General features: G+C 69.3%; 35 protein-coding genes, 1 tRNA gene and 2 pseudogenes. 10 read left to right on the forward strand and 28 right to left on the reverse strand.

The window, feature by feature from the left end; translation table 11 throughout:
- A partial coding sequence (locus tag QM624_RS01800; protein WP_415088387.1) for an ABC transporter transmembrane domain-containing protein occupies window positions 1-779 on the reverse strand: 779 nt, incomplete at its 3' end.
- Window positions 780-920: 141 nt separating this feature from the next.
- On the opposite strand from QM624_RS01800, the gene QM624_RS01805 reads away from it, so the two are divergent.
- Complete coding sequence (locus QM624_RS01805) at window positions 921-2,294, forward strand: hypothetical protein (protein ID WP_415088388.1); 1,374 nt, start codon at window positions 921-923, stop codon at window positions 2,292-2,294.
- 175 nt (window positions 2,295-2,469) lie between these two features.
- Here QM624_RS01805 and cydD read toward each other — a convergent pair whose 3' ends face one another.
- From cydD to QM624_RS01820, 3 genes are all read right to left on the reverse strand, one after another.
- Window positions 2,470-4,140, reverse strand: a complete 1,671-nt coding sequence (cydD, locus tag QM624_RS01810) for a thiol reductant ABC exporter subunit CydD (RefSeq protein ID WP_415088426.1) — start codon at window positions 4,138-4,140, stop codon at window positions 2,470-2,472.
- A 248-nt stretch (window positions 4,141-4,388) separates the two neighbouring features.
- The gene (cydB, locus tag QM624_RS01815) at window positions 4,389-5,450 is read right to left on the reverse strand and encodes a cytochrome d ubiquinol oxidase subunit II (protein WP_415088389.1); all 1,062 of its coding nucleotides are present in this window, start codon (window positions 5,448-5,450) and stop codon (window positions 4,389-4,391) included.
- A gap of 18 nt (window positions 5,451-5,468) precedes the next feature.
- A complete protein-coding gene (locus QM624_RS01820; protein WP_415088390.1) occupies window positions 5,469-7,028 on the reverse strand; it encodes a cytochrome ubiquinol oxidase subunit I in 1,560 nt (519 codons plus the stop codon).
- Window positions 7,029-7,196: 168 nt separating this feature from the next.
- On the opposite strand from QM624_RS01820, the gene QM624_RS01825 reads away from it, so the two are divergent.
- A complete protein-coding gene (locus QM624_RS01825) occupies window positions 7,197-7,511 on the forward strand; it encodes a BlaI/MecI/CopY family transcriptional regulator (protein ID WP_415088391.1) in 315 nt (104 codons plus the stop codon).
- 58 nt (window positions 7,512-7,569) lie between these two features.
- On the opposite strand, the gene QM624_RS01830 is transcribed toward QM624_RS01825, so the two are convergent.
- Both QM624_RS01830 and QM624_RS01835 read right to left on the reverse strand, forming a co-directional pair.
- On the reverse strand, window positions 7,570-9,141 hold the full coding sequence (locus QM624_RS01830; RefSeq protein WP_415088392.1) for a 5-oxoprolinase/urea amidolyase family protein: 1,572 nt from the start codon (window positions 9,139-9,141) through the stop codon (window positions 7,570-7,572).
- Entirely contained in the window at window positions 9,141-9,899 is a 759-nt protein-coding gene (locus QM624_RS01835; protein ID WP_415088394.1) for a LamB/YcsF family protein, read from the reverse strand. The genes QM624_RS01830 and QM624_RS01835 overlap by 1 nt, the downstream gene beginning before the upstream one ends.
- Before the next feature lie 345 nt (window positions 9,900-10,244).
- Here QM624_RS01835 and QM624_RS01840 point away from each other — a divergent pair, with 345 nt between their 5' ends.
- Together QM624_RS01840 and QM624_RS01845 are read left to right on the forward strand one after the other, a co-directional pair.
- Window positions 10,245-11,237, forward strand: coding sequence for an LLM class flavin-dependent oxidoreductase (locus tag QM624_RS01840; RefSeq protein WP_415088396.1), 993 nt, complete (start codon window positions 10,245-10,247; stop codon window positions 11,235-11,237).
- 254 nt (window positions 11,238-11,491) lie between these two features.
- Window positions 11,492-12,439 (forward strand): annotated as a pseudogene (locus tag QM624_RS01845) (B12-binding domain-containing radical SAM protein); the annotation flags it as partial.
- A 405-nt stretch (window positions 12,440-12,844) separates the two neighbouring features.
- On the opposite strand, the gene QM624_RS01850 reads toward QM624_RS01845, so the two are convergent.
- The 5 genes from QM624_RS01850 to QM624_RS01870 form a co-directional block, all read right to left on the reverse strand.
- Entirely contained in the window at window positions 12,845-13,963 is a 1,119-nt protein-coding gene (locus QM624_RS01850; RefSeq protein WP_415088397.1) for an NUDIX domain-containing protein, read from the reverse strand.
- 286 nt (window positions 13,964-14,249) lie between these two features.
- Complete coding sequence (locus QM624_RS01855; RefSeq protein ID WP_415088398.1) at window positions 14,250-16,142, reverse strand: ABC transporter ATP-binding protein; 1,893 nt, start codon at window positions 16,140-16,142, stop codon at window positions 14,250-14,252.
- Entirely contained in the window at window positions 16,139-17,875 is a 1,737-nt protein-coding gene (locus QM624_RS01860; RefSeq protein ID WP_415088399.1) for an ABC transporter ATP-binding protein, read from the reverse strand. Before QM624_RS01860 ends, QM624_RS01855 begins: the two co-directional genes overlap by 4 nt.
- Window positions 17,869-18,465, reverse strand: coding sequence for a TetR/AcrR family transcriptional regulator (locus tag QM624_RS01865; protein ID WP_415088400.1), 597 nt, complete (start codon window positions 18,463-18,465; stop codon window positions 17,869-17,871). Before QM624_RS01865 ends, QM624_RS01860 begins: the two co-directional genes overlap by 7 nt.
- 144 nt (window positions 18,466-18,609) lie before the next feature.
- Entirely contained in the window at window positions 18,610-18,747 is a 138-nt protein-coding gene (locus tag QM624_RS01870) for a hypothetical protein (RefSeq protein WP_415088402.1), read from the reverse strand.
- Window positions 18,748-18,881: 134 nt separating this feature from the next.
- Between QM624_RS01870 and QM624_RS01875 the strand changes: the two genes are divergently transcribed.
- From QM624_RS01875 to lysS, 3 genes are all read left to right on the forward strand, one after another.
- A complete protein-coding gene (locus QM624_RS01875; protein ID WP_415088403.1) occupies window positions 18,882-20,669 on the forward strand; it encodes an ABC-F family ATP-binding cassette domain-containing protein in 1,788 nt (595 codons plus the stop codon).
- Window positions 20,670-20,867: 198 nt separating this feature from the next.
- Entirely contained in the window at window positions 20,868-22,127 is a 1,260-nt protein-coding gene (locus QM624_RS01880) for a threonine/serine exporter family protein (RefSeq protein WP_415088404.1), read from the forward strand.
- Between the two features lie 30 nt (window positions 22,128-22,157).
- Complete coding sequence (gene lysS, locus QM624_RS01885; protein WP_415088406.1) at window positions 22,158-23,663, forward strand: lysine--tRNA ligase; 1,506 nt, start codon at window positions 22,158-22,160, stop codon at window positions 23,661-23,663.
- A 660-nt stretch (window positions 23,664-24,323) separates the two neighbouring features.
- Here the strand turns inward: lysS and QM624_RS01890 are convergent.
- Window positions 24,324-24,614: a cell division protein CrgA gene (locus QM624_RS01890; RefSeq protein WP_298131729.1), complete on the reverse strand. Its 291-nt coding sequence runs from the start codon at window positions 24,612-24,614 to the stop codon at window positions 24,324-24,326.
- Window positions 24,615-24,673: 59 nt separating this feature from the next.
- On the opposite strand from QM624_RS01890, the gene QM624_RS01895 reads away from it, so the two are divergent.
- Window positions 24,674-25,435: a DUF881 domain-containing protein gene (locus QM624_RS01895; protein WP_415088407.1), complete on the forward strand. Its 762-nt coding sequence runs from the start codon at window positions 24,674-24,676 to the stop codon at window positions 25,433-25,435.
- A gap of 42 nt (window positions 25,436-25,477) precedes the next feature.
- Window positions 25,478-26,110, forward strand: a complete 633-nt coding sequence (locus QM624_RS01900) for an aminodeoxychorismate/anthranilate synthase component II (RefSeq protein ID WP_415088408.1) — start codon at window positions 25,478-25,480, stop codon at window positions 26,108-26,110.
- Between the two features lie 90 nt (window positions 26,111-26,200).
- Here the strand turns inward: QM624_RS01900 and pknB are convergent, their stop codons facing one another.
- The 6 genes and pseudogenes from pknB to QM624_RS01930 form a co-directional block, all read right to left on the reverse strand.
- Complete coding sequence (gene pknB, locus QM624_RS01905; protein WP_415088410.1) at window positions 26,201-27,955, reverse strand: Stk1 family PASTA domain-containing Ser/Thr kinase; 1,755 nt, start codon at window positions 27,953-27,955, stop codon at window positions 26,201-26,203.
- A gap of 66 nt (window positions 27,956-28,021) precedes the next feature.
- Window positions 28,022-29,437, reverse strand: a complete 1,416-nt coding sequence (locus QM624_RS01910; protein ID WP_415088411.1) for a peptidoglycan D,D-transpeptidase FtsI family protein — start codon at window positions 29,435-29,437, stop codon at window positions 28,022-28,024.
- A gap of 293 nt (window positions 29,438-29,730) precedes the next feature.
- Window positions 29,731-31,086 (reverse strand): annotated as a pseudogene (locus tag QM624_RS01915) (FtsW/RodA/SpoVE family cell cycle protein); the annotation flags it as partial.
- A complete protein-coding gene (locus QM624_RS01920; protein ID WP_415088412.1) occupies window positions 31,080-32,441 on the reverse strand; it encodes a protein phosphatase 2C domain-containing protein in 1,362 nt (453 codons plus the stop codon). The pseudogene QM624_RS01915 and the gene QM624_RS01920, both read right to left, overlap by 7 nt.
- A gap of 2 nt (window positions 32,442-32,443) precedes the next feature.
- On the reverse strand, window positions 32,444-32,923 hold the full coding sequence (locus QM624_RS01925) for an FHA domain-containing protein (RefSeq protein WP_415088413.1): 480 nt from the start codon (window positions 32,921-32,923) through the stop codon (window positions 32,444-32,446).
- Complete coding sequence (locus QM624_RS01930; RefSeq protein ID WP_415088414.1) at window positions 32,916-33,626, reverse strand: FhaA domain-containing protein; 711 nt, start codon at window positions 33,624-33,626, stop codon at window positions 32,916-32,918. The genes QM624_RS01925 and QM624_RS01930 overlap by 8 nt, the downstream gene beginning before the upstream one ends.
- 180 nt (window positions 33,627-33,806) lie before the next feature.
- On the opposite strand from QM624_RS01930, the gene QM624_RS01935 reads away from it, so the two are divergent.
- Window positions 33,807-33,892, forward strand: a tRNA-Leu gene (locus tag QM624_RS01935).
- A gap of 112 nt (window positions 33,893-34,004) precedes the next feature.
- Here QM624_RS01935 and QM624_RS01940 read toward each other — a convergent pair.
- From QM624_RS01940 to QM624_RS01985, 10 genes are all read right to left on the reverse strand, one after another.
- Window positions 34,005-35,219 carry an FAD-dependent oxidoreductase gene (locus QM624_RS01940; protein WP_415088415.1) on the reverse strand — a complete coding sequence of 405 codons (1,215 nt, stop codon included), beginning with the start codon at window positions 35,217-35,219 and terminating at the stop codon, window positions 34,005-34,007.
- Window positions 35,220-35,753: 534 nt separating this feature from the next.
- Entirely contained in the window at window positions 35,754-37,265 is a 1,512-nt protein-coding gene (locus tag QM624_RS01945; RefSeq protein ID WP_415088416.1) for an FGGY-family carbohydrate kinase, read from the reverse strand.
- The gene (locus tag QM624_RS01950; protein ID WP_415088417.1) at window positions 37,262-38,899 is read right to left on the reverse strand and encodes a glycerol-3-phosphate dehydrogenase/oxidase; all 1,638 of its coding nucleotides are present in this window, start codon (window positions 38,897-38,899) and stop codon (window positions 37,262-37,264) included. Before QM624_RS01950 ends, QM624_RS01945 begins: the two co-directional genes overlap by 4 nt.
- Before the next feature lie 151 nt (window positions 38,900-39,050).
- A complete protein-coding gene (locus QM624_RS01955) occupies window positions 39,051-39,998 on the reverse strand; it encodes a hypothetical protein (RefSeq protein ID WP_415088418.1) in 948 nt (315 codons plus the stop codon).
- Complete coding sequence (locus QM624_RS01960) at window positions 39,995-40,651, reverse strand: hypothetical protein (protein WP_415088419.1); 657 nt, start codon at window positions 40,649-40,651, stop codon at window positions 39,995-39,997. The genes QM624_RS01955 and QM624_RS01960 overlap by 4 nt, the downstream gene beginning before the upstream one ends.
- 46 nt (window positions 40,652-40,697) lie before the next feature.
- Window positions 40,698-41,579 (reverse strand): carboxylating nicotinate-nucleotide diphosphorylase, encoded by an 882-nt coding sequence (gene nadC / locus QM624_RS01965; protein ID WP_415088421.1) that lies wholly within the window; start codon window positions 41,577-41,579, stop codon window positions 40,698-40,700.
- Window positions 41,576-43,105, reverse strand: a complete 1,530-nt coding sequence (locus QM624_RS01970) for an L-aspartate oxidase (RefSeq protein ID WP_415088422.1) — start codon at window positions 43,103-43,105, stop codon at window positions 41,576-41,578. Before QM624_RS01970 ends, nadC begins: the two co-directional genes overlap by 4 nt.
- Window positions 43,102-44,091, reverse strand: coding sequence for a quinolinate synthase NadA (gene nadA, locus QM624_RS01975; RefSeq protein ID WP_415088423.1), 990 nt, complete (start codon window positions 44,089-44,091; stop codon window positions 43,102-43,104). The genes QM624_RS01970 and nadA overlap by 4 nt, the downstream gene beginning before the upstream one ends.
- Before the next feature lie 221 nt (window positions 44,092-44,312).
- Window positions 44,313-45,200, reverse strand: a complete 888-nt coding sequence (locus QM624_RS01980) for an NUDIX hydrolase (protein ID WP_415088424.1) — start codon at window positions 45,198-45,200, stop codon at window positions 44,313-44,315.
- Window positions 45,201-45,565: 365 nt separating this feature from the next.
- Window positions 45,566-46,072: a D-alanyl-D-alanine carboxypeptidase family protein gene (locus tag QM624_RS01985; RefSeq protein WP_415088425.1), complete on the reverse strand. Its 507-nt coding sequence runs from the start codon at window positions 46,070-46,072 to the stop codon at window positions 45,566-45,568.
- Window positions 46,073-46,237: the final 165 nt, after the last annotated feature.

Below are 46,237 nucleotides of genomic sequence, written 5' to 3' on the forward strand. Positions count from 1 at the left end.
ATCACCGCGGCCGCCGCGGCCAGCACCTGGCAGCCGGACGCCACCCCGCGCACCCAGGCGCCGCGTTCGTCCAGCCGGCGCAACTCGTCGTCGGCGGCCAGCACCCGGCGCAATTGTTCGTCGGCGGCACCGTAGGCGACCAGGTCGGGCGCCGTCCGGGCCAGCTCATGGACGCCGGCGGCCAGCGTGCCGCGGGCCGGTGCGGCCGCGGCGTCCCAGCGACGGGAAACCCGCTGGGCCAGGCCCGGCACGATGACGCCGCCCAGCACCGCGGAACCGAGCAGCACCAATGCCGTGGCGGGCGAGAAGGCGGCGAAGACCGCCGAGGTGGCGACGATCACCAGCGACGCCGACACCACCGGCACCACGAACCGGACCACCAGATCCTGGACGGCTTCGACATCGGCGATCACCCGGGTGAGCAGGTCGCCGCGGCGGGTGCCGAGCAGGGTGGTGCGGGCCAGGTGACTGTAGGTGCTGAGCCGCAGCGCGCTCTGCAACCGCAGCGCGACATCGTGACCGACCAGGCGTTCCAGGTAGCGGAACAGGCCGCGCGAGATGCCGAACACCCGGACGCCGATGGCCGCCACCTGCAGATAGAGCACCGGGGGGTGTTCCGCGGCGCGGGACAACAACCAGGCCGAGACCGCCATCAGCGCCACCGACGAGGCGGCGGCACCGAAGGCCAGCAGGGTGGCCAGGCCCGTTCGGGCGGCCGCCCCCGGGACCAGCCGGATCAGCCAACGCCAGCCGGAGCCGTCCGCCCGCGCCGCTGCCATGCCAGCAGGATAGGTCACCCGAGCCGGCGTCCTCCGGGGTTTGCCGTCGGCGGATCTCCGGCGCCCGGTCAGCTCTGTTCTGACCGGTTTCGGGCCCGCCCGCGAGTAGCCTGTGCCGCAACGATCCCGAGGGAGCACGTGATGAGCCAGCCGCCGAACCCGCCCGCCGGTGGATCCCCGCAGCAGCCAGGCGGCGAATGGCCGCCACGTCCCGGCGGTACCGGCGACTGGCAGAGCGACCCGACCCAGCAACTGCCCACCCCGCCGCAGTACCCGCCGACCCAGCCGTTGCCGGCCCAGCAGCCCGGTGGGCAATGGCCCGGCGAATCCTGGTCGGCGCAGTCGCCGCAGGGTCAGCCGTGGCCGGGCCAGCCGGCGCCCACCCAGCCGTTGCCCGCCCAGGAGCAGTCCTACGGTCAGAACCCGTACGGCCAGAACCCGTACGGTCAGTCGTCGTACGGGCAGAACTCGGGACAGAACGCCCCCGGCCCGTATGGGCCGCCCCAGCAGAGTCCGGCCGGTGGGTATGGGTCGGCCGGGCCGGGGTACGACGCGACGAATGCCACGCCGCCCAGCGGCCAAGGAGCCTCGGGGTACGGGCCGGGTTACGGTGCGATGGGTGCGAGCGGGCCAGGTGGCTCGGGCAGTCCTGGAAGCGGGGCCTCCGGTCCGTACGGCACCCAGGATGCCTACCCTGCGGGAGCACCGGGCACCGGTGGGCAGGGGTACGGCACGCCCGGGCAGTACGGCCCGGGTGGCGGAGGCTTCGGCACGCCACCCGGTGGCGGCTTCGGGCCCCCACCGCCGGGTGGTGGCCGCGGCCGTAACCCGGTGCCGATGATCCTCGGCATCATCGCCGTGGTGGTGGTGATCGGACTGGTCGGCTGGTTCTTCTTCCTGCGTCCGACCGGGACCGCGACGCCGTCGCCCAGTGCGCCCACGCCCACCCAGTCCTCGGTCGATCCGACGCCGTCGATCCTCGGACCCTCCAGTGCGCCGTCCACCGAACCGCCGTCCTCGACCGACCCGAGCCCGCAGCCCTCGTCGAGCGCGGCCGCACAGTGCAGCGCCGAACTGACCAAGCTGCAATGCGAGTGGGCGGTGTACCTGCGCAGTTATGTCCAGGTCGACACCTGCCGGCCGGACAGCAGCGACATTTCGCGGCAGGCGTTCCTCTGCACGGCCAACGCCCGCGCCAAGCTCCACGGCGAGGCCACCGTCGCCCTGCGTTCGGCGGTTGACTCCAAGGACCTGACCGAACTGATGGACGACTTCTTCCGCCGCGCGGGCATCCCCAAGAGCGAGATCGGATCGAACTGGAAGAAGCCCCCGGCCCACACCAACTGGTGGTACACCGACACCCCGAAGAAGATCGAAGGCAAGCTCGGCTCCGCGGCCGCCAAGGACGGCACCGGCCGCGTCGCCTGGACCTTCAGCAAGCAGCGGTTCTTCATCGAGGCGGTCTCGGACGGCGACACCGCCAAGACGATGATCGACTGGTGGGCGCGGACCTGAGTCTCCGCTCCTCCAGGTGCCCCCACTCGAAAGCCTCTCTATCTTTCGTCATCCCGGACTTGATCCGGGATCTCTCCTCGCCTGAGATCCCGGGTCGGAGCCCGGGATGACGTGAGTGATCAGCGCTTCCCTGGGTAGGGCCTAGCGGGAGTGGGAGTCGGCCGCGGCTGAGTGCCTAGCCGAGGTGCAGGACGTGGTCGGCGCGGGCGATCACGGCCGGCCGGTGCGAGACGGCGATGGTGGTGGTGCCGAGGCTGGCCACCGCGTCCAGCAGGGCGGTCTCGGTGGCGGCGTCCAGACCGGCGGTCGGTTCGTCCAGCACCAGGACGTCGGCCTGACGACGGCTGACCCGCAGCAGCGCGCGGGCGGCGGCCACCCGGCGGCGTTCGCCCGCCGACAGGCCCTCGCCGTCGTCGCCGACACCACGATTCGGGTCGAGACTGTCGCCGCCGGCAAGCCGCAGCGACTCTCGGACGGCGTCGTCCGTGGCATCCGGGGCACCCAGCCGGACGTTGTCGGCGATGGTGCCGTTGACCATGCCCGGGTTCTGCCCCACCCAGGCGATCCGGGTCCGCCGGGTGGCGGCGTCCGCGGGGAGGCCGTCGAGCAGAAAGCGTCCCGAGGCCGGACTGACGAAACCCATCAGCGCGTACAGCAGGGTGGTCTTGCCAGTACCCGAGGTGCCGGTGATCACGGTGAGCTCGCCGGTGCGTGCGGTCAGGTCGACGTCGTCCAGGACGGGTGCGGCGGCGCCCGGGTAGCGGACGGTCAGGCCGGTGATCTGGAGTAGCGGCGTAGGTGGGGGAGATCGGTCGATCACACGGGTCTCGACAGGTCCGACCGCCGAGGGGTTGGTCGCTGGGGTCTCGACAGGTTCGACCGACGAGGGCGCGCTAGAGGGCCGTTGGTCGAGCTTGTCGAAACCATCGTCCGCGGAGGTGCCCGGGGCCTGCTCGGCGCCCTCGATCAGGGCGAACGCCGACTCGGCGGCAGCCATCCCGTCCGCGGCGTCGTGGTAATGGACGCCGACCTGACGCACCGGGAGGTAGACCTCGGGGGCCAGGATCAGCACGAAGAAGGCGGTGGTCAGGTCGACCTCGTGGAAGACCACCCGGAAGCCGATCGCGACGGCGACGATCGCCACCGAGAGGCTGGCCAGCAGTTCCAGCACCAGCGCGGACAGGAACGAGATCCGCAGCGTCCCCATGGTCTCCCGGCGGTGGGCGGCTTCTGAGCGGCGCAGCCCTTCGGCCTGGGCGCGGGCGCGTCCGAACACCTGCAGGGTGGGCAGCCCGGCGACCAGATCGGCGAAGTGCCCGGCGAGCCGGGTCTGCACCCGCCAGCGCTTCCGCGTCCGGGCCTCTGTGGTCCAGCCGACCAGCGCCATGAAGAGCGGGATCAGCGGCAGGGTGACGGCCACGATGATGGCCGAGGTGAGGTCGGAGGTGAGGATCGCGACGCCGATGATCAGCGGCACGGTGACCGCCAGCAGTAACTGCGGCAGGTACTTGGAGTAGTAGCCGTCGAGGGCGTCCAGGCCCTGGGTGAGCAGTGTCACCAGAGACGCGGTGGACGGCTCGGGTCGCACCGGATCGACCAACCGGGCGGCGAGGACGTCGCGGCGCAACCGTGACTTGACCGCGGCCGACGCGCGTTGGGCGAGCCACTGGTTGAGCCAGGCCAGGATCGCCTTCCCGGCGAACGCCCCCACCAGCATCGGCACCGCCCAGGTCAGGACGCCGAGCGCGTGCGTCTCGAAGATGTTCCCCAGCGCCGACGACAGTGCCCAGGCCTGGACGATGGTGAGCACCGCGGTCGCCGACCCGACCGCAACCCCGGCGACCAGGTACCGCAGCGTGGCGCGTCCGCGCCGCAACAATCGTGGATCGAGCGGACCGCGGCGGCGGGCATCGGTGCTGCCGGACGTCGTGCTCACCCGGCCATCCTTGCGCATCCCCGGTAGCCGGTGTTCCGTGGACCCCGCACGCCAAGGCCCTCCCTAACTATCTCTGCCCTCCCGCATGCGGGAGGGCAGAGATAGTTAGGGAGGGGCATACGGAGTATGCAACCCAAACCCGGCCGGCGGACGCCGGGTCAGGCCACCGGCTCGGGGGCGTGTGCGTCGTCCGGGATGTTCTTGGTGGAGAGCCGACGGCGGAACACCCAGTAGGTCCAGCCCTGGTAGGCGAGCACGATCGGGACGAAGAAGGCCGCCGTCCAGGTCATGATCGTCAGCGTTGTGGGGCTGGCGGACGCCGTCACGATGTTCAGCGGGGTCGCGGCGGCCGCGGAGTTGTCGAAGCCGAGGTCGGGGTACATCCGCAGGAAGATGCTGATCCCGATCACCACGGTCGCCACGGCCGTGCCGACGAACGCCCAGCCGTCGCGGTCGGCGCGCACCATGTACCAGGCCATCGCCAGGCCCGCGGCGGCGACCAGGGCGAGGATCCATCCGGACGCCCCAGTTCCGTAGGCGAGGTTCGACCACAGCAGCCAGACGGCGCCGCCACCGATCGCGCCCAGACCGAGCCGTTCGGCGAACAGCTTGGCCCGCTCATGGACCTCACCACGGGTCTTCAGAGCGATGAAGATCGCGCCGTGGAACAGGAACAGCACCACGAAGACCAGGCCGCCGAGCAGCGCGAACGGGCTGAACAGCGACCAGAATCCGCCGGTGAAGACGTGCACGCTGGCACGTCCCTCGGCGACCGCCACCGGCATCCCGATGACGAAATTGGAGAACCCGACGCCGAGCACGAAGGGCACCACGAACGAGCCGATCGAGGCACCCCGGTCCCAGCGGTACTTCCAGGACTGCTCGGGCCGCTTGGCCCGGTACTCGAAGGCCAGCCCGCGCACGATCAGCGCGAGCAGGATCAGGAAGAACGGCAGGTACATCGCCGAGAACAGGGTGGCGTACCAGCCTGGGAAGGCGGCGAACATGGCACCGCCGGCGGTGATCAGCCACACCTCGTTGCCGTCCCAGAGCGGGCCGATGGTGTTCACCACGACGCGTCGCTCCTTGTCGTTGCGGCCCAGGTAGGGGATCAGCATGCCGACGCCGAAGTCGAAGCCTTCGAGCACCAGGAAGCCGATCCAGAGCACGGCGACCAGTCCGAACCAGACCAGCTGCAGGGTGGAGGGTTCCATAGTCATCACGCACACACCCCTTTCTCAGTAGGCGAAGGACAGGACGTCGTCATCGTCGGTTATCTGTTGCACCGGTTCCACCTCGGGCAGCCCCAGCTTGATGTACTTCAGCATCAGCCCGACCTCGACCACCGCCAGGGCGCCGTAGACCAGGGTGTAGCCGATCACGCTGATCAGCATCTCGGTCGCCGTCACCCCTGGTGAGATGCCGGCCATGGTGGGTAAGACCCCGGACACCAGCCACGGTTGGCGCCCCATCTCGGTGAAGATCCAGCCGAACGAGTTGGCGAACAGCGGACCCAGCGTCATCGCGATCATCAGCAACGTCCAGATGATGTGGTTCGGTGGCAGCTTGCCCTTGCGCAGGAACCACAACAGCAGCACCGCCACACCCACCGCCGCCATGCCGAGGCCGATCATCAGCCGGAAGCTCCAGTAGGTGACCGGGATGATCGGGGTCACGGTGTCCACACCCCAGGCCTTCATGTGTTCGGCGTAGGCCTGCTGCAGGGTGTTGTCGGGGTCGACCAGCTGACCCTGGGCATGGGCTTCTTTCAGCTCGTTGATGCCCTGCACCTTGCCGTCCCAGGTGCCGGTGGCCAGGAACGACAGCAGGTTCGGCACCTCGATCGCGAACAGCGGGCGGGAGCCGTCCAGGGTGCCGATGGTCAGGATCGAGAACGGGGCACCGGTGCCGTCGCCGCCGGCGGTTTCGTAGAGCGCTTCGGCGGCGGCCATCTTCATCGGCTGCACTTCGGTCATCACCTTGCCGGATTCGTCACCGGTCAGGGTGAGTCCGACGCCGGAGACCAGCATCGCGATCGCCGCGAAGGTGGCTGCGAAGCGGTGCGCGGCCACGCTGTTGTCGTGCTTCTCGGTGCGTTTGGCTGCTTCTTCGTCGGACGCCGCGTCCGGCTCAGCCTTGGACGACTCGGCCTCGTCGGACGGCTTGCGGTTCAGCTTCGACAGGTGCCAGCCGGAGACGGCGGCGACCAGCGCGGACGCGGTCAGCCAGGACGCCATCAAAGTGTGCGGCAATGCCCACAGCATTACCGGGTTGGTCAGTACGGCGCCGAAGTCGGCCATCTCGGCGCGGTCGGTGACCGGGTTGTAGACGCCGCCCTGCGGGTTCTGCATGAACGAGTTGGCGGCCAGGATGAAGATCGCGCTCAGGTTGGTGCCGATGGCGACCATCCAGATGCAGGCGGCGTGAATCTTCTGCGGCAGCCGGTCCCAGCCGAAGATCCACAGGCCGAGGAAGACGGACTCCATGAAGAACGCCAGCAGCGCCTCGAGCGCCAGCGGCGCGCCGAAGATGTCGCCGACGAACCGGGAGTACTCGCTCCAGTTCATGCCGAACTGGAATTCCTGGACGATGCCGGTGACCACGCCCATGGCGAAGTTGATCAGGAAGAGCTTGCCGTAGAACTTGGTCAGCCTCAGGTACTTGTCGTTGCCCGAGCGCACCCACAGCGTCTGGAAGATGGCGACGATGAACGACAACGCCAGCGTGATGGGTACGAAAAACCAGTGATAAACGGTAGTGATGCCGAACTGCCACCGAGCGATCGTGACCGGATCCATGCGGGCAATGTACCTCGTCGACACCCTGCTCGGTCCCTCGGATGGGTGACTCGTCCCACAACTGGTCGAGTCTGTGCGCAAGCGAGCGGCGATGGCTGCCCGAAGGAACTTTGGACGAGATGTACTACAACCTGTCGTAGATGCGCGATTGGGGCATAGGATGCATCCATGCCGGTGTTAGGCGAGCTGGAACAGGCCGTGATGGAGGTGCTGTGGGAGAGCCCCACGGCGCTACCGGTGCGTGAGGTTCAAGCGGCGCTGGCCGACGACCGCGAACTGGCGTACACGACCGTGATGACCGTGATGGACCGGCTGGCGAAAAAGGGCCAGCTGCTGCGTGAACTCGAAGGTCGTGCGTGGCGCTACCGGCCCGCGCAGTCCTGGGTCGAGCTGGTCAGCGACGAGATCGTGGCACTGCTGGCCACCGGGACGTCCGAGCAGCAGCACGCGGTTCTCGACCAGGTGCGCGGACGGGTCCGCTGAGTTCTGCGTTTGTGCCTGGTCTAGGTTGCCCAGTACCTCACCCGAGGTTTCCAGTACCTCACCCGAGGTGCTGCTCCGCGCGCCGGAAGCGGACCCAATCGCCCGGCCGGGCCTGGGCCAGGGCGTCGTTGGCGGCTTCGGTCAGTACGCCGACCACGGGATAGCCGCCGGTGACCGGATGGTCGGCACCGAAGATCACCGGCCGCCCATCGGGTGGCACCTGGATACTGCCCCGAACCATCGGCTCGCTGGGCAGTTCGCGTCCGGCCAGTTCCGGACGCCGTCGCAGCGGCTCGCCCAATACGCGGACGCCGACCCGATCGCTGTGCTCGGAGAGCCGCCAGCGCCGTCCGAACAGTTCCGAGGGATCGGCCAGCCAGTCGGATCGTGGTCCGGGGAGCACGTCGAGGCGTCGCTCGGCCTCCGGGAGCGGTGCGCGGGGCACGCTGTCGACGTTCAGCAGCCGGATGGGTGCCGCGCCGACCGCGAGCCGGTCACCCGCGGTCAGCCGCGGCGGTCCGAGGCCGGAGAGTGTGTCACTGCTTGCCGAGCCCAGCGCCGGCGGCACCTCGAAGCCGCCGGCGACCGCCAGATAGCTGCGCAGCCGGGCGGAGGGGACGCCCAATCGCAGGGTCTGGCCGGGCCTGAGGTAGACGGGTCCGGCATGGGTGACCGGACGTCCGTCGACGGTGGGCGAGCAGTCGGCCCCGGTGATCGCCAACAGGCAACTGGACGCCGCGCGCAGCGCCAGCCCGCCGAGGGTTATCTCCAAAGCTGCCGCGCCCGAGGGGTTGCCGACCAGCCGGTTGGCCAGCCGATACGACGCCCGATCAGCCGCTCCCGACGCAGACACACCCACCGCCGCATAACCCGGACGTCCCTCGTCGACGAACAGCGTGAGGGGCCCGGCGGCCAGCACCGTCAATGCGCCCCGCCTATCGAGACTGGCTGCCCGTTGGTCGAGCTTGTCGAGACCTCTGTCGGGACCCTTCTGATCGACGGCGCGGAACCGCACCCGGCCACCGGGCTGCAGCAGCGCGGGCGGGGTGCGGTCGGCGTCCCACAGTGTGACGTCGGTGCTGCCGATCAACTGCCAACCGCCGGGGGAGGCGCGCGGGTAGATGCCGCTGAACGGGCCGGCCAGACCCACTGCGCCGGGCGGCACCCGGGTCCGCGGCTCGGCACGCCGCGGCACCTGCAGCCGCTCGTCACCGTCGACCAGATAGGCGAAGCCGGGGGCGAATCCACCGAAGGCGACCGTCCAATCACGGCCGGTGTGCGCGGCGATCACCTCGTCCGGTGTCAGCCCGGTGAGTCGGGCGACCTCGGCCAGGTCCTCGCCGTCGTAGCGGACGTCGATCTCGACCGGTTCGTCGCGGCCGGTCGGGCCGGTGGCGGGATCCAGCCCGGGCAGCAGTGCGGTCACCGCGTCACGGACACCGGTGAGGCTGTCAGGGTCGTCCACGCTGAGCAGCACGGTGGTGGCGGCCGGCACCACATCACGGACGGCGCCGAACGCGCCGCGTCCGGCCAGCGAAGCCAGCGCCGTCCGCAGTGCGATTGCGGCGTCCAGGCCGTCGACCTCGATCAGCAGCGCACGTTCACCGCAGGGCAGCAGCCGGCCGTCCATCAGGCGAAGGCCCGCACCTCGACGCCGGCGGTTTCCAGCGCCTGCCGCACCCGGCGCGCCATGGCCACGGCCCCCGGCGAATCGCCATGGGTGCACAGCGATTCGGCCCGCATCGGCACCTCGGTGCCGTCCACGGCCGTGATCACTTCGTCGCTGACCAGCCGGATCACCCGGGCTGCGGCGACGTCCGGATCGTCGATCAGATCGCCCGGCTGGCCGCGCGGCACCAGCGTGCCCGCGGGGGTGTAGCCACGGTCGACGAACGCCTCGGTCACCGTGCGCAGGCCGGCCGCGCGGGCCTGGTCGAGCAGCACGCCGCCGGGCAGTCCGAGGATGGGCAGTCCGGGGTCGAAGGCGACGACGGCGCTCACCACGGCGCGGGCATGGACCTCGTGATGAACCACCGTGTTGTACAGGGCGCCGTGCGGCTTCAGGTAGGCCAGAGTCGTGCCCGCGGCGACGCACATGGCCTGCAGAGCGCCCAGTTGATAGAGCACATCGGCCCGCAGCTCGGCCTCGGAACAGTCCAGGAAGCGGCGCCCGAAGCCGGCCAGGTCGCGGTAGGAGACCTGGGCGCCGATCCGGACGCCACGGCTCGCAGCCAGCGCGCAGGTGCGTTCCAGAGTGAGTGGATCGCCGGCATGAAACCCGCAGGCCACATTGGCGCTGGTGACGATCTCGAGCATCGCGTCGTCGTCGCCGAGCCGCCACCCGCCGAACGATTCACCCAGATCGGCATTGAGATCGACCGCCGCCATGGCGCAAACCCTACTGGCGATCTGTCTGAAATCGACCCCAGAGTGGAGGTGCCGACGCGCTGCCCACGGCTCAGGACACGTCGGGGAGACGCCGTCTCTGGGGTCGATTTCAGACACCTGCCCGGGTAGTACCTCCGTTGGTCGAGCTTGTCGAGACCTCTGCTGGCGGGATCGCGCGCCACTGGCGCTCTGCAAAGCGCCAGTGACGCCCGTTGTCGCCAGTCACTCGGAGGGTTTCGACAAGCTCAACCCGCAAGCGTCGACAAGCTTGGCTAGCGGTGGCGCGTCGACACGGGCAACCGGTGGTGGGGAATGTTCCCCGGGCCGGTCACTGTTACTCCGGTCGTGACCGACGTGACGCAACCGAACGATGTACCGCTCTCCATCCTCGACCTGGCTCAGGTGTTGTCCGGTGAGTCCGTCGCCGACGGTCTGGCCGCGACCGTGTCATTGGCGCGGAACGCGGAGCGCTGGGGTTATCGCCGGGTCTGGTACGCGGAGCATCACAACATGCCGACCATCGCGTCGTCAGCGACCGCGGTGCTGATTGCCCATGTCGCGGCGCACACCTCGACGATCCGGCTGGGTGCCGGCGGGGTGATGCTGCCCAACCATGCGCCGCTGGTGATCGCCGAACAATTCGGCACGCTGGCCGAACTGCATCCAGACCGGATCGACCTCGGTTTGGGCCGGGCGCCCGGCACCGATCAGACCACCGTCCGTGCGTTGCGCCGCACGCCGGGCGCGGCGGACACCTTCCCGTCCGACGTCCAGGAGTTGCAGGGCTTCCTCGGCGAATCGATCATCGCCGGGGTCGCCGCGACCCCGGGCGCAGGCACGAAGGTGCCGCTGTTCATCCTCGGCTCGTCGATGTTCGGCGCCCAGTTGGCCGCCGCGCTCGGCTTGCCGTATGCGTTCGCCTCGCACTTCGCCCCGGACGCCCTGGAGGCCGCGGTGGCCACCTACCGGCGCGACTTCCAGCCCTCGCAACAGCTGGCCGAGCCGTATGTGATCGCCGGCGCGGGGGTGATCGCCGCCGACACCGAGGACGAGGCCCGGCGGCTGTTCGAACTGACCCGGCGGGCCCGGGTCAAGACCTTCCTGGGTCGCGGGCGGACCCTCACCGATGACGACGTCGAGTTGCTGCTGGAGGGTCCCGGCGGTGCCCAGGTCGACCACATGCTGCGCTACACCGGCGTCGGCACCGGTCCGCAGGTACGGGACTGGATGCGCCGGTTCGCCGTCCATGCCGACGCCGACGAGCTGATCCTGGTGTCGTCCGCGGTCGATCGGACGGCCGCCGTCCGTGCGCTTGAGTTGGTCGCCCCGGCCGGCTGACTGCAGACCTCGTTGGTCGAGCCTTTCGGGACCTGAACGTGGGCAGCGCCTGTAGCGGTTTCGACAAGCTCAACCAGCGGTGGTGGCGTTGACCAGCGCACTCGGTAGTCAGGCGAGCACGGATGGTGGCGTGCGAACTGCGACCGCGGGCCGGTCGGACGCGGAATCGGAGGCGTGCGGGCGGACGGCAAAGGGCCGCCGGGTAGACGTCACAGCGGGTGTCGTCCGGTGTGATCGGGGACATGCGCGTCACGATGATCCTGCCGGCCCTCACCGAGGCGACCAGTCCGTTCTTCCGGCCGGTGAAGTACAGCCTGTTCCCGCCGCTGGGCCTGGCCACGCTGGCCGGCTATCTCCACCCCGATGACGAGGTCACCCTGCTCGACGAGCATGTCGAGAAGGTGCCGCTCGACGACGTCCCCGACCTGGTCGTGATTCAGGTGTACATCACGTCGGCGCGCCGCTCGTACGAGATCGCCGACCACTATCGCGCTCTCGGCGTGCACGTCTGCATGGGCGGGCTGCACCCGACCTCGCTGCCCGACGAAGCGGCCGAGCATGCCGACACCGTGATCCTCGGCCCCGGTGAGGGAGTGTTCCCACGGTTCCTGGCCGACTTCCGAGCCGGACGTGCCCAGCCGCGCTACGAGGGCGGCGACCGAAGCCTGCAGGGCATCGCACCGATCCGGCGCGACCTGATCAAGCGGCACCTGTACCTGGTGCCCAACTCGCTGACGATCTCCCGCGGCTGCCCGCACAAATGCGACTTCTGCTACGTGGCCGGCTTCTTCAAAGACGGCGTCCGGTTCTACACCCAATCGGTGGACGCCGCCCTGGCCGAGATCGAAGCGCTGCCCGGACGGCATCTCTACTTCCTGGACGATCACCTGTTCGGCAATCCGCGCTTCGCCGCCGACCTGTTCCGCGGCATGCGCGGCATGAACCGGCTCTTCCAGGGTGCGGCGACGGTGCGATCGCTGCTGCAACCGGGCCTGCTGGAACTCGCGGCCGAAGCGGGGCTGCGCAGCATTTTCGTCGGCTTCGAGACGCTGTCGCCGGCAAACCTCGCGCAGGCCAGCAAGCAGCACAACATCGGCCGGGACTACGCCGCCGCCATCCGCCGGGCCCACGACCTCGGTGTCATGGTGAACGGCAGCTTCGTGTTCGGCCTGGACGATGACGGTCCGGACGTCTTCGCCCGCACCGTCGACTGGGCGGTCCAGCAGGGCATCGAGACCGCCACCTTCCACATCGCCACGCCGTATCCGAGCACCCCCTACTACGAGCAGATCGCGGGTCAGGGACGGCTGCTGCACCAGGACTGGAGCCGCTACGACACCCGGCATGCGGTGTTCCGTCCTGCCCGGATGAGTCCGGAACAGCTGGAGGAGGGCTACTGGAACGCCTACCGCGACTTCTATTCGTGGGCGAACATCGCTCGCGGCTCGAGTGCTCACGACGGCTGGGAGGGACGGCTGCGGCACTTCGGCTACGCGGTCGGCTGGAAGAAGCTCGAGCCGCTGTGGGACGTGGTGATCAGGGCGAAGCGGATCGGCGCCATGCGGCCCGCGCTGGAGCGCATCCTCGCCGGACGCGATGCGCCGCGGTCAGCGCAGGAATCCGGCGATGCCGTCCCGACGAGCCAGGAAACCGGCCAGCGCCCGCTCGGTGCGCTCCGGCTCACCCTGCGCGGCCAGGTTCCGCATGCCCTCGTCACCACGCCGGACGGCCTCGCGGATCCCGTCGATGGCCAGCTGCACGCGGGGCCGGACGGCGTCCAATACGGTGAGCGGGTCGGTGCCGTAGCTGTCGGCGAAGATCCGCAGCCGTCGGGCGGCGTCTTCGTCGGGGAGCGGGCGGAAGAGCGGGATCGCCGTCCAAGCGGTATGACCCAGGTCGCAGACCGGATCGGACGGCCCGGCCAGGTCCCAGTCGAACACCCCGGCCACCTCGTCGCCGTCGAAGGCGACGTTGTACGGGGCGACGTCGTTGTGGGTGATCAGGCTCGGCGCGTCCACCCCGAAGAACCGCCACGGGCCGGGGTGGTCGAAGCCGGACGCCGCCGTGTGCAGCGCGCGTAGCCAGCTGCCGAGAGCTGCCAGCCGGGCGTCGGTGAGCACCTCGGCGTTCACGTCGAGGACCGCACCGGGCAGGTAGTCGAGCACTTCCCGTCCGCGTCCGTCGATGCCGTGCACCCGCGGGACGGCCGGTAGCCCGGTCTCGGCGAGGTGGCCGAGCAGGGCATGCACGGCGGGCGTCCACGGCCCGGTCGGACGCCGCACCGTCGCCCCGATCCGGACGGCGCCGCCGACATTGCCGCCCGGCAGCTTCTCGCCGTCCAGCAGCACCTCGCACAGTTCGGCCAGGAACGGACGGTCAGGTTCCAGCCAGTCGACATCGTCCAGTTGCTCGGGAGTCAGCCAGCGCAGCGCGTCATGTTCCTTGCCGGACGGCTCGCCGTCGGCCAGCGTGCACAGCGCCACCCGCAACTCCAGCGCGCGTCCGCGGTCGCGGCCCCGGACCGCACCGGTCAGCCACGACTCCACCCGGACGACGCAACCCAGTTCCTCGGCAATCTCCCTCACCAGGGCACCCTCCGGGGATTCGCCGGGATCGACTTTGCCGCCAGGAAATTCCCACCGTCCGGCCTCAGCGGCAGGGTAGCTGCGCCGGGCGGCCAGCACGCACCCATGCCGGACGATCGCCGCACCCACCACGCTGATCACCCGCCGACCCTATCCAGCCGACGGCCGGACCGGTCACACCGGTGGAACGACGGGGACGGTTCTTTTCGTACCGCCGGTGGGACGAGGGGACGGTTCTCTTCGTACCGCCGATGGAACGACGGGGACGGTTCTTTTCGTTCCACCCGTACGGTCTGATCTGGGCGGGAAGGAGGGCGGTTTCAAGCCGTCCTCGCTGTACCACCGGTCAGGGTGGAACGAAAAGAACCGTCCCCGCGTACCGGAAGTGGAACGAAAAGAACCGTCCCCGCGTACCGGGACCGACCTTCTACGCCGCCTCTTCCTCGTCGTCCAGGCCACCGGCGAACTGGGAGCGGTACAGGCGCTGGTAGGCGCCGTGGTGCTCCAGCAGCGCGTCGTGCGAACCCTGCTCGACGATGGCGCCGTCCTCCATCACCAAAATGGTGTCCGCGTCGCGGATGGTGGAGAGCCGGTGCGCGATCACGAACGACGTCCGGCCGCCGCGCAGTGCGTTCATCGCGTTCTGCACCAGCAGCTCGGTGCGGGTGTCCACCGAGGACGTGGCCTCGTCCAGGATCAGGATCGCCGGATCGGCGAGGAACGCCCGGGCGATGGTGATCAGCTGCTTCTCACCGGCCGACACGTTCGAACCCTCGTCGTCGATCACCGTGTCGTAGCCGTCCGGCAGCGAGTGCACGAACCGGTCGACGTAGGTCGCCTCGGCGGCGGCCAGGATCTCGGCTTCGGTGGCCTCCGGACGCCCGTAGGCGATGTTGTCCCTGATGGTGCCGCCGAACAGCCAGGCGTCCTGCAACACCATGCCGATGTTCGATCGCAGCTCCGGACGCGGCACCGCGGCGATGTCGACGCCGTCGATGGTGATCCGTCCGGCGTCCACGTCGTAGAACCGCATCAGCAGGTTCACCAGGGTGGTCTTGCCGGCCCCGGTCGGGCCGACGATCGCCACCGTCGAGCCGGGCTCGGCGACCAGCGACAGGTCGCTGATCAGGGGTTTCTCCGGATCGTAGGAGAACGCGACATGCTCGAACTCCACCCGGCCCTGCAGCGGTTCGGGCAGGTGCGTGGTGGCGTCCACGGTCTGCTCGGTGGCGTCCAGCACCTCGAACACCCGCTCGGCCGATGCCACCCCCGACTGCAGCAGGTTGGTCATCGAGGCCAGCTGGGTGATCGGCTGGGTGAACATCCGGGCGTACTGGATGAACGCCTGGACGGCGCCCAGCGTCATGGTGCCGGCCGCCACCCAGATGCCGCCCAGGACGGCGATCGCGACATAGCTGAGGTTCCCGATGAAGAACACCGACGGCATGATGATGCCGCTGATGAACTGGGCCTTGAACGACGACTCGTACATCTCCTCGTTCTTGCTGGCGAAGCCGGCGGCCACCTCACGCTGACGTCCGAACACCTTGACCAGCGAATGCCCGGTGAACGCCTCTTCGACGTGCCCGTTCAGTTCACCGGTGGAGCGCCACATGTCGACGAACCGGCGCTGCGACCGCTTCATCACCTGCGCGGTGACCAGCGCCGTCAACGGCACCGAGATCAGCACCACCAGCGCCAGCGGCGGCGACAGCCACAGCATGATCGCCAGCACGCCGAGCACGGTGAAGATGTTGGTCAGCATCTGCGCCAGGGTCTGCTGCAACGACTGGGCGATGTTGTCGATGTCGTTGGTGACGCGGCTGAGCAGCTCGCCGCGGGGCTGCCGGTCGAAGTAGGTGATCGGCAGCCGGTGCAGCTTGGTCGCCACCTGCTCGCGCATCCGGTAGACGGTGCGCTGCACGATGTCGTTGATCAGGAAGCTGGCCCACCACAGCACCAGCCCGGACACCACATACACCGCGAGGGCTTCGAGGATGACCGTGCCCAGGGCGGAGAAGTCGATCCCGCCGCCCAGTGCACCGTCGAAGATCAGGTCGGTGCCGCGGGCCAGAATGACCGGCCCGAGCGCGTTGCCCAGGGTGGCCAGCGCCGAGATGACCACCACGAAGATGATCAGGTTGCGTTCGGGGCGCATCATGCCGAGCAGCCGCTTGGCCGACGCGCCGAAGGTCACCGCCTTCTCGGTCGCGCCCATGCCGCCCATCGGACCGTGACCCATGCCACGGCGGGCCTGGGCGGCATGCTCGGGACGGGCGTTCGCCTTGCGTGGGGCGTCGTTGGTCGCCTGTTGGCTCATGCTGCTGCCTCCTCGGCCTTGAACTGGGATTCGACGATCTCGGCGTAGGTGGGGCAGTCGGCGAGCAACTCGTCGTGGGTGCCCTCACCCACGATCCGCCCGTCCTCGAGCACCACGATGGTTTCGGCGTCGCGGATGGTCGACACCCGCTGCGCCACGATCAGGACGCCGGCCTCGGAGGTCTCGCGGTCCAGCGCGGCTCGCAGCCGGGCGTCGGTGACCACGTCGAGCGCCGAGAACGAGTCATCGAAGACGTAGATGTCGGGCTTCTTCACCAACGCCCGGGCGATCGACAGCCGCTGCCGCTGGCCACCGGAGACGTTGGTGCCGCCCTGGGCGATCGGCGCGTCCAGCTGTTCCGGCATGGCCCGGACGAAGTCGGCCGCCTGCGCGGTCTCCAGTGCCGCCCACAGCTCGTCGTCGGTGGCGTCCGGCTTGCCGTAGCGCAGGTTGGACGCGACGGTGCCGGTGAACAGGTACGGCTTCTGCGGCACCAGTCCGATCCGTGACCAGAGCAGATCCGGATCGAGTTCGCGGACGTCGACGCCGTCCACCTCGACCCGGCCGCCGGTGACGTCGAACAGCCGGGGGATCAGGCTGACCAGGGTGGTCTTGCCGGCACCCGTCGAGCCGATGATCGCCGTCGTCTCGCCGGGCCTGACCCGCAGGTTGATGCCGGCCAGCACCGGCTGTTCGGCACCCGGATACTTGAACTCGACGTTCCGCAGTTCGACGCTGCCGTGCGCCTGCACCGTCCGGATCGGTTCGACCGGCGCCACCACCGACGAATCGGTGTCGAGCACCTCGGCGATGCGGCGGGCGCTGACCACCGCGCGCGGCGCGATCATCAGCATCATCGTGGCCATCATCACGCTCATCAGGATCGTCGTCAGGTACTGGATGAAGGCCAGCAGCTGACCGGTCTCCATGTAGCCGTCGGCGACCCGGAAGGCACCGAACCAGGTGACCCCGATGGTGGAGACGTTCATCACGAAGAACACGATCGGGAACAGCGTCATCATCCGGCGGCCGACCCGGGTGGCGGTGTCGGTGAGTTCGGCGTTGGCGACCGCGAACCGCTCGGTCTCGCGCGGCTCGGCGGTGAAGGCCCGGATCACCCGCAGACCCGAGATCTGCTCGCGCAGCACCCGGTTGATGGTGTCGATGCGGGTCTGCTGGGTGCTGAACAGCGGCATCATCTGGCTGACGATCGAGCCGATCACGGCACCGAGGATCACCACGCCGACGGCGATCGTCCAGCTCAGCCCCGGGTCTTCGCGCAGCGCCATGATGATGCCGCCGACCATCATGATCGGCGCGGCGACGATCATGAACGCCGTCATCATCACCAGCTGCTGAATCTGCTGGACGTCGTTGGTGGTCCGGGTGATCAGGCTCGGGGCGCCGAATTTGGCCACCTCGCGAGCGGAGAAGCTGAGGGTGCGGTCGAAGATCGCGCCCCGCAGGTCGCGTCCGAACGCCATCGCCGAGCGGGCGCCGAACCAGACCGCGAAGATCTGGGCCGCCATCTGGATGACGGTGACGCCCAGCATCACGGCGCCCACGCTCAGGATCAGGTTGATGTCGCCGTGCGCGATGCCGTCGTCGACGATCCGGGCGTTCAGCGTGGGCAGGTAGAGCGCGGCCCCATTGGCCGCCAACTGGAGGAGCACGACGAACGCGAGCTGCCCGTAGTAGGGCCGCAGGTAGTCGCGCAGAATGCGAATCAGCATGTGGTGTCCTCGGTGGATTCGGTGGCGATGCCATGCAGGACGAGGCGGGCGAGCTGGCGTGGCTCTGCGGCGTCCGGATGGTCATTGAACGGCATGACGGCTGCGAAAGCCATCGCCGAGATGGCCCAGCAGGCGGTCGGCGTGCCGACGGTGAGCTGGTCGTCGAAGCGGGATAGTACTCGGGTCATCGCCTCGTCGACAGCCAGGTGGTAGTCGCGGTGCGGGGGCCTGGGACGCTTGCCGTGCGGTTGTGAGGTGTGGCTGATCGCCGCCATCAGGGACCGCACCTGCCGGATGCGGGCATGCAGCACCTTGACGATCCAGGCCACGGTGTCCTCCAGCCCGAGGTCCTCCGGGATCGCGTCGATCGCGGTGACCACCGGCCCGGGGGCCAGGCAGTCCTCGACCACGGCCTCGATCAGGTTCTGTTTGGTGCCGAAGGCGCGGAAGATGGTCCCCTCGGCGACGTCGGCGCATTCGGCGATCTGCCGGGTGGTGATGTTCAGTCCGTGCTCGAGCAGCAACGGACGGGTCGCCTCGATGAGCGCCCGGCGGCGCTCATCAGGGCTCATCGGATTTGCTCTGCTCACGAAGGAAGAGTGTATGAGTGAGTGCTCACTCATTCAAGTCCGAAGTGCGGGCGGATTGGGCCGGCTTGGGTGACTTCGCCCTGCTTCGTCTTCGTTCACCCGGTTTCAACCACGGAAAAGACGCCGAACCAGGGCGATGTCGCGTCAGGCGTCGGACGTCAGCTTCGGGCAGGCGGAGTTCCGCTGCATGCGCCCGCCAGCCGGGTCCTCTACCTCGGCCGAGCCCACCGGAACGGTGGTGCCGCCCAGTTCTATGTGCACCTCGAAACGTTGGAGGCTCATCGCCGCACCCGCTTGGGCAGGATCCGGTCGGCCGCCGGCCCGTCCGGTTGCCCGGCGGAGCTGTCTTTGGCACCCTGGGACGCATGTGGAACTGACCTCTCGCCCTGTACGACATCCAGCGATCGAGGTTCCTCATGTCCGCATCACTCTTCCTTTCCGGCGTCTCCGCATCGTTCGGGGCGCGTCCGTTGTTCTCCGGACTCGACCTGCGGCTGACGCCGGGCGACGTGACCGCGCTGGTCGGCCCGAACGGTGCCGGCAAGACCACGCTGCTGCGGATCGTCGCCGGCCTGCACGCCCCGGACGCCGGCACGATCCGGTTCGCCCCACCGGAGGCCACCCTCGGCTACCTGCCCCAGGAGCCACCCGCGCCGGACGAGACGATCCTCGACTACGCCCGGCGACGCACCGGGGTGGGGCCGGCTCAGGACGCCTTCGAGGCCGCGGCGGCTGCACTGGCCGGCGATGACCTCTCGCCATCCCGGCCCGCTTCGTCATCCATGCCCGCCGCCCCGTCATCCCGGGGCACGCCGGGATCTCCGGACCCGGAGGACGGCGACCACCTCTCGTCATCCCGGCGCAGGCCGGGATCTCCGGACCCGGCCGACCGCTACGACCATGCCCTGGCCACCTGGCTGGCATTGGGCGGTGCAGATCTGGACACCCGCTTGGCCGAGGTGCTGGCCGGCCTCGACCTGGACGCCGACCTCGATCGCCCGCTCGGCAGCCTGTCCGGCGGACAGGCTGCCCGGGTCGGGTTGGCGTCGATCCTGGTCAGCCGCTACGACCTGCTGTTGCTCGACGAACCGACCAACAACCTGGATGCTCGTGGCCTGGCGGCGTTGACCGAGTTCGTCGGGGCGCTGCGCGCACCGGTGTTGATCGCTTCCCACGATCGGGGGTTCCTGGACGCCGTGGCCACGTCGGTGCTGGAACTGGACGAGACCCAGCAGCAGGTCAACCATTACACCGGCGGCTGGAGTGACTACCGCGCGGCCAAGCAACTGGCCCGTGAGCAGGCCGAAGCGGCCTATGCCAGCTACACCGACACCCGCGACGCGCTCGTCGAACAGGCCCGCCGCAAGACCGAATGGGCCAGGGCCGGACGCGCCAAGGCGGCCAAGCTCGGACCCGGCATGAAGCTGGAGAAGAAGTACCGGGAGGACCGGGCCCGCCGGATGGATCAGCGCGCCGCCCGCGTCCGGGACGCCGTCGAACGCCTGGACGAGGTGGAGCAGCCGCGCAAGGAGTGGCAGTTGCGCTACGCGATCGCCGAGGCCGCGCCGTCGTCGGAGGTGGTGCTGACACTCGACCGGGTGGTGGCCCGCAACGGCGACTTCACCGTCGGACCGGTCAGCGCCCAGGTGGCCCGCGGCGAGCGGATCGCGCTGCTCGGCGACAACGGCTCGGGCAAGACCACGCTGCTCGAGGCGATCCTCGGTCACCGCCCAGTCGCCGACGGACGGGTGAGCTGGGGCACCCGGGTGGCGCTCGGCACACTCGGTCAGGCCCGCGACGAGATTTCCGGCGGTCGGCCTCTCCTGGACACCGTTGCTGCAGCCCTCGGCGAGACGGACGCCGGCGCCGTCCGTACCCTGCTGGCGAAGTTCGGCCTCGGTGCCGAACATGTCGCGCGGGCCTGCGCCAGCCTGTCGCTGGGGGAGCGCACCCGGGCTTCGTTGGCCCTGCTGCAGGGCCGGGCGGTCAACGTCGTCGTCCTCGACGAGCCGACCAACCACCTGGATGCCGCCGCCATCGACCAACTGCAGGACGCCCTGGACGAATACACCGGCACCCTGCTGATCGTCACCCACGACCGGACCCTGCTGGACGCGCTCGACCCGACCGTCCACTGGCAGTTCACCCGGACGTCCGACCACCACGCCGAGGTCCGCGTCGAAGCCGCGCCCGACCACCGCTGAACACCCGTTGGTCGAGCCCAGCGAGACCCCAAAGTGACCGTAGGAACCGTCCCCGGTGACCGAAAGAACCGTCCCCGGTGACCGTGGGGACGGTTCTCTTGGTCACCACGTCGCCTCCATCGTCATCCCGGACCGCGTTCGACCGAGGTCCCGCGCGTCCGCGTGCTTCGGTAAGCATCGAGAGGGTTCACTGAATCCATGGCAGCACTCCCACCCCCGAGGTCGGGCGCTGAGCCCGGCGGCGGGGATGAGGCGTTGGTGCTCGGACGGCTCGGCGCCCTGTTGCTGGACGCCGGCACCTCGGTGACCGACGTGCGGGACACGTTGGACGACATCCGCGCGGCCGAACTGCCACAGGACATCAGCATCGGCGTGCTGCCCGACCTGGTGATCGTCACCCGACGCACCACCGGCGCCGCGATGCTGATGCCGCGAGCCGAGAGCGAGTTGTCCTTCCGCCAGTCCGGACGGGTCGGTCGGCTGGTCCGCGAGCTGCGGACCGGGATCACGCCGTTGTCGCAGGCCGACGCCCGGATGGAGGAGATCCGTGCCGAGGTCGCCGGTCATCCGGTGGCTCGGTGGGCGTTCGGCAGCGTGCTGTCCGCCGGCGGGCTGGCGGTGCTGTTCCGCTGTCCGTGGTGGGCGATCCTGATCAGTCTGGCGATCGGCGGCCTGGTGGGGTTGTTGATCGTGCTGCTGCAGCGGGTCCGCGGCGCCACCGCGCTGGCCCCCTTCCTGGCCAGCCTGCTCTCCACCGCGCTGTTGGGGTTGGCGGCCACCCGACTCGAACTGGGGGCGGTCCCGCTGCTCGCGGTCTGCGCGCCGATCGCCGTGCTGGTTCCGGGGGCGCTGATCACCAACGGACTGCTGGAGCTGACCGCCACCGACATTCTCACCGGCTCGGCGCGACTGGTGTACGGCCTTGTCGTGCTGGCATTCATGGCCGCCGGGATCGCCGCGGGCGCGGTCCTCACCGGGCTGCACCTGGACGCCGGCTCGGCGGCGCTGGTCGGCGATGTGCCGGGGCTGGCGACGGACGCCACCGGCTGGGGTGCGCTGCCGCCGCTGTGGGTGTCCTGGGTGGGCATCGTGGTGCTGGGCATCGGCGTCGGGCTCGCCTTCGCCGCCGGCTCGGCACTGACCGGGCTGATCGTGGTGGTGATGGCGCTCACCTACACGCTGCTGGTGCTGCTCACCCCGCCGCTCGGCGGCATCGTGGCCACCGGCGCGACGTCCTGCGTGGTCCTGCTGCTGGCGCGGATCCTGGAGAAGCGCACGGTGGCCGTCCCGACCACGGTGTCCTTCCTGCCCGCTTTCCTGCTGCTGGTTCCCGGCTCTGTCGCCCTGGTCGCGCTGGCCGCCGCCAACGTCGGCGCCCTGTCGGTGGCGATGGCCACCTTCGCCAGCCTGTGCATCGGCACCAAGCTGGGCTCCGTGCTCGGTGATCTGCTGCGCTGACCGGTCGCCCATCCTCGCTACAATCCTGCGGTGACCACGCCCGACGATGACGCTGCCCTGCCCGAACAGCTCCGCCTGCGCCGCGAGAAGCGCGCCCGGCTGATCGAGGCCGGCAACGACCCGTACGCGATCAGCGTGGACCGGACACATTCCGCTGCCGAGGTGCACGCCCAGTGGGGCCATCTCGCGACCGGCGAGGAAACCCAGGACGTGGTCGGCGTCGGCGGCCGGGTGGTGTTCATCCGCAACACCGGCAAGCTGTGTTTCGCCACCCTGCAGGACGGCTTCACCGCGTCCGATTCGGGCACCCGGCTGCAGGTGATGATCTCGCTCGCCGAGGTAGGAGAGGAACGGCTGGCCGACTGGAAGGCGGACGTCGACCTCGGCGATTTCGTCTACGTCAAGGGCCGGGTGATCTCGTCGCGGCGCGGCGAGCTGTCCGTGCTGGCGTCGGAATGGCGGCTGGCGTCCAAGGCGCTGCGTCCGCTGCCCACCCTGCACAAGGACCTCGGCGAGGAGACCCGGGTGCGGCAGCGCTACGTCGACCTGGTCGCCCGCGAGGAGGCCCGCGACATGGTGCGCACCCGCGCCGCTATCGTCGGCTCGATCCGGCAGACGCTGCGCGACCAGGGCTACCTCGAGGTGGAGACCCCGATCCTGCAGCTGGTGCACGGCGGGGCGTCGGCACGGCCGTTCCACACCCACCTGAACGCCTTCGACATTCCGATGACGCTGCGGATCGCGATCGAGCTCTACCTGAAGAGGGCCATCGTCGGCGGCGTCGACCGGGTCTACGAGATGGGCCGGATCTTCCGCAACGAGGGCGTCGACTCGTCGCATTCGCCCGAGTTCACCATGCTCGAGGCGTACCAGTCCTGGGGCGACCAGTTCACCATCGCCGCGATGACCCGTGACTTGATCGTGAACGCCGCCGCCGAACTCGGCGTCGAATCGGTGCAGACCCCGGCCGGTGAGGTGCAGCTGACCGGCGAGTGGGCCTGGGTGAGTGTCTATCCGGCCTTGTCGGAGGCGTTGGGCGAGGAGATCACGCCGGACACCACCCTGGAGCGGTTGCGCACCATCGCGGACGCCCGCGGCATCGAGTACGACCCGGCCTGGACCGACCAGAAGCTGGTGATGGAACTGTTCGGCGAGATCGTCGAGCCGACGCTGGTGCAGCCCACCTTCGTCAACGGTTACCCGGCGATCGCCCAGCCGCTGGCCCGCAACAACCCCGACGATCCGCGGCTGGTCGAAGCCTGGGACCTGATCATCGGCGGTGTGGAGCGCGGCACGGGCTTCTCCGAGCTGATCGACCCGGTCATCCAGCGGGACGTCCTGGTCGCCCAATCGCTGAAGGCCGCCGCCGGCGACCCCGAAGCCATGCAGTTGGATGAGGACTTCCTGCGCGCCCTCGAGTTCGGTGCCCCCCCGATGGGCGGCATGGGGTTGGGCATCGACCGCACCATCATGCTGTTCACCGGCGCCGGCATCCGCGAAACGATCCTGTTCCCGCTACTCAAGCCCCAGGGCTGAGCACCACCAGCCGAGTTCCTGCTCAACCTCAGGGCTGAGCCACCGCTCGCTGGTTGAGCCTGTCGAGACCTCGATGGGTATCTGGCCCGTGTGGGGATCCTCACGGGGTATTGGTGCTGGGCGTGAGGTTCTGAACGCGAACCGTTGCAGTACGCCGAGATCGAGATCCCGGGTCGGAGCCCGGGATGACGGAGTCTCGATCACCAGGGCTGAGCTGGTCGGATCCGTCATGTGCCGAGGTCTCGACAAGCTCGACCAACGGGTGCTGGACAAGCTCGACCAACGGCGCCTAGAAGAGGTCTCGACAGCCTCGACCAACGGCGCCCGGAAGGGATCTCGACAAGCTCGGCCAGCGGGTAGTGGGGTCCGGCAGAGACGTAACTTCAAAGCGGAGTGGGCTGCACCCCGTCCGGGTAGGTCGGGCGTAAAGCGCGCGAGCCCCGCCCAGGGTCTGAAGGACGACAGCAGAAGTGGCGAGCTGCGCACGGGCGGGACGGGGTGCAGCCCACTCCGCGGAACCAAACGCAACCACCAAGAACCGACCACAGAAGGGTCTCGACAAGCTCGACCAACGGTGGCGAGGGTATGAGATCCCGGCATTCGCCTGGATGACGAGGAACCGGGATGACGAGAAACCCGGATGACGAAATGGGGGAAGGACTACTTCCAGAGGGTGGCGATGCCGAACGCTGCCGCCATGCAGCCCATGCCGATCAGCACGTTCCAGCCGCCGAGGTCGCTCATGAACGGGATCAGGTGGCCGGCGATGTAGTAGACCACGAGCCAGAGCACACCAAGTAGGCCGACGGTGATGAAGGTCGGCGGTACCCAGCGGCGACTGCCGGGCGCGGCGACCTTGCGCTGGCGCTCTTTGCGCGTCTCGGCCGCTGCTTGGCCGGACGTCTGCTTCTTCTTGTCCGCTGCCTGCTTGCGGGTCTTCGACTCGGGCATGGCGATGATCTTACCGCTCACCGCCGGGCAGCCGAACACCAGCTTCTAGACTCGCCTCCATGAAGCGGATGTGGGCACGGGCGCGAGCACGCCTGCGCCGGGCGTCCGGACGGTCCGGTGAGGTGCGGCTGGGCCGTCGCCTGCTCAGTCTCGCGGTCTGTGTGCTGGCCGGTTTCATGATCGCCACCAGCGCCATCAACGCCGGCGGCACCGACCTACGACCCAACCGCAACACCGACCTGGCCGGGCTCATCCAGTCCGAGTCGAAGCGGAACGCCGAGCTCAGCGAGCGGATCGCCAAGCTCCGCCGCGAGGTGGACGCGTTGACCAAGAACGACGGCAGCGGGGTTCCCGAAAGCCAGTTGCGGGCGGCGTCCGAGATCGCCGGCCAGACCCCGGTCAAGGGCCCCGCGGTCGTGGTGACCCTGGACGATGCGCCGTCCGGGGTGCAACCGGCGGGGGTGAGTCCCGAGTTGCTGGTGGTGCATCAGCAGGACATCCAGGCCGTGGTGAACGCCTTGTGGTCGGGCGGGGCCGAAGCGATGACCATTCAGGGCCAGCGGGTCACCTCACGCACGGGCGTGAAGTGCGTCGGCAATTCGGTGGTGCTGCACGGCGTCCCGTACGCGCCGCCGTACGAGATCGCCGCCATCGGTGATCCCGAGCGGCTGGAGCGGGGCCTGGCCGACTCGACCGCGGTGCAGATCTACCGCGAGTACGTCACCGCGTACGGACTCGGCTATGCCCAGCGCCGCGAGGCGTCCGTCACGATGCCCGCCTACCGCGGCAGCCTCGACATCCAAGCGAAACGGATCGGCTGACCACCGGACGGCGAACCCGGCGCGATGCGGGAGAATGGCCCCATGGCTCGCATCCTGGTGATCGACAACTACGACTCGTTCGTCTACAACCTCGTCCAGTACCTGGCCCAGCTGGGTGCCGAGGTGGACGTGTGGCGCAACGACGATCCGAGGTTCGACACCGCCGACTGGGCCGAAGGCTACGACGGTGTGCTGATCTCACCCGGACCGGGCACGCCCGAGTCGGCCGGGGTCTGTATCGACGTCGTCCGTTCGCACGCCGGACAGCTGCCGATCTTCGGGGTCTGTCTCGGGCTGCAGTCGATCGCGGTCGCCTTCGGCGGTGTGGTCGGACGCGCCCCGGAACTGCTGCACGGCAAAACTTCCGAGGTGCTGCATGAGGGGGTCGGCGTGTTCGCCGGGCTGCCCAGCCCGCTGACCACCACCCGCTATCACTCGCTGGCCCTCGACCCGGCGACGGTGCCCGACGAGCTCGAGGTGACCGCGACCACGGAGTCCGGGGTGATCATGGCGGTGCGGCACCGCCGCCTGCCGGTCGAGTCGGTGCAGTTCCATCCCGAGTCGGTGCTCACCGAGGGCGGCTACCAGATGCTGGCCAACTGGCTCGCGGTCTGTGGCGACGCAGGGGCGCCGAAGCGGGCCGAAGGACTCACGCCGCTGATGGCGCTGCGCTGAGCGCTGCCCTCGCCCGCAGTGTGATCCCGGGCTTGCTCTGGGATGACACTGCGGGGAGATCCCGGCGTTCGCCGGGATGACGTGGGCGGGTTAGTCGTTCGACTTGGTGGGCGTGGGGGACGGTGAGGGGGAGGCCGACGGGGTCGACGGCTCCTTGGCCAGCACCAGCTGGATCGTCTGGCTGCGCTTGATCTCTTCGCCGGCCGCCGGATCCTGCTTCACCACCCTGCCCTCGGGCTGTTCGGTGGTCTCTTCCTCAGTGAACTCGACGTCCCAGCCCTCACGGTCCGCCTGCGCCTGGGCCGCGGAACGGGTCTGACCGTAGAAGTTCGGCACGATGCCGGTGCCCGGCACCACATACAGGATGATCGGGGTATCGACCGTCACAGTCACTCCCGAGCTGGGGCTGACGTTGGTCACCGTGTTCGGCTTCCCGGTGGGGTTGCCGGCGTCCGGCGTCTTCTTCACGGTGGTGAAGCCGAGGTCCTTCAACGCCTTCTCAGCGTTGGAGGCCGACATGCCGATCAGGTTGGTCGGGATCATCGCCTTCTTCGGGCCGACGTTGACCTGAATGGTGACGGTGGTGCCGACCGGCACCTTGACGCCGCCCGGCGGGTTCTGGCTGATCACCCGTCCGACGGTCTCGTCATCGGCACCGACGATCGGATCGACGACGACCTGCAGCTGCGCGTCGGACAGCTGCTGCTCGGCCCAGTCCTGGCTGCGCTGGGTGACGTTGGGCACCTCGACCTGGGCGACCCGGGCCTCCGGGTTGAACAAGTAGTAGGTGCCGAAGCCCAGGCCGAGTACCGCCAGGAACGCGACCAGGCCCCACCACCACGGGTTGCGGCGCCGCTTCTTCTCTTCGACCGCCCGCTGCGGGATGGTCGCGGTGTCGGTCGGCTCGACGGTGTCGGTGGGGGAGTTCAACATCTGCGTCGCCGCGAGCACGCTGGTCGGGGCGGGCTCGGGTGCCGGTGCGACCGCGAGGACGGCCTGGCCGGCCAGTAGCCGGTTGATGTCCTCGCGCATCTCGGACGCCGTCTGGTACCGCTGGCCGGCGTCCTTGGCCAACGCCTTGAGCACGATGGCGTCCATTTCGGTGCTGACCAGCGGATCGAGCTGGCTCGGCGGCACCGGTTGCTCCCGGACGTGCTGGTAGGCCACCGAGACCGGCGAGTCGCCGCGGAACGGCGGGTGCCCGACCAGCAGCTCGTAGAGCAGGCAGCCGGCGGAATAGATGTCGGAGCGGGCGTCGACCGTCTCGCCGCGGGCCTGTTCCGGCGACAGGTACTGCGCGGTGCCGATGACCGCCGCGGTCTGAGTCATGGTGGCCGAGGTGTCGGCGACCGCCCGGGCGATGCCGAAGTCCATCACCTTGATCTGGCCGGCGTCGGTGAGCATCACGTTGGCCGGCTTGATGTCGCGGTGCACGATGCCGGCCCGGTGCGAGTAGGCCAGCGCGTCCAGCACGCCGGCGGCGAACTCGAGGGCGCGCTCGGGCAGGATCTTGCGCCCGTCGCGCAGCAGCTCACGCAGCGTGTGGCCTTCGACCAGCTCCATCACGATGTAGGGCACCGACACCCCGGTGTCGGGATCGGCCTGCTCGCCGGTGTCGTAGACGGCGACGATGTTGGGATGGTTCAGTCCGGCCGAGGCCTGCGCCTCGCGGCGGAACCGGGCCTGGAAGGTGGGATCGCCGGCCAGGTCGATGCGCAGCAGCTTGACCGCGACCTGCCGTCCGAGCCGGATGTCCCGGGCACGTCGCACCTGAGCCATGCCACCGCGACCGAGCAGCGGACCGAGCTCGTAGCGACCGCCCAGCATCCTGGGTTCGTCAGCCATGCCGTTGTCTCCTCTTCGTCGCAGTGTTCATTGTGCTGGTGACCGCCGCCCCGCACGAGAGCGCCGTCATCGCAGGGCCTCGATCACGGCCTTGGCGATCGGTGCCGCGACCCGTCCGCCGGCCACGTCGGTGGCCTCCATCTCGGCGTCCTGCACGAAGACACAGACTGCCACGTCGGGATCCTCCGCCCAGGAGATGAACCAGGCGTACGGCGTCCGGACGTTGTCGGAATTGGCTGTTCCGGTCTTGCCGCCGATCGTGACCCCGGGAATGCGGGCACGCCAGCCGGTGCCGCTGTTGACCACCTCGACCATCATCTGCCGCAGCTTCGCGGCGTCCGAGGCGCTGGTCGCCAGGCTGAGCTGGGAGGGCCGGGTCTGGCTGAGCACCTGCAGGTCGGCGGAGCGGACCGATTCGACCAGGTAGGGCTGCATCACGACGCCGTCGTTGCGGACGGCGGCGGCCACCATCGCCATCTGCAGCGGGGATGCCGCCACGTCGAAGCCGCCGATCGAAGCCAGCCCGGTCTGCGGCACGTCGATCTGGTCGGGGAACCGGCTGGCCACCGAGCCGATGTCGGACAGCGGCTTGGTGCCGAAGCCGAACTTCTCGGCCTGGTTGCGCAACGCGTCCGCGCCGAGCTTCACGCCGAGCCGGGCGAAGGCCGCGTTGCAGGACAGCGCCAGGGCCCGGGCCAGGGTCTGCCGGCTGCCGCAGTTGCTGGCGATCACGGTGTTCGTCCCGGGCAGCTTGTAGGACGAGGCGTCCAGCTCACTGTCGGGCTCGTAACCGGCGTCCAGGGCGGCGGCCGAGACGATCACCTTGAACGTCGAGCCGGGGGGAAAGATCTCGCGGGTGGCCCGGTTCGACATCGGCTTGGCCGAACTCTTGGTGAGCGCGGCCCAGGCTTTCTGCGAGTCGGACATGTTGTGGGTGGCCAGATCGTTGGGGTCGAAGGTCGGCGACGACACCATCGCCAGGATCGCGCCCGTCTTCGGGTTCAACGCCACCACGGCACCCTTGAGCTTGCCGAGCGCATCTGAGGCGGCGCGCTGGGCGCGGGCGTCCAGGGTGGTCTGGATGTTGGCGCCCTTCGGCTTCGCCCCGGTGGCCAGGTCGATCAGCCGGTTCACGAACTGCGAGCTGTCGTTGCCTGACAGCTGGGCGCCGTAGCTCTGCTCCAGTTCGGACGAGCCGAACAGGTAGGAGAAGTAGCCGGTGACCGGTGCGTACAACTCGCTCTGCGGGTAGCGGCGCTGGAATTTGTACTGGTCCTTCGACGCCACCGTCTCGGCGACCGCCGTGTTGCCGACCATGATCGCGCCCCGGTCCTGGGCGAAGGCGGCGTCGGTCACCCGGCGGTTCTGGGAATTGGCGTTCAGCGAGTCCTGGCGGGCCAGGTAACTCACGCTGACGTTGACCAGCAACGCCAGGGTCATCAGCATCGCCACCACGGCGACGCGACGGATCGGACCGTTCATGGCAGCCTCCCGCCCGGCCGGGTGTCGTCGGGGGAATCCGGGACGCCTCCGGTCGGGATCGCGGTGGTCGGTTCGTCGGCACTGGACGGCGTCGGGATCGCCGTGGTGGGCTCATCCGGCCCGGACGGGGTGGGGACGGCCATCGTGGGTGCGTCCGCACCGGACGGCGTCGCGATCGCGGCCGTCGGCTCGTCGGCGCTGACCGGGGTCCGCACGGGCGTGGTCGCCGCGGCGGCCCCCACCGGCACCGGCTGGGGATCGGCCGGACGGCTGGGCGGCGTGCTGATCACCTGGGTGGTGTCGTGGGCCAGCGACTGCTGCGGCTCCGCGGCCGGCGGCGTCGGACGGCGTACCCGGTGGGTGACCACCATCAGCAGCGCGATCATCGCGTAGTTGGCGACCAGCGACGAACCGCCCTGGGAGATGAACGGCGTGGTCAAGCCGGTCAGCGGCAGCAGCCGGGTGACGCCGCCGATGATCGCGAACACCTGCAGGGCGAAGACGAACGACAAACCGGCGGCGAGCAGCTTGCTGAACGGGTCATTGGAGGTCAGCGCCGTCCGCAGGCCACGCATCACGATCACGCCGTAGAGCACGATGATCGCCATCAACCCGGCCACCCCGAGCTCTTCGCCGATCGCGGCGGCGATGAAGTCGTTCTTGGCCAACGGCGTCAGATTGGGCCGGCCCAGACCGAGACCGGTGCCGAACAGCCCGCCCCAGGCCATGCCGAACTGGCCCTGGATGATCTGGTAGTTCTGGTCCCAGTTCGCGAACGGGTCGAGCCAGGCCGCCACCCGGACCTGGACGTGGCCGTAGAACAGCCAGCCGGCGAAGGCGCCGGCGGCGAACAGCGCGGTGCCGAGGATCGGCCAGCTGGGTCGCTCGGTGGCGACGTACAGCATCATCACGAACAGGCCGAAGAACAGCAGCGAGGTGCCCAGATCCTTCTGGTAGATCAACACCGCCAGGCTGGCCAGCCACATCACGATGATCGGGCCCAGGTCGCGCGGACGGGGCAGGTCGATGCCCAGGAAACGGGCGCCGGCCAGCGCCAGCACCTCACGCTTCTCGACCAGGTACGAGGCGAAGGCGACGGTCAGCACGATCTTCGCCAGCTCGGCCGGCTGGAAGCTGTACGGACCGATCTTGATCCAGATCCGGGCACCGTGGTTCTCGAAGCCGATCAACGGCAGCAGCGGCATCATCAGGATCAACATGCCGGCCAGGAACGTCAGGTAGGGGAACCGCTGCAGCACGTGATGGTCGCGCAGCAGGAACAGCACCACGACGAACACCGCCACCGAGATCGCCGTCCAGAGCAGCTGCAGTTCCGCCGAATGCATCACCGGGCGGGTGCCCAGGTCGAGCCGGTTGATAATCACCAGGCCGATGCCGTTCAGCAGGTAGACCAGCGGGAACAGCAGCGGATCGGCGTACGGGATGCGCCAGCGGATGACGGCATGGGCGACCAGGCCGATCAGCACGTAGCAGCCCACGCCCCAGTACCAGCCGCTCGGCAGTTCGCCCGAGATGTTGAGGTTCACCAGGGCGTAGCCGCTCACGGCGACGACCATTCCCAGCAGGAGCATCACCAGTTCGACACCGCGTCGCTTGCGGAAGACGACGACCTCGCCCATGGTCAACATTCCCCTGGGGGCTGGGCGGACGGCGTGCTGCTGGGGGTCGCCGACGGGGACGCGCCCGGCGTCGCCTTCGGTGACTCGCTGGGGTTCTTGGCCGGGTTCGACGGGCTCGGTGAACTGGTCGCGCGGGCGCGCTCCTCACGCTGCGCGATGCACTGCTGGGCCTTCGACCGCAGTTCCTCGGCGGTCGCCTGCGCACTCTCCAGGCTGGGGGCGACGATCGCGTCGCGCACCTGCTCCTGGTAGAACAGCGGCAGATCGCTGACGTGGGTGTTGTGCACCTCGAGCACGGTGCTGAGCGGGAAGCCGAGCACGGTGTCGGGCACGCCGCGGAACACCGCCACCAGGTCGTTGTCCTCGCCCACGTAGTACTTGGTCTGGGTGAACGAGTACCAGCCGAACAGCCCGCCGCCGATCACCAGCAGCGGCACCACGATGCCCAGCACCACCTTCACCCAGGCCGCCGTCCGACCCCGGGTGGTGGGCTGGTAGCGCTCTTGTTCGGTGAGCTCGCGGGCCTGCGAGTCGGCGAGCTCCTCGCCCTCGACCGGTATCGGCCGGGTGTCCTCGGACTTCTCGCCGGCCGACTCGATGTCGACCTCGGTGGCTGCCCCGAGCACCATCACCGGGCCCGGCTCGCCGTCCTCCACCACGTCGGCCAGGATGATGGTGATGTTGTCCAGGCCACCCTCGGCGTAGGCGATCCGGATCAGCTCGGTGACCACCTCGTCGGGATCGGTGCCGCCGACCACCTGCTCGATGGCGGCGTCGGTCACCATGCCGCACAGGCCGTCGGAGCAGATCAGGTAGCGGTCGCCGACCTTGATGTCGGACATCTCCAGGTCGGGCTGATGGCTCGACTGGCCGTTCAGCACCTTGAGGATCAGCGACCGGTGCGGGTGCACCAACGCCTCCGCCTCGGTGATCCGGCCGTCGTCGACCAGGGTCTGCACCCAGGAATGGTCGCGGGTGATCCGTTCGAAGTGACCGTCGCGCAGCCGGTAGGCCCGGGAGTCGCCGATGTTGGCGATGGCCAGCCGTTCGCCGTCGAACAGCAGTCCGCACACCGTGGTGCCCATGCCGTCCAGCGAGGGATCGGCGGCCACCAGGTCACGGATCCGTGCGTTGGCCCGGCCGATGGCGCCGGCGGCGACCTCGACCATGTCGGACTCGCGGAAGTCGCCGTCGGAGTCACGCAGTTCGCTGACCGCCACCGCGGACGCCAGGTCGCCGGCGGCCGCGCCGCCCATGCCGTCGGCCACCATCAACATGGTCGGCGACACGTAGGCCGAATCCTGATTGTTCTTGCGGACCAGGCCGACCTCGGAGCGGGCCACGTAGGACAACGTGAAGGTCATGGCTACTTTTCCACCACCATCAGCGTGCGCCCGATGCGCAGCGTGTCGGCGGTGCCGAACGGGGTGGCCGAGGTGACCCGCTCGTTGTTGACGTAGGTGCCGTTGGTCGAGCCCAAGTCCTCGACGACGTAGCCCGCGTCGGTGCGGACGATCTGGGCGTGCCGGGTGGAGACGTAGTCGTCGTCCAGGATCAGCTGGCAGTCGGCGGCCCGGCCGATCTTGACGATCTCACCGAGCTGCAGGGTCAGCCCCTCCTGCTTGCCGCGGGTGATCCGCAGCCGGCTCGGCAGCTTTTTGGCGGGCCGGACGGCCTTGCGCTTCTGCTTCTTGAGTTCGTTGACGCTGCGCAGTTCGCCGGCGTCGTCGGTGGCCAGCTTCCGGCCGAACATGTCGGTGCGGATGACGTTGCCGACGAACAGCACGAACAGCCACAACAGCGCCAGGAAGAGCAGCTTCAGCGCGAGGACGACGAGATCAGACATCGGAGCCCGGCGAGGTGATCGACATGCGGGTGGATCCGATCTCGATCCGGCTGCCGGGACGGAGGTCGGCCTGCCTGACGCGCTGGCCGTCGATCACGATGCCGTTGGTGGAGCCGAGGTCCTCGATCGCGATCTGCTGCTCGTCGCCCTCGCCCAGCACCACGATCCGGGCGTGCTTGCGGGAGACGCCGGGATCGTTGATCCGCAGGTCGGCCTCGGTGCCGCGTCCGATCACCAGGCCGGGAGGATTCAGCGGATGCCGGACGCCGTTCACCTCGAGCACCAGGGCGGCGCGGCGGATCTGGGTGGCCGAGGCGTCCGAACCGTCGACACCGGCGACCGCGGCGCTGTGCACCGTGAACCGCCCGGTCGGCAGGGAATCGTCCAGCTCGTAGTCGATGGTGACCGGGCCGTTGAAGATGTAGCCCTTGCCGGCGGCGTACTCGTTGAGCTGCGGGATGACCTCGGAGTTGAGCATCTTCGAGTAGGGCGCGAGCCGGTCGTGGTCGTGCCGGGACAGCTGCACGGTGAAGTCGTTGGGTACCAGCCGGCGTTCCCGGGTGAGCAGCTTCGCCTCGGCGTCGAGCTCGCGCTGCAGCCGGGCGGTGATCTCCACGGGCTGGACGTCGCCCTTGAACGCGCGCGCGAAGACGCCGTTCACGGCACCCTCAAGTTTCTTCTCGACGCGATCGAAGACTCCCATGCGGAACAGAGTAGTGGAACCGTCCTGAGCGAAGCTCGCCGCGGCGTCCGGGGTCTGGAGCGTGGGTCGAGGCATTCGGACGGCCGATGCGGCGGCCTGTGGCGGTGGCCGATGTCGCGGCAGTGGTCAGGAGCACCCCCGGTGCTGTGCTAATCTCTTCCGGGTCGCCTTGAGCGGCACGCGCGAGTGGCGGAATGGCAGACGCGCACGGTTCAGGTCCGTGTGTCCGAAAGGACGTGGAGGTTCAACTCCTCTCTCGCGCACCAGACGAAAGGCCCCTGGCTAGGGATGTTTCCCAGCCGGGGGCCTTTGTCGTGTGATGCGTGCGAACCCGAGACTTTGGAGTGGGCCGACCACCCTGTCACGATGCCGAGATCGTCACCGGCGGGCGAAGGCCGGGGCGTGTTCGGGCCGCACGCCCACCCCGACCAGGTAGGCCGGAACGGCGGTCAGCCACGACAGGCGGCGCAGCACGGCGGCCGCGCCGGACGGGATCTCGAGGGCGCTGCCGCCGGTCAGCAGAACGTCGATGCCGCGGTGCACCAGCTGCTGACCGGCCTGGGTGACCCGTGCCGCGAACTCGCGACGGCGCTGGACGGCCTCCAGGTCGGCATCGGTGAGCCGTCCGTGCAGCAGGGGAGCGGCCAGTAGCCGGGCTGTCGCCACGCCGTCCTGGACGGCGAGGTTCACCCCGACGCCGCCCGCCGGCGACATGGCGTGTGCCGCGTCCCCGATGCACAGCAGACCGGGCGCCCACCAGCGGCGCAGCCGGTCGACTCGGACGTCCAGCAGCTTCACCTCGTCCCACTCCAGCCCGGACGCGGCGTCCGCCAGCTCGGGTGCCGCGCCGGCGATCGCCTCGCGGAGTGCGCCGATGCCGGCCGCGCGCAGTTCGGCGTCGCTGCCCTTGGGGATCAGCCGGGCCGCCTGCACGTAGCCGCGGCGCGGAATCATCACGAAGACCGAGCCCGGGCCGGTGCGCGGCAGCAGGCTGGAGCCGACGTTCACCTCGGTGGGCAGCCGGAACCACCAGGCGTCGAACCGGACCGGCAACTCGGTCAGCGGCAGCAGCGCGTCGGCGCGGACCCCGGAGGTGCGGCCGTCGCAGCCGATCACCAGATCGGCGCGCAGTTCCTCTTCGCCGTCCCGGGTGCGGCATCGGACGCCGACCACCCGCCCGCCGGAACGGAGCAGTTCGAGGCACTCGGTGCCCATCCGCAAGCTGAATGTCGGTTCCGCCTCGCCGGCCGCGGCGAGCACGTTCAGAAAGTCCCACTGCGGGGTCATCGCGATGTAGGGCCTTGCCAGCCGCAGCCGGGTCAGGTCGGCGACCACCACGTCCCAGCCGCCCCGCACCGGCACCCGGACGCGTTCCAGCTTGCTGTACGGCAGTTGGTCGAACGCCGGGCCCAGGCCCAGCTCGTCCAGCAGGGTCAGGGTGCTGGGGTGGACGGTGTCCCCGCGGAAGTCACGGAAGAAGTCGTCGTGCTTCTCGAGCACGGTCACCCGCACCCCCGCCCGGGCCAGCAACAACCCGCACACCATCCCGGCGGGACCGCCACCCACCACGATCACACTGCCCGGTGTGCTCATAGCGCCACGCTAGTCGCCGTCCGGACCGTCGCCGCTGGTTGAGCTTGTCGAAACCACTCGACCGACGAACAAGCTCATCCACAGCTGCCGGGCAGGGTCTCGACAAGCTCGACCAACGATCGCCACGCAGTGTCCCGATAGCCGGCAGAGACGCAACCGGAAAGCGGAGTGGGCTGCACCCCGTCCGGGTAGGTCGGGCGTAAAGCGCGCGAGCCCCGCCCAGGGTCTGAAGGACGAAAGCAGAAGTGGCGAGCTGCGCACGGGCGGGACGGGGTGCAGCCCACTCCGCGGAACAGAACGCAAGCACCAAGACCCGACCACAGAAGGGGTCTCGACAAGCTCGACCAACGGTGGCCCCGGGATGACCGAAAGAACCGTCCCCGCGTACCGCAAGTGGGACGAAAAGAACCGTCCCTCCGTACCGGGAGTGGGACGAAAAGAACCGTCCCTCCGTACCGGGAGTGGAACGAAAAGAACCGTCCCCGGTGTTCCGGGGACGGTTCTCAAAGGGTCTCGACCGACGGACTAGTTAGCTCACTTGGCTGCTTGGGCGGCCCACCAGGGCTTCTGGGTGTCGACCAGGGCCATGAAGCGCTCGAAGCGCTCCTGCATCAGCTTGGTGCCGTCCGCGGTGGGTTCGACCGTGGTGGTCGTGGTGCCCATCGCCTCGGACGCCTCGGTGAGGCTGGCGAACCGGCCGATGCCGACGGCGGCGACCATGGCGACACCGAGGGCGCCGCCCTGGCCACCGACCGGGATCTGGATCGGCTTGCCCATGGTGTCGGCGAACAGCTGCGGCCAGATGTCCGACTGGGTGACGCCGCCGACGACCCGGATGTCCTCTACCGAGAACGCCTCGACCAGCGGATCGCAATGGATCCGGTGGTTGAACGCGATGCCCTCGTAGATGCCGCGCAGCAGGTGTCCGCGCTTGTGCCAGGCCCGCAACCCCGACACCGACGCCGAGGCGTCGATGCCCATCGGGTTGCCGTACAGGAACGGCAGGAAGGTGACCGGATCGTCCAGCCCGACCTCGCCGACCTCGTGGTCGATGAAGCCGTACGGGTTCAGCCCGGCCCGGCGGGCGGCGTCCATGTCGGCGGCACACAGGGTGGTGACGAACCATTCCAGGTTCGCCGAGCTGGCCGGCGAGATGGACATGTTCATCCAGGTGTCGTGCTCGACGAACGCCCGGCAGAACCAGGTGTCACCGGTGACCGGACGGTCCGAGATGACCTCGTTGATGCTCCAGGTGCCCGCCATCACGGCCAGCTGGCCCGACTTGACCGCGCCCGCGCCGATCGCGCCGGCATCCACGTCGTGCATGCCGGCGATCACCGGCAGGCCCTCGGGCAGACCGGTCGCCAGGTGCGCCAACCGGGACACTCCGCCGACGATGTCACCGGGTGCCGAGATCGGCGGTGCCTTCTGCTCCAGTTCCTCCAGGCCGTACAGCGAGAACGCCTCCGAGGAGTACTGCTGGGTGTGCACATCGGTGAAGGCGGTGCTGGCTTCGGTCAGGTCGGTGCCGAACGAGCCGGTCAGCATGCCGCGCAGGAAGTCCTTCGCCGAGAGGAACCAGCGGGCCTTCTCCAGCGACTCGGGCTCGTTCTCCTTCAGCCAGGCCAGCACCACGCCGGGGGAGGCCGGGCCGACCCGCTGGCCGGTGACCCGGAGCAGGTCGTCGCCGACCGATTCGTTGAGCCGGGCCGCGGTCTGGATGGCGCGCGAGTCGAGCGACAGGATGCCCGGACGCACCTGGTCGCCGTTCTCGTCGATCAGCCAGGCACCGTCGCCATGGCAGCCGATGCCGATCACCGCGAGGCTCTCGCCGGCGGCGTCCACCTGCTCGACCAGGTCGCGCAGCATCTTGCTGAACAGCTCCCAGAAGTCGCGGCCGTCACGCTCGACCCAGTACGGCTTCGGCATGTCCTGGATGGATGCCTCGCGCGCCTGGAAGCGCGGTTTTCCTGTGTCGTCGAATGCGACGACCTTCATGCCGGTGAGGCCGAGGTCAACCCCGACGATCAGGCCTTGTCCGCTCATGCTTTCTCCTTCTGCGGGATGAAACGGGTGAGGTAGTGGTGGTAGGCGGCGATCTCGGCGTCCCGGCGGTCATCGGACCACTCCAGGACGCGGGCGCAGATCGCGGCGACCGGTTCGATCACCCGCTGTCCCAAGTCGTTTTCCAGCCCGATCATGGTGCGCCGGGCGATCACGTCGGCGAGCCGGTAGGCCTCTTCGTGGGTGATCGCCCACTCGACCTCGCCGACCGTCAGGCCGAACTCCTCGTCGATCACCTCACGGCGTTCGTCCGAGCTGGTGACGAAGGCCACCACGTCCGGCGCGAGGCTGCCGTACTGACCGACGAAGCGGTCGATGGTGACCTTCGGCAGACCCGAATCGGCGATCCGGGCGCGGATCTTCGCCGCGTCCGGCTGGCCGCCGCCGGGCAGCGGCAGCTTGTGCGTGACGCTCTTCCGCCTCAACCCGAACCGCTTCATCAGCAGGTCGCCGAAGTCCTCGCCGACCTGGCGGAAGGTGGTCAGCTTGCCGCCGACCAGGGTGTACAGGCCGTCCGAGCCGGGCAGTTGCCGAATGTCGTGCCGCCGGGTGATGTCGGCGACGTTGTTGGCGTCCACATAGGGCAGCGGACGCACCCCGGTGTAGGAGTAGTGCACGTCGTCGACGGTCAGGTTCGCGCCCGGCAGCACCTTGTTGGTCTCGTGCAGGATGTACTCGTACTCGTCCGGGGTGGCGGACGCCATGTCGAGGTCGTCCTCGAAGCGGATGTCGGTGCTGCCCAGCAGATAGCGGTCCATCCAGGGGATGACCATCATCGGGCGGGCGTCCTCGGACTCGTAGTAGAAGGCGTCCTTGGGTGCGCCGGGGAACGGGTCGACCACCAGGTGGGTCCCCTTGGTTCCGCCGTTCATCCGGGGCAGCTTCAGCTCCTCGGCGTTGCTCCAGACGTCGTCGATCCACGGCCCGGCCGCGTTCACCACAGCGGACGCGGGCACGGTGTGGTCGCCGTCGCCGATCTCGTCGTGGAAGTCGACCGAGACGACCTTGCCGTTCTTCACGTTCAGCTTGGTGACCCGGCAGTGGGTGAGCACCTGGGCGCCGGCCCGGATGGCGGCCTCGGTGATCTCCCAGCTGAGCCGCTCGGCATAGTTCACCTGCGCGTCGGAATAGATCGCGCCGCCGGTCAGCCCCTCAGGATTCAGGCCGGGCTCGCGCTGCAGCAGCTTGTCGCGGGTGAACATCGAGAACCGCTGCAGTGACTTGTCGAAGCTGAGCGCCTCGTAGGCGACCATGCCCAGGCCGAGGATCGCCGGCGAGTGCGCATTCTCCTTATAGAAGGGAATGATGAAGCGCAGCTCCTTGACCAGGTGCGGCGCCGCCTGCAGCAACCATTCGCGTTCCCGCAGCGACTCGCGGACCAGCGGGACGTCGTACTTCTCCAGGTATTTCAGGCCGCCGTGGATCATCTTGCTCGACCACGACGACGTACCCGAACCGATGTCGCCCTTCTCGAGCACCAGCACCCGCAGGCCGCGCAGGGCGGCCTCCCAGGCGATGCCGGCACCGTTGACGCCGCCACCGACGATGACCACGTCGAAACCGGCGCGGGTCTGTTCGATGCGTTCCGCACGGCGTTGCGTGGGACTCTGACTCACAGCTGCCTCCTTGCAGGTGTTCAGGGTGCCCCGACCCTAGGTGCGGGGCTGAAGATATGGCAAGAACCCTAGTCCTCGCCGTGGACGCCGCGTCCGCTGTGGACGAACGAAGCGTGGACGAAGGAACCGTGGACGAAAGAAGGGGTCAGTCTCACCGCTCGAGGATGTCGACCATGGTGTCGACCACCTTGCCGGCGTAGCTGCGCCCGTCCGGCAGCTTCGACTCGTAGTCGAAGTAGTGCTCCTTGATGTTGTGGTTGTACGGGCCGAGTTCGATCATGGTGATCTTGCCGTCGCGCAGCGCCTCGTTCCACGGGGACGCCTTGGCGATCGGCCAGCGTCCGGCGAACAGCAGCTTGCCGGAGGCCTGCAGGAAGTCCTTGGTGCCGTACAGGTGCCAGACGTGCTCGACCCGGGCCAGCGCGATGTCGTCGGACAGCATGCCGCCCAGCGACAGCAGCGACGTCCGCAACCCCATCGCGTGCAGGTACCAGGTGGCGCCCAGCGCGATCTGGCCACCACCGCTCCAGCCCAGCAGCACCACCTCGTCCGCCCGTCCCGGCCGATGGCCGTGCCGCACCAACGACCGGTGGATCTCACCGGCGGTGCCCATGTTGTAGGTGGGCCCGTAGCGCCGGTCGGCGCAGACGAACAGCTGCAGCAGGTTGCGCAGGTTGATCAGCACGGCCAGCGCGGCGTTCGGGTTCTTCAGCCGGACCTGATCGAGCCAGCGCCACAGCCGGCCCAGCACCCGCTCCGCGGTGAGCCCGCGGTTGTCCACCGAGTAGGGGAACACGTCGTCGATGAGGGTGTAGTCGGTCAGCCGGTTCCGCAGGTCCTCGACGAACGGAACCTCTTCCTCGGGGACGTCCTTGGCCGCGATGGCACCGATGCCGGACAGATAGACCAGGAACTTGCGGGGCTGCTCGTCGTCGACCTCGGGCTCGGCCGCGGTGTGGGTGGCCGCGGTCAGTTCGGGCTCGGTCTCGGGCTCCTCCACCTCGCGGGTGGCCCACCAGTGCAGCGACTCCAGGGGTGCCAGCACCATCGCCACCACCGCGAGCGCGAGGATGAGGACGAGCACGTCGCCGATGATCATGCCGACACCTCTGCGGCGATCACCGGACTTCCGTTCAGCACGTCCGAGCCGGAGACCCGGATCGGCCGTCCGGTCACCCGATGGAACCACAGCGCGAGCGCGCGCGAGATCCACGGTGCGCACACGGTGGACAGCACCTGCATGACCAGCCAGGACGCCGCCACCAGCGCCAGCGCCGTCCAGCGCCCGACTCCGAAGATGCCGGCGGTGGCCGCCCAGAGCACGATCGCGCTCCACGCCGACAGGAGCCGGTTGATCGCGGTGCCCAGGTAAGGGATGAGCACCAGGAAGCCCCAGATCTGCGGCGCGGTGGCGACCAGGACGCCCGCGAGCACGACCGGGTAGGAGATCTCCTGACTGCTGACCATCGAGCCGAGCGCCCACAGCACCACCGACTCGACGACATGCAGCACGACCAGCCAGAACGCGCTCAGCAGCAAACCGACGGCGAACCGCCAGCCGGCGATCCGGTTGATCAGCAGGACGACGGCGTGCCCGATCATCACCGAGAGTGCGGCCAGCAGCGCCACACCGACGGCGACCCAGATCGCGAACGGGTTCTCCTTCACCCAGGTCAGTGCGGCCGGATCGAGCCGGTAGGCCCGTCCGATCAGCTCGAACACTCCGGACAGGTATCGCCAGAACTGATCCATCCGCGCGCTCCTCGAGGCCTGGGCGGGAGTCGCCCTGGCAGGCAGATTAGTGCGCGGGCACCTCCCGGCGGTGATGATTCGCACCGGCCAGGTGATCGAGCCCGATGTCGAGGACGCGGGCGCTGTGGGTCAGCCAGCCGACGCTGATCAGATCGACCCCGGCCTCGGCGATCGGCACCGCGATGTCGGGGGTGATCCGGCCGGAGGCTTCGGTCACCATTCGACCCTCGACCATGGTCACCGCCTCGCGCAGCAGGTCCGGGGTCATGTTGTCGAGCAGCACCACGTCGGCGCCGACCTCGAGCAGTTCGGCCAGCATCTCCAGCGAGTCGACCTCGACCTCGATCTTCACCAGGTGGCCGACGTGTGCCCGGACCGCCTCGACCGCGGCCCGGACGCCGCCGGCGACCGCGATGTGGTTGTCCTTGATCAGCACGGCGTCGTCGAGCCCGAAGCGATGGTTCGACCCGCCGCCACAGACCACCGCATACTTCTGCAGGGCACGCAGCCCCGGGATGGTCTTGCGGGTGTCGGTGACGCTCGTGCGGGTGTGCGCGATGGCGTCGGCGATGGTGGCGGTGCCGGTGGCCACCCCGGACAGGTGGCCGAGGAAGTTCAGCGCCACCCGTTCACCGGTCAGCAGGCCGCGGGCCGGGCCGTGTGCGGTGGCGATCACGCTGCCGGGTTGCAGTCGCGACCCGTCGGGCAGGTGCACGTCGCACTCGATCCGAGGGTCGACCAGCTCCCAGGCGAGCTGGGCCAGCGGCAGCCCGGCCAGCACGCCGTGGTCGCGGGCGACCAGCTGGACGGTGGCGGTGGCGTCCGGGCCGATGATGCTGTCGGTGGTCAGGTCGCCGGCCCGACCCAGGTCTTCGGCCAGGGCAGCGCGGACGATCGGCTCGATCAGCAGCCGGGGCAGGTTCCTCATGCGGCGATGCCTTCCACGTCGTCGATGGTGATCAGGGTGTGCCGGGGGTCGGCGAGCTGCGGGAAGTCGGTGCGGGTATGGGCGCCGCGCGACTCGGTGCGCCGCAGGGCGGCGTGTGCCACCAGGTACCCGACCAGGCCGGTGTCGTCGTCGAGATGGGGCTGCAGGTCGCGCAGGGCGCGGCGCAGCCCGGCCTCGTCGCGCAGCACTCCGGCGCCGGCGGTGACGATACGACGCACCTGCTGGTGGAGTTGCCGTCGATCGGGTGTGTCGAGAGGTGCGCCGTACTCAAGGTGGGCGGTCGGAGTGAGTGGGGTCTCGACAAGCTCGACCGACGGGCGGCCGGGGTGAGACTGGCCATCGCGCAGTCGTCGGGCGACGCGGCGTCCGCAAACGACTGCCTCGAGCAGCGAATTGGACGCCAGTCGGTTGGCTCCGTGCAGGCCGGTCGAGGCGACCTCGCCGGCCGCGAACAGGCCGAGCACGGTGCTCTGGCCGTCGGCGTCCACCAGCACGCCACCCATGTGGTAGTGCGCGGCGGGCCGGACCGGCAGCAGGTCGCGGGTCGGGTCGAGACCGGCGGCCACCGCGGTGGCGTGGATCGAGGGGAACAGTTCGGCGAAGCGCGGTCCCGGTGTGGTGCGGCCGTCCAGGAAGACCCGGTGCCCGGCCTGCAGCTGTGCCCATTCGGCGCGCGACACCACGTCGCGGGCCGACAGCGGATCGGCCAGCACCCATTCACCGCGTTCGTTGACGATGATCGCGCCTTCGCCGCGAACCGCCTCGCTGACCAGCGGCATCGGGTCGATCGCGACGTCCAGGGCGGTCGGGTGGAACTGCACCATCTCGACGTCGCGCAGCGCCGCACCGGCCCGGAAGGCAAGCGCCAGCCCTTGCCCGCGTGAACTCAGCGGGTTGGTGGTGTGGCTGAACAGGCCGCCGATACCGCCGGTGGCCAGCACCACCGCCGTCGTGCGCAGCAGCACCGGGCCGTCGGGGGTGTCCGCCTCGACGCCGGTGACCCGGCCACCTTCGACCACGATCCGGCGGGCCGGCGCGTGCTCCCACAGGGTCACCGATTCCAGCTTGCTTGCGGCGTCCACCACGGTGCGCAGCAGTTCCGCGCCGGTGCCGTCCCCTCCGGCGTGGACGATGCGGCGGCGTCCGTGGGCGCCTTCCAGGCCGAGTCGGAGCGTGCCGTCGGAGTTGCGGTCCCAGCGGGTGCCCTGGCTGCTCAACCATTCGATGGCGTCCGGTGCCGCGGCGGTGATCGAGGCCACCACCGCCTCGTCGCACAGGCCGGCACCGGCGGCAAGCGTGTCGGCGGCATGGTCGGCCGGGGAGTCGTCCGGACCGACCGCGGCGGCCACGCCGCCCTGCGCCCAGCCGGTCGAGGTGCCGGTGCTGAGCGCGCCGGCCGACAGCACCAGGCAGCGGGCCGGAGCCAGTTCGATGGCGCAGCTCAGCCCAGCCAGTCCGGCACCGACGATCACCGGGCCGTCCACGACGACCTCGCGGACGCTCACTTCGCCCCCACCGCCAGCATCCGCTCCACCGCCAGCCGAGCCCGGTCGGCGACCGCGGCGTCGATGGTCACCTCGTGGGTCATCGTCTCCAACGCGTGCCGGATCGAGGCCATCGTGTTCCGCTTCATGTGCGGGCACATATTGCACGGCCGGACGAACTCGACCTCGGGGTACTCCTGCGCCACGTTGTCGCTCATCGAGCACTCGGTGATCAACGCCACCCGCTTCGGACGCCGGTCGGCCACGAACCCGATCATCTGCGCGGTCGACCCGGCGTAGTCAGCCTCATCCACCACCTCGGGCGGGCACTCCGGGTGCGCCAGCACGGTCACGTCGCCGGCGTAGTCGGCGCGGATCTGCCGGATGTCGGCCGGGGTGAACCGCTCGTGCACCTCGCAGGCGCCCGGGTGGGTGATCACCTTCACCCCGGTCTGCCGGGCCACGTTCGCGGCCAGGAACTGGTCGGGGATCATGATCACCTCGGGCACGCCCAGGCTCTCGATCACCCGCACCGCGTTGCCCGAGGTGCAGCAGATGTCGCTCTCGGCCTTCACCGCCGCCGAGGTGTTCACGTAGGTGACCACCGGGACGCCGGGGTGCTGCCGGCGCAGTTCGCGGACGTCCTCGGCAGTGATCGACTCGGCCAGCGAGCAGCCCGAGCGCAGGTCGGGGATCAGCACCGTCTTGCTCGGGTTGAGCAGCTTGGCCGTCTCGGCCATGAAATGGACGCCGGCCAGCACGATCACGTCGGCCTCCACCTCGGTGGCTTCGCGAGCCAGCGCCAACGAGTCGCCGACGATGTCGGAGACGCCGTGGAAGATCTCCGGACGCATGTAGTTGTGGGCCAGGATCACCGCGTTGCGCTCGTGCTTGAGGCGCAGGATCGCGTTCACGTCGTCGGCCATGGTGGCCCACTCGACGGCGGGAACAACATGGTCGACCTTACGGAACAGTTGGTCGGCGGTGATCAGGGTGGTGGTGCTCATCGAGGCTCCTCCTCATCGGCTGCCTGCTTATGCTACATCTGAGCAAAAGGGGGTGCAATTCGGGGTGCCGACACGATCATCGTCCCCGGCTCCGGGCCGCGTCATCCCGGGCTCCGACCCGGGATTTCGGTCCGCTCGGATGCGCCGTCCGGAGATCCCGGCGTTCGCCGGGATGACGGAGCCGCAACCCTCGCCGCGACGCGTGCCGCCGCAACTCCCGCTCAGCGGGAGCGGGGGGCGGGGAGTTTGGTGCCGGCGGCCTGGCGTTCCTGCAGCACCTCGCGGCGGAAACGGTAGAGCCGGGCCGGACGTCCGCCGGTGCCGGCGCGGCCGCCGGTCTCTTCCACCAGTTGCTGTTGCTCCACCAGCCGGCGGAAGTTCTGGGTGTGCACCACCCGTCCGGCCAGCGCCTCGACGCAGGCCTGCAGCTGGCCCAGGGTGAACTGGGACGGCATCAGTTCGAAGACCACCGGACGGTACTGAATGGTGGCCCGCAGCCGGGCGACGCCGGTGGCGACGATCCGGCGGTGGTCGCCGTCCAGCCGCTCCCCGGGCACCAGGTCGTCGCGGCGCCACTCGGCCGGTGACTCGGCCACCAGGCCGGCCTCGTACAGCACCTCATAGCGCTGCAGGGCGAGATCGGGGTGCCAGGGGCGTCCGTCCAGGCCGAAGGTGATGGCGCAACGCTGTTTACGGGCGCGATCGCCGGTCTTGGCCCAGTCGCGCAGGGCCGGTGCGACGACCTCGTGGAGCAAGGTGTCGTCGCTGCGCCGATCCTCCCAGGGGAACAGCCCGTACCAGCGTCGCCACTGCCCTGAGCGGGCGCGCAACCCGCGGACCAGGCCCAAGTAGGACACCGAGATGGTGCGCCGCCCGCCGCCCTCGCGGTCGCGATCGGCGAAGGTGTAGAGCTGTTCGAGATAGCCGATCTTCAGCCCGGTCTGCTCCTCGACCCAGGCCCGGACGGCGGTCTGCAGCGAGCGGTGGCCGGGCAGCACCGGACCGGCCGGCAGTCGCGGCGCGTCGGGCAATGTCAGCACGCACGGCTCGCCGTCGACGAGCGCCACGATCACGGCCAGCACCTCGGCCGTGATCGGCTCGCTGGTCATCGGCACTCCTGGTCGGACGGGGTCCGAGCAGGATACCGGGCTGGGCCCGACACGGGGCGGGATCGCGTTGACAGCCGACTGCGGCGATCCCGGCGACATCACCAGGAACCGTAGCTTGACTAGGGATTGTGCGGTGTATGTCACCCCTGGGGGTGACCACTTTCAGAGCCGATCTGTGCCCGGCCTGCGGCGATCCTGTGAGTTCCCCAAGGTCTCCGGTGTTTTCCTTGGTTACCCCCTGTACCCCGTCTACAGTCGCATCCAATGAGCCTGGGAAGTGACTCCACGAAGAGCCGGCAGCAGGGTGGCAGGCCGGCCGCGTCCCGCAGCGATGCACCCCCTGTCCTTCCCGGGCTCGCCAACGTTCAGGCCAGCCCCAGGTACTCCTCCAGGGTCTGATTGCTGTTCGCGCCGAAGTCCTTCGCCCGGGCGCCGATGTAGCGGTAGTGCCAGGGTTCGAACGCGTAGCCGGTGATCTTCTCCTTGCCGTTCGGGTAGCGCAGGATGAAGCCGTAGCGCCAGGCGTTGGCCCACAGCCATTTGCCGGTCTTGGTGTTCCGGACGCCGACGCCCCAGGTCACGCCGTCCCACAGGTCAACGGCCAGCCCGGTCTGGTGCTCGCTGCGTCCGGGTGCCGCGTTGTAGCGGCGGGCCAGTGATTCGCTGCCGTACTCGCGGATCTTGCTGGCCAGGATCTGCTTCTGCTGGGCGTAGCTGCGGTAGCCGCTGCGGACGACGATCCGGACGCCCTTGGCGCGCGCCGCGGCGATCATGCGGGTGAGTGCCCGCTGGGTTTCGCGGGTCAGCCCGTAGGGCGAGGTCACGCTGCTGCGCCGGTAGCCGGCGTTGATCGGGTGCTTCTTGGAGACCACCGGAATGCCATTGACGGTGAACGCCCGCGAGCGCTGCGCCGCCTTCCGGGTGTCGGTCGGCGCTTTGGTGGCCGTCCGGGTCGGCGACGCGGACGGCGTGGCGGAGGCGGTCGCGCTGCGCGAGGGGGTGCCGGACGGGACGGCCGGGCTGGCCGAGGCAGCTGG

This window comes from Micropruina sp. (assembly GCF_047606365.1).
Classification (GTDB): Bacteria; Actinomycetota; Actinomycetes; order Propionibacteriales; family Propionibacteriaceae; genus Micropruina.

Excerpts from the sequence above, each read along its gene's own strand:
- QM624_RS01805 (WP_415088388.1), top strand. The coding sequence starts at position 921 with ATGAGCCAGCCGCCGAACCCGCCCGCCGGTGGATCCCCGCAGCAGCCA.
- QM624_RS01955 (WP_415088418.1), bottom strand. The coding sequence starts at position 39,998 with ATGATCATCGGCGACGTGCTCGTCCTCATCCTCGCGCTCGCGGTGGTG.
- QM624_RS01925 (WP_415088413.1), bottom strand. The coding sequence starts at position 32,923 with ATGTCTGATCTCGTCGTCCTCGCGCTGAAGCTGCTCTTCCTGGCGCTG.
- cydB (WP_415088389.1), bottom strand. The coding sequence starts at position 5,450 with ATGACTATGGAACCCTCCACCCTGCAGCTGGTCTGGTTCGGACTGGTC.
- nadC (WP_415088421.1), bottom strand. The coding sequence starts at position 41,579 with ATGAGGAACCTGCCCCGGCTGCTGATCGAGCCGATCGTCCGCGCTGCC.
- QM624_RS01880 (WP_415088404.1), top strand. The coding sequence starts at position 20,868 with ATGGCAGCACTCCCACCCCCGAGGTCGGGCGCTGAGCCCGGCGGCGGG.
- QM624_RS01895 (WP_415088407.1), top strand. The coding sequence starts at position 24,674 with ATGAAGCGGATGTGGGCACGGGCGCGAGCACGCCTGCGCCGGGCGTCC.
- QM624_RS01960 (WP_415088419.1), bottom strand. The coding sequence starts at position 40,651 with ATGGATCAGTTCTGGCGATACCTGTCCGGAGTGTTCGAGCTGATCGGA.
- QM624_RS01910 (WP_415088411.1), bottom strand. The coding sequence starts at position 29,437 with ATGAACGGTCCGATCCGTCGCGTCGCCGTGGTGGCGATGCTGATGACC.
- QM624_RS01855 (WP_415088398.1), bottom strand. The coding sequence starts at position 16,142 with ATGAGCCAACAGGCGACCAACGACGCCCCACGCAAGGCGAACGCCCGT.
- QM624_RS01825 (WP_415088391.1), top strand. The coding sequence starts at position 7,197 with ATGCCGGTGTTAGGCGAGCTGGAACAGGCCGTGATGGAGGTGCTGTGG.
- QM624_RS01900 (WP_415088408.1), top strand. The coding sequence starts at position 25,478 with ATGGCTCGCATCCTGGTGATCGACAACTACGACTCGTTCGTCTACAAC.
- pknB (WP_415088410.1), bottom strand. The coding sequence starts at position 27,955 with ATGGCTGACGAACCCAGGATGCTGGGCGGTCGCTACGAGCTCGGTCCG.
- QM624_RS01835 (WP_415088394.1), bottom strand. The coding sequence starts at position 9,899 with ATGGCGGCGGTCGATCTCAATGCCGATCTGGGTGAATCGTTCGGCGGG.
- QM624_RS01980 (WP_415088424.1), bottom strand. The coding sequence starts at position 45,200 with ATGACCAGCGAGCCGATCACGGCCGAGGTGCTGGCCGTGATCGTGGCG.
- nadA (WP_415088423.1), bottom strand. The coding sequence starts at position 44,091 with ATGAGCACCACCACCCTGATCACCGCCGACCAACTGTTCCGTAAGGTC.
- QM624_RS01860 (WP_415088399.1), bottom strand. The coding sequence starts at position 17,875 with ATGCTGATTCGCATTCTGCGCGACTACCTGCGGCCCTACTACGGGCAG.
- QM624_RS01890 (WP_298131729.1), bottom strand. The coding sequence starts at position 24,614 with ATGCCCGAGTCGAAGACCCGCAAGCAGGCAGCGGACAAGAAGAAGCAG.
- QM624_RS01920 (WP_415088412.1), bottom strand. The coding sequence starts at position 32,441 with ATGACCTTCACGTTGTCCTACGTGGCCCGCTCCGAGGTCGGCCTGGTC.
- QM624_RS01875 (WP_415088403.1), top strand. The coding sequence starts at position 18,882 with ATGTCCGCATCACTCTTCCTTTCCGGCGTCTCCGCATCGTTCGGGGCG.
- QM624_RS01945 (WP_415088416.1), bottom strand. The coding sequence starts at position 37,265 with ATGAGCGGACAAGGCCTGATCGTCGGGGTTGACCTCGGCCTCACCGGC.
- QM624_RS01870 (WP_415088402.1), bottom strand. The coding sequence starts at position 18,747 with ATGAGCCTCCAACGTTTCGAGGTGCACATAGAACTGGGCGGCACCACC.
- QM624_RS01930 (WP_415088414.1), bottom strand. The coding sequence starts at position 33,626 with ATGGGAGTCTTCGATCGCGTCGAGAAGAAACTTGAGGGTGCCGTGAAC.
- QM624_RS01820 (WP_415088390.1), bottom strand. The coding sequence starts at position 7,028 with ATGGATCCGGTCACGATCGCTCGGTGGCAGTTCGGCATCACTACCGTT.
- QM624_RS01940 (WP_415088415.1), bottom strand. The coding sequence starts at position 35,219 with ATGAGCACACCGGGCAGTGTGATCGTGGTGGGTGGCGGTCCCGCCGGG.
- QM624_RS01830 (WP_415088392.1), bottom strand. The coding sequence starts at position 9,141 with ATGGACGGCCGGCTGCTGCCCTGCGGTGAACGTGCGCTGCTGATCGAG.